Origin of the sequence: Candidatus Ichthyocystis hellenicum, from assembly GCF_001460935.1 — a bacterium.
Classification (GTDB): Bacteria; Pseudomonadota; Gammaproteobacteria; order Burkholderiales; family 2013Ark19i; genus Ichthyocystis; species Ichthyocystis hellenicum.
On record NZ_LN906597.1, the window covers coordinates 1,645,444 to 1,703,114 of the forward strand.

Annotated in this window: 41 protein-coding genes (1 of these 41 running past the window's edge); 28 read left to right on the top strand and 13 right to left on the bottom strand. The window is 30.7% G+C overall.

What is annotated here, in order from left to right; translation table 11 throughout:
• The 18 genes from Arg41_RS06340 to Arg41_RS06420 all read left to right on the top strand — a co-directional run.
• Positions 1-41 carry the 3' portion of a hypothetical protein gene (locus Arg41_RS06340; protein ID WP_092490603.1) on the top strand. The gene continues 1,888 nt to the left of window position 1, outside the view, so the window shows 41 of its 1,929 coding nt (coding positions 1,889-1,929); the start codon falls outside the window, past its left edge; its stop codon occupies positions 39-41.
• 234 nt (positions 42-275) lie between these two features.
• On the top strand, positions 276-1,421 hold the full coding sequence (locus tag Arg41_RS06345; RefSeq protein ID WP_092343281.1) for a hypothetical protein: 1,146 nt from the start codon (positions 276-278) through the stop codon (positions 1,419-1,421).
• A gap of 814 nt (positions 1,422-2,235) precedes the next feature.
• Entirely contained in the window at positions 2,236-3,393 is a 1,158-nt protein-coding gene (locus Arg41_RS06350) for a hypothetical protein (protein ID WP_092490604.1), read from the top strand.
• Positions 3,394-3,932: 539 nt separating this feature from the next.
• The gene (locus Arg41_RS06355) at positions 3,933-5,087 is read left to right on the top strand and encodes a hypothetical protein (RefSeq protein ID WP_092490605.1); all 1,155 of its coding nucleotides are present in this window, start codon (positions 3,933-3,935) and stop codon (positions 5,085-5,087) included.
• A 611-nt stretch (positions 5,088-5,698) separates the two neighbouring features.
• Positions 5,699-5,848: a hypothetical protein gene (locus tag Arg41_RS07970; protein WP_157722307.1), complete on the top strand. Its 150-nt coding sequence runs from the start codon at positions 5,699-5,701 to the stop codon at positions 5,846-5,848.
• Positions 5,849-7,025: 1,177 nt separating this feature from the next.
• Positions 7,026-8,204 carry a hypothetical protein gene (locus Arg41_RS06360; protein ID WP_092490606.1) on the top strand — a complete coding sequence of 393 codons (1,179 nt, stop codon included), beginning with the start codon at positions 7,026-7,028 and terminating at the stop codon, positions 8,202-8,204.
• A gap of 1,453 nt (positions 8,205-9,657) precedes the next feature.
• Positions 9,658-10,779 carry a hypothetical protein gene (locus Arg41_RS06365; RefSeq protein WP_092343835.1) on the top strand — a complete coding sequence of 374 codons (1,122 nt, stop codon included), beginning with the start codon at positions 9,658-9,660 and terminating at the stop codon, positions 10,777-10,779.
• Between the two features lie 443 nt (positions 10,780-11,222).
• On the top strand, positions 11,223-12,401 hold the full coding sequence (locus Arg41_RS06370) for a hypothetical protein (protein WP_092343822.1): 1,179 nt from the start codon (positions 11,223-11,225) through the stop codon (positions 12,399-12,401).
• A gap of 620 nt (positions 12,402-13,021) precedes the next feature.
• Positions 13,022-14,209 carry a hypothetical protein gene (locus Arg41_RS06375; protein ID WP_092490607.1) on the top strand — a complete coding sequence of 396 codons (1,188 nt, stop codon included), beginning with the start codon at positions 13,022-13,024 and terminating at the stop codon, positions 14,207-14,209.
• A 768-nt stretch (positions 14,210-14,977) separates the two neighbouring features.
• Positions 14,978-16,156 carry a hypothetical protein gene (locus Arg41_RS06380; RefSeq protein WP_092343535.1) on the top strand — a complete coding sequence of 393 codons (1,179 nt, stop codon included), beginning with the start codon at positions 14,978-14,980 and terminating at the stop codon, positions 16,154-16,156.
• An 839-nt stretch (positions 16,157-16,995) separates the two neighbouring features.
• Positions 16,996-18,264, top strand: a complete 1,269-nt coding sequence (locus tag Arg41_RS06385) for a hypothetical protein (RefSeq protein ID WP_092343536.1) — start codon at positions 16,996-16,998, stop codon at positions 18,262-18,264.
• Between the two features lie 494 nt (positions 18,265-18,758).
• Positions 18,759-19,976, top strand: a complete 1,218-nt coding sequence (locus tag Arg41_RS06390; RefSeq protein ID WP_092490608.1) for a hypothetical protein — start codon at positions 18,759-18,761, stop codon at positions 19,974-19,976.
• A 385-nt stretch (positions 19,977-20,361) separates the two neighbouring features.
• Positions 20,362-21,540, top strand: coding sequence for a hypothetical protein (locus tag Arg41_RS06395; protein WP_092490609.1), 1,179 nt, complete (start codon positions 20,362-20,364; stop codon positions 21,538-21,540).
• A gap of 158 nt (positions 21,541-21,698) precedes the next feature.
• Positions 21,699-22,079 (top strand): hypothetical protein, encoded by a 381-nt coding sequence (locus Arg41_RS06400; RefSeq protein WP_092490610.1) that lies wholly within the window; start codon positions 21,699-21,701, stop codon positions 22,077-22,079.
• Positions 22,034-22,882 (top strand): hypothetical protein, encoded by an 849-nt coding sequence (locus tag Arg41_RS06405; RefSeq protein WP_172792677.1) that lies wholly within the window; start codon positions 22,034-22,036, stop codon positions 22,880-22,882. Before Arg41_RS06400 ends, Arg41_RS06405 begins: the two co-directional genes overlap by 46 nt.
• A 235-nt stretch (positions 22,883-23,117) precedes the next feature.
• Positions 23,118-24,320: a hypothetical protein gene (locus tag Arg41_RS06410; protein WP_092343541.1), complete on the top strand. Its 1,203-nt coding sequence runs from the start codon at positions 23,118-23,120 to the stop codon at positions 24,318-24,320.
• A gap of 564 nt (positions 24,321-24,884) precedes the next feature.
• Positions 24,885-25,364 (top strand): hypothetical protein, encoded by a 480-nt coding sequence (locus Arg41_RS06415; protein WP_092343542.1) that lies wholly within the window; start codon positions 24,885-24,887, stop codon positions 25,362-25,364.
• 39 nt (positions 25,365-25,403) lie between these two features.
• Entirely contained in the window at positions 25,404-25,847 is a 444-nt protein-coding gene (locus Arg41_RS06420) for a hypothetical protein (RefSeq protein ID WP_092343543.1), read from the top strand.
• 140 nt (positions 25,848-25,987) lie between these two features.
• Here Arg41_RS06420 and Arg41_RS06425 read toward each other — a convergent pair whose 3' ends face one another.
• A complete protein-coding gene (locus Arg41_RS06425) occupies positions 25,988-26,710 on the bottom strand; it encodes a hypothetical protein (RefSeq protein ID WP_092343544.1) in 723 nt (240 codons plus the stop codon).
• A gap of 167 nt (positions 26,711-26,877) precedes the next feature.
• Here Arg41_RS06425 and tgt point away from each other — a divergent pair, with 167 nt between their 5' ends.
• Positions 26,878-28,041 carry a tRNA guanosine(34) transglycosylase Tgt gene (gene tgt / locus Arg41_RS06430; protein WP_092490613.1) on the top strand — a complete coding sequence of 388 codons (1,164 nt, stop codon included), beginning with the start codon at positions 26,878-26,880 and terminating at the stop codon, positions 28,039-28,041.
• Here the strand turns inward: tgt and Arg41_RS06435 are convergent.
• From Arg41_RS06435 to Arg41_RS08195, 3 genes are all read right to left on the bottom strand, one after another.
• Positions 28,038-29,012 (bottom strand): acetyl-CoA carboxylase carboxyltransferase subunit alpha, encoded by a 975-nt coding sequence (locus tag Arg41_RS06435; protein WP_092343546.1) that lies wholly within the window; start codon positions 29,010-29,012, stop codon positions 28,038-28,040. The genes tgt and Arg41_RS06435 overlap by 4 nt on opposite strands.
• An 8-nt stretch (positions 29,013-29,020) precedes the next feature.
• Positions 29,021-29,587, bottom strand: coding sequence for an elongation factor P (efp, locus tag Arg41_RS06440; protein ID WP_092343547.1), 567 nt, complete (start codon positions 29,585-29,587; stop codon positions 29,021-29,023).
• A gap of 238 nt (positions 29,588-29,825) precedes the next feature.
• Positions 29,826-30,014 (bottom strand): hypothetical protein, encoded by a 189-nt coding sequence (locus Arg41_RS08195; RefSeq protein ID WP_172792678.1) that lies wholly within the window; start codon positions 30,012-30,014, stop codon positions 29,826-29,828.
• Between the two features lie 1,010 nt (positions 30,015-31,024).
• Here Arg41_RS08195 and pyk point away from each other — a divergent pair.
• The 8 genes from pyk to Arg41_RS06485 all read left to right on the top strand — a co-directional run bounded on the left by pyk (position 31,025) and on the right by Arg41_RS06485 (position 43,764).
• A complete protein-coding gene (gene pyk, locus Arg41_RS06450) occupies positions 31,025-32,452 on the top strand; it encodes a pyruvate kinase (protein WP_092343549.1) in 1,428 nt (475 codons plus the stop codon).
• Between the two features lie 539 nt (positions 32,453-32,991).
• The gene (locus Arg41_RS06455; RefSeq protein ID WP_172792679.1) at positions 32,992-34,065 is read left to right on the top strand and encodes a hypothetical protein; all 1,074 of its coding nucleotides are present in this window, start codon (positions 32,992-32,994) and stop codon (positions 34,063-34,065) included.
• A gap of 322 nt (positions 34,066-34,387) precedes the next feature.
• Entirely contained in the window at positions 34,388-35,827 is a 1,440-nt protein-coding gene (locus tag Arg41_RS06460; protein ID WP_092343551.1) for a hypothetical protein, read from the top strand.
• 63 nt (positions 35,828-35,890) lie between these two features.
• Positions 35,891-37,219 carry a hypothetical protein gene (locus Arg41_RS06465; RefSeq protein ID WP_092343552.1) on the top strand — a complete coding sequence of 443 codons (1,329 nt, stop codon included), beginning with the start codon at positions 35,891-35,893 and terminating at the stop codon, positions 37,217-37,219.
• Positions 37,220-37,796: 577 nt separating this feature from the next.
• Positions 37,797-39,269 carry a hypothetical protein gene (locus Arg41_RS06470; RefSeq protein ID WP_092490615.1) on the top strand — a complete coding sequence of 491 codons (1,473 nt, stop codon included), beginning with the start codon at positions 37,797-37,799 and terminating at the stop codon, positions 39,267-39,269.
• 437 nt (positions 39,270-39,706) lie between these two features.
• A complete protein-coding gene (locus Arg41_RS06475; RefSeq protein WP_092343554.1) occupies positions 39,707-41,176 on the top strand; it encodes a hypothetical protein in 1,470 nt (489 codons plus the stop codon).
• Between the two features lie 399 nt (positions 41,177-41,575).
• On the top strand, positions 41,576-41,857 hold the full coding sequence (locus tag Arg41_RS06480) for a hypothetical protein (protein ID WP_092343555.1): 282 nt from the start codon (positions 41,576-41,578) through the stop codon (positions 41,855-41,857).
• A gap of 473 nt (positions 41,858-42,330) precedes the next feature.
• Positions 42,331-43,764, top strand: a complete 1,434-nt coding sequence (locus Arg41_RS06485; RefSeq protein WP_092343556.1) for a hypothetical protein — start codon at positions 42,331-42,333, stop codon at positions 43,762-43,764.
• 14 nt (positions 43,765-43,778) lie between these two features.
• Here the strand turns inward: Arg41_RS06485 and Arg41_RS06490 are convergent, their stop codons facing one another.
• The 5 genes from Arg41_RS06490 to Arg41_RS06510 form a co-directional block, all read right to left on the bottom strand.
• Positions 43,779-44,999 carry a hypothetical protein gene (locus Arg41_RS06490; protein ID WP_092343557.1) on the bottom strand — a complete coding sequence of 407 codons (1,221 nt, stop codon included), beginning with the start codon at positions 44,997-44,999 and terminating at the stop codon, positions 43,779-43,781.
• Between the two features lie 220 nt (positions 45,000-45,219).
• Positions 45,220-46,203: a hypothetical protein gene (locus tag Arg41_RS06495; RefSeq protein ID WP_092343558.1), complete on the bottom strand. Its 984-nt coding sequence runs from the start codon at positions 46,201-46,203 to the stop codon at positions 45,220-45,222.
• Positions 46,204-46,805: 602 nt separating this feature from the next.
• Positions 46,806-47,975 (bottom strand): hypothetical protein, encoded by a 1,170-nt coding sequence (locus tag Arg41_RS06500; RefSeq protein WP_141663209.1) that lies wholly within the window; start codon positions 47,973-47,975, stop codon positions 46,806-46,808.
• A 401-nt stretch (positions 47,976-48,376) separates the two neighbouring features.
• Complete coding sequence (locus tag Arg41_RS06505; RefSeq protein ID WP_092343560.1) at positions 48,377-49,588, bottom strand: hypothetical protein; 1,212 nt, start codon at positions 49,586-49,588, stop codon at positions 48,377-48,379.
• Positions 49,589-50,708: 1,120 nt separating this feature from the next.
• Positions 50,709-51,698, bottom strand: a complete 990-nt coding sequence (locus Arg41_RS06510) for a hypothetical protein (protein WP_092343561.1) — start codon at positions 51,696-51,698, stop codon at positions 50,709-50,711.
• 847 nt (positions 51,699-52,545) lie between these two features.
• Here Arg41_RS06510 and Arg41_RS07975 point away from each other — a divergent pair.
• On the top strand, positions 52,546-52,719 hold the full coding sequence (locus tag Arg41_RS07975) for a hypothetical protein (protein ID WP_157722308.1): 174 nt from the start codon (positions 52,546-52,548) through the stop codon (positions 52,717-52,719).
• Between the two features lie 41 nt (positions 52,720-52,760).
• Here the strand turns inward: Arg41_RS07975 and Arg41_RS07980 are convergent, their stop codons facing one another.
• From Arg41_RS07980 to Arg41_RS06525, 4 genes are all read right to left on the bottom strand, one after another.
• Positions 52,761-52,907, bottom strand: coding sequence for a hypothetical protein (locus Arg41_RS07980; protein ID WP_157722309.1), 147 nt, complete (start codon positions 52,905-52,907; stop codon positions 52,761-52,763).
• A 49-nt stretch (positions 52,908-52,956) separates the two neighbouring features.
• A complete protein-coding gene (locus Arg41_RS06515) occupies positions 52,957-53,967 on the bottom strand; it encodes a hypothetical protein (protein ID WP_141663210.1) in 1,011 nt (336 codons plus the stop codon).
• Between the two features lie 98 nt (positions 53,968-54,065).
• Positions 54,066-55,109: a hypothetical protein gene (locus tag Arg41_RS06520; protein ID WP_092343563.1), complete on the bottom strand. Its 1,044-nt coding sequence runs from the start codon at positions 55,107-55,109 to the stop codon at positions 54,066-54,068.
• 790 nt (positions 55,110-55,899) lie between these two features.
• The gene (locus tag Arg41_RS06525; protein ID WP_092343564.1) at positions 55,900-57,579 is read right to left on the bottom strand and encodes a hypothetical protein; all 1,680 of its coding nucleotides are present in this window, start codon (positions 57,577-57,579) and stop codon (positions 55,900-55,902) included.
• Positions 57,580-57,671: the final 92 nt, after the last annotated feature.

The following is a 57,671-nucleotide window of genomic DNA, read 5'->3' on the forward strand; positions in this document are numbered from 1 at the left end:
TTCCACCTCCTGTACCACCGAAACCAAAACCAGTAATGTAATTTTCACACATAGGTGTAAATTTTACTCAAGTTAACGCCTAGCAGACGGAAGACGCATCATCAATAGGTTCTGCTAGTATTAACCAGATATAACGGTGTGTATCCATCAGAGTTGTTTTACTATTTTAATTATTGGCACCCAATAAATTTAACTGAACATGTAATAAATCATGGCACAAAGTTGTATGATAAATACATACTACTAATTTGTAATAGATTACTAGTGTATAACAGATGATTTTACGCTGTCGCCTTGCACGTAAAGAATATGAATTTATATTAAAAGGATCTCAAAAAATAATGGATGGTATAACAGAAAATTGTTTGTATTATCAGGATGAAGGTATATGCTGCTATACTGTTGACAATGAATTACCAGGAGAAGAAAAAAATGAATCCGCAATGAAATACATTGTACAATCTTACGAAAGATATGACAAAAAAAAAATTAAACCCTCTGCTTCCTTAGGACATGAGAAGCATTTATTTTCATTAGGATCTAAACTGGAATCCAGAAAATCACCACGGAGTATAAGATGCGCGAATAAAAACTACCATGTAGTTTCTTATACTTTTTCTAGCAGTAACTACTGCATACACAAAGATTATATGGAGCACCGCCAATTCACTTCGGAAAAAATTAACAATAGTAATTCCGTGGAACAATCAAACCTTAAGAACAAAATAAACATCACCACCAAAAACAAATTTGCACTTAATATAGAAAAAGAAAAAAGCACCTCAATAGAATCAGAAATCAGTACCCATAAATGTGAATCGCAAATGCAGATTAAAAGAAATAGATTCATTTTAAATAAAACAGAATCTGTAATAACCAGATTAGAACACTATATTTACTGTGCCAGCTATTTTAACTCATATTATCATTACTGCAACAAAGATATTATCCAAAAAATATGCACTTTTTTTATGTGTAAATCTATTGTGTACGACAGCATTATATTCGAAAAATTGGCTGAACTACTACCAATATCCAATAATCAAGTCACTGCTAGAATAGAAATCGCAAGTAGGAAAATCAAAGAAACAAGGATAATAATTAGCAATATTATTAATTCAGAAAACAAAACACCACCCAACACAAACTATATAAATGAAAAACTGGACACTGTACTTCAGATAGATATAATTTCATCACTAGCTCGTCATTTTTCTCACCTATATTCCTCAGGCAAATCTAAGGACTCATTGTTATTACTTCTTTCGATGCTAACAGAAATTGGGAAAAGAAATTTTATTTGCTATATAAAAGAATTAGAAAATTTAAATCGCAAAAATAATGTTTCGCAAATAAATTACATTGATGCAAAAATATCAGAAACGGTACTTAAAATATCAAGAGCATTAGCTAAGCTATAATAATAAATATGGCAGAAAATAGTATGTATAGCACGTAACTAGAAGTAAAAACATGCATCATGCGATAAAAAAACAGAGATTAACATACACAGCAACTTAATTAGAAAATACACATATCTCTTATAAGCCCTACACCATTGTCCTTTCTTGGTAAACATGAGAATCTAGAAATATGGTGCTATAAACCCCATCACATCCAGATCAAAAACGAAAATTAATACAAAAACCCCACTAATAAATCCATTAATATATTAGGAAGATAAAGTTAAGAAATTAAGATCTATGGTAATGGCATAATCAGATAAAGCAGACAATAATCATAATTACGTTTACGTAAAAAACAAAACTAAAAAATTGTTATTGTAATAGAGGTAAAAAAATCAAAACAAAAAGACATTACGCACCAAAAACAGTATCATCTGATTTTACAGAGTAAATTTAGCAATTACTTACAATAATTTTACGTAAAAACAGTAAAATCTGACTAATATTAGTACATACGGCAAATGACATACACCACAGACAAAATATATGCATCAAAAATACTAACACTATTACATATGGATATGGAGAATCAATTACGTCAATACCCACTACCTATATCATCAAGCTGTAAAAAATTTTGTTTTGTAACTGCCGAGCTAATTACAATAAGTTAAATACATTTTATAAACAACACCGTAATTATACACATCCATAATACAACACAATTACTACATCAACTCTAGTTGCAATGATATCATCATTTACGCCGTGTTTTTGTTTTATTTATATGATTTTTGTATAGATATTTTACATAAGGTGTAATTAATAAGTGATTACCCAATACCCATCGTGCTCCTATGTATACCAAGAACCTCAAATTGAGGAATGGAACCAGATTTTAGAAGTACCTTCATCTGCAGGTATGGATGTTTTCTTGAGCATCATTGAAGAAAAAATTAGTGAAAGATATAGATATTATGGAAATGAGTGTGACATGTTAAAACAGTCATCATCTCTTAGTGATATCGTATGCGTTGATAACTATATGAAATGGAAATCACAAATTAATGTTGAGTTTAAATCCCTTATTGAAGTTTCACTTGCGTCTTTTGCTAATAAATTAAATGAAACAAATTGCGGATCCTTTGTGGAAAAAAAAGTATTTTTATCTGCGATTTCAGGAAGAATATCATCTTATTATCCATTTAAAATGATTGGTGATTCCATGATATCTTTTATAGATTCAAGAATTGCAAAAGTAGTACTCCAGTGCGCAGAAAAAGAGATAAAAAAAAGAATAAGAAATTATCACAGTATAAATTATGATGTGATCGCAGAAACTATACTTAAAAAATCAGAAAAAAATGTACTTAAAAAATTTAACAAATTAGAGTTAGCTGGCTTTATATCTAGAGAACTTTCTGCGTCTTGTGGAGAAAAATACATTGAAGAAGAACTTCGCGGGTATTTTGATACAGAAGCAATGCCTTTTGCTGTTTTTGTTGATATCTATCGCGATCATCTAGAAGAGAATTGTGAAATTATAATGTCGAAATCCATTGAAATATTGGACAATATACTAAAAAGCAGAGAATGTTGCATGTCATTTGCATTTAGTTTGTTTTTTGGAAACATGATGCTAAGTAGCGATATTAAAAAACTATGTTCGATTATAAATTTTGCCAAATATGATCTGAGATCGGCACTAATGAACTCAATACCTACAAGAGCCAATTTTGGCAATGGCAATAACGAAGCAGAAACTGATCCTTACCACGATAAACTTAGAAGACCTGCTACAATTAGAAGGACTTTTTCAAGATCACGAAAACGAATAAAGAAAGAAGTTGAAAGATATTTAATAGAAAATTGTGTTGTTGTAATTAAGGAAGGTATAATTTCTATTTGTTGTGAAAAAGAATTTGTAAAGAGAATAGTAGAAGCGTCTATAAATAGCCTTGATAGAGAAATTAAATCATACATATAGTAAAATACTTCAATTAATATTGTTTGATTTGCAAACAAAACAATTCACCTAGATTTCGTATACGCAAATTAGAGGGTTACATCAGGAAAATAATCGACAACATGAAACACTACAAATGATGGTATATAATCTATTTTTACTAAAATTTACATTGACATGTTATTTTTCAATGTAGCCTAAAAACACTTTACATTCCGGATAATACTGTAAAATAGTTGTTAAAAAATTAGTTAATCTTCGTAGAAAATAAAATGCAGCCAATGCTTTCAATGATTAATTACAATCTTTTTTTACGTGGAAATTGATATTTCCACCTTAACTCACATGCCGAATAAAGAATTTTATTTATATACATTTGTAATTGCTTAAGATATTTAATTAAAGTTCTTATAATATAATATGTTTATAATGTTAAATTATGCACACATATAATACTGCGCAATTACTACATTAGTCCTTAGTTGCGGTGATAGCATCCATCTCATATGACCTATGTTTATGTTTTATATGGATATCATTACATAAGGCACAATAACTACATGATTAACTCGCCACCGTCGTGTTCTTCTCTATATTCAGAAGCACAAATGGAACCGGCTTGCGAAACATCTAGTCTCGATAGCAACGCAGAAAGGATATTATTAAATATCATCGAAAGTAGAATCAGTGATAGGTATGAGGATTATGGATATGACTGTGATAAACCAAACCATGAATCATTACCAAAGGTTGCAGTTGCAAATATCATCAGTTATAAAAAGTGGAAATCAACAGTTAACAATGGGTTTAAATCACTTATTGAGATGTCAATTGCTTCGTTCTCAAAAAAATTAATTGATATAAATTGCGGGTCTTTTGATGAAAAAAAATTATTTTTGAACGCAGTCTCCGGAGGAATATCATCTTGTTATCCATTTAGAGTTATTAAGAATTCAATTATATCTTTTGTAGAAGAGAGAATTTCTCTACCATTGGTTTGTGATGCAGAAATAATGATAGAAGCCATGAGGGAAGAAGGAAATAATGATTATAGTCTACTTTCAGAAACTATACTTAAAAAAGCAAAAGAAACTTTACTTGATAAAGATATTGGATTGAGTTTAACAAGGCTTATCTCTAATGTAATTTCTAATTCTTGTATGGCACACCTAACTGAAAACGAAAAATCATGCGCAGAAAAAATAATCAAAACAAAGCTTAAATTATATTTAAATATAGAAACAATGCCATTTGCTATGTTTACTGACCTATATTTAGATCATCTGGCAGAAAACTATGACGAAGTTATGTCAAAATCTATTGAAGTATTGGATAAAGTGGCAGAAGATGCGGAGTCATGTATGTCACTTGTATTTGATTCTTTTTTGGGACACGGAATGTTCAATATTAACGCGAGGAAACTGAGAAGTATTCTGTGTAGCTCTGCTAGTTACTTAAAAAGATCAATAATGATTTTATCTTCTCCAAGTAACATCCATTTAGGTAACCTTACTAGGGTAACAGTTACAACTACTTCTGGCAGACTTAGGCTAATTATTTCACGCTCACAAAGAATACTTACAGAAAAAATGAAGAGCTATTTTTCAGTAAATTGTGTTGTCGTAATTAATGAAGGCCTCATTTGCGCTTGTAACGAAGAATTTATAAAAAAAGTAATAACATCTGCCTCATCTCACTTAGAGACAATGGTTTGATCATGCATCTAATCTAATTTGTTATTAATCAAGCGTCACTATCTGTAAATAAATCATTAGATAAATTTTCAAACAACAACGAATACTTTTAAATAAATTTATAATTTAGCAATTTAAATAAAAACACCATAAGTGGAATGCTTTTATACGTATCAAAGGACAGCGATGACAACAACTATGAGTAGAAATATACAATTATTATAAATCTCGAAAATCAATCCCCAAGGAACCATTTTGAAAATTACCTCAAAATTTATGTAATTCTTGACAGATAATAAAGCACAATAAGAAAATACTATCAATGTATAACCTCTACTACTATAAACAAAACAATAGTTATATGCTACAGCTGCTGCTGCCGCAGTTATTAAATTTAATACCACGACATAACCAAAGAACCGTAAATATGGACTAAGCACCAAAAATACAACTATTACAGTACGTTAGTAAAAAATATTATCAAAATAATGCACATATTAAATATAATACAATTCATACATAAGATTTGAATTGCAATGATATAGTGATACCAAAATAACTCCGCTTTATTATTTTATTCATTATATAAACATTACGGATCAGTTTTTGTATAAGGCATAAGGTATAAATATATGATTAATAGTCCTGCATCATCGTCTCCTGGAAATGAATCAGAAACTAGTATGGAAGAAGGAGAAGTCTCAAGTTTACAAGGCATGGAATTGGCAGGGGGGGCAAGTTTCGAAATACCCACTACTTCTAATCCAAGCACTTCTAAATGATGAAAAAATTATATAGGCTAAAAAATAACTACTACCTCTGAGTAATACCTTATAAGAAAAATACATGACAAAGCCTAAAATTGCCAATCCCTATAAAAGATTTATATTAATAAATCTCTATATCCCAATTAGCTATCATGATACCTTGCGCTAAACTACATGTTTATTTATATGTTGCTTATATTGTTCGAGTAAGGCGTTTATGACTAGCTAGTCCATTGCACCTTTTCCTCATGAATATTATACGATTTATAAAACAAAGAATAATAGAAAAAATAAGATGTAAAATCAAATAATTAAGTAGTGTTACTAACAAACGATTATTCACATTTGATAAAACGGAGCTTTTGTAGTCATTGCTAATTAAGGTCAGTTGATTTTTTTTACAAAAAGTAATTTATTAAAAACATTAATGATATAAATGCATCCTTATAATTTTTATTTATTATTTAATTACAGCTTGCCATGCATCTTTTACTAAAAAAACTAATAAAATAATGCAATCATCTATTAATTTGATAAATTTCACCAAAAATTATTAACTTATACTTAAGAGGAGACCTTAGTATTCCTAAATAAAAAAAGCAATTTCTCATACTATATAATTGTTAAATTACTATTTTTTTCATGTAAAGTATATGATAAAATTCAGAATTAATATCGTAAATTATACCATTTTTTATGTTAAATTATTAGCATAGGTATCAAGATGAAGTTACTAAATTAAATTTATTCAAAATATTGCTATTAAAATCAATAGGTTGATCAGAGAACAATATTACGGATATACCATGTGATATTGATCTAGTACCGATTAGGAGTATCAAACTGACCTACTACTATAAAAAGTGGAAATCAAAAATTAATGGCGAATTTAAACTACTCGTGGATAATTTTCTTTTACAAGCAAACTAAATAAAAAAATTATGGATCATTTTCCCGCGAATGCTTTATAAAACAATTAAGATAACAACTGAAAGCAAAAATCATGGAACATATAACAAAAAATATTGTGCTATTCTAGTAAATTTTTAGAGAAAAAACTTAAACTACATAGTAATTACAAGTATATGATTCATTTATAACCATCATAATACAGTAACAATACCGCAAAATAAATCACATTTGTAATTATATTTTTAACGTAAGGTGTATTTATGCAAGGAATAATCAAGTTATGATTAACCAACCCACTACATCATATTTTTATGAATATAACGACTTAGAAAATAAAGAAGATGAAAAACAAGGTTGCGAATCAAAACCTACCTTTGATATAAATATCAATATTTTACTAGAGATAATCAAAACAAAAGAATCTATTAGGGAAGAAAGTTATGGTTATAGCTGCGATAGATTAAATCGACCACCATCTCCGACTGAACTCAGAAGGTTCCTTATCTATAAAAAGTGGAGATCAGAAATTAATAATGGATCAAAATTTATTATTAACACTTTACTCAATTCATTTGCAAAAAAATTAAATGAAATAAATTGTGGATCCCTGGAAGAAAAAAAAGAATTTTTATCTATAGTTTCTGGCAAAGCATCAATTTATTATCCATTTGAAGTGCTTAATGATTTAATGATAAGATTTGTAAATGAAAAAATTTCAAAAAAAGTATTACGTTGTGTAGAACAAAAATTAGAGTCTCTACCTCTAATTAATATCAGTGAATATAGTACTAATATTAAGGAAATGATAACAATAAAAGTAAAGGAAGCATTACTTAAATATGATAATAAAATAGAATTGATAAATAATATCTCAAACAAAATTAATAAACTACATAAAGATCAATGTATTAAAAAAAATCTTGTGCCATATTTTGATACGGAAAAAATTTCTTTTGCTACATTTATTGATCTCTATGTTGATCATATATCAGAAAATTATGAATGCATATTATCAAAATTTATTAATATTTTTGATAATTTAGGACAAGATGAAGAATGTTGCATGTCATTTGTATTTGATAGATTTTTTGGAGAAATAATACTATGCATAAAAGCTGAACAACTACATAACATTATTTTTACAGTAGAGAGTAATTCAATGATGGCAATACGAGAATTAAACTTTGCTGCAGCTGATATGTTGGTAATCATGGAAAAACATAGTGATTATTCTAGAAATTTTGTTGATAAATACAAAAAAGAGCTGAATGTTTATAAATACAAAAAAGATCTGGAAGAAAAAATTGCAGAATGTTTGAGAGAAAAAAATTATGCCATAATAATTGAAGATAATACAATTACCAATTGCAAAGAAACTAGTATAAATAAAATATTGTACTATTCTAAAAAATACCTAGAGGAAAAATTAGAGGAAGGAATAATTAATATGGTAACTTAAATCATACTCATATATGTGGCTAAGATAATTTAATTTATGACTAATCTCTATACTGCAGTCGTTACTTCAATATTAATTACTTAAAATAGTAAAGTTTAAAGCATATGGTTAAACACAGCTAGTATTACAAACGCACTGGAAAGTTATGAAAACATAGCACCCCTAAATATTAATTATTGAATCAAGCAAATGATGAAAAAATCATATAGGCTAAAAATAACTACTACCTCTGAACAATACCTTATAAGAAAAATACATGACAAATCCTAAAATTTCCAATCCCTATAAAAGCTTTATGTTAATTATATTAATATAAAAGCTTTATATTAATAAATCCCTATAATATAATCAGTGTTACACACTTTAGCTATTATGATGCCATTCTCAAAACTACATGTGTATTTATATGTTGCTTATATTGTTTGAGTAAGGCTTATTTATACAAAATTAGCTCGTCCATTGCACCTTTTCCTCATGGATGTTACGATATTATAAAGTAAAGAAGGAAAAATAATCTTACTAAGTATCACCTTAATATTAAATTGATTGCAATCACTACGTAAGTCAGGCAAAAAAGTTTTAATTATAAATAAGAGCTAATTGCCATTAATTAAAATCAATGATTGCGATTCTAGTTAGTTCATTCACCAATTTTATTATTATGAATAAAAAGTAATTTTTTATATGTAACTTATGGAATAACAGCAACCATTTGTCTATTTAAAGTAATGAAGCACAATTAATGATATATATCAACTAATTATTTAGTATTTCATGAATTTTTAAAAATAAAATAAGCTGTAAAATTAAACAATTGAGTAATGTTACTGACACATGATAATTCATATTTGATAAAATGGGGATTTTGTAGTCATTTCTAGTTAAGGTCAGTTAATTTTTTTCACAAAAAGTAATTTATTAAAATCATTAATGATATAAATGCCTCCTTATAATTTTTATTTATTATTTAATTATAGCTTGCCATGCATCTTTTACTCAAAGAACTAAGAAAATAATCCAATCATCTATTAATTTGATAAATTTCATCAAAAATTATAAACTTCTCCTTAAACGTTAACATTAATATTCCTAAATAAAAAAGCAATTGTTTATACTAATTGTTAAATTACTAATTTCTCAGGAAAGGTTTATGACAAAATTCAAAATTACTAGCGCAAATAATACTATTTTTTATGTTAAATAATTAACATTGACGGCAAGATTAAATTAACTAATTAAACTTATTCGCAGTGATACCATACACTTGGTTTTAAGCCAGAACAAAGTAGGAATACCAAACTGACCTGCGACTATAAAAAGTGAAAATCAAAAATTAATGGTTAATTTAAATTAATAGTTGATAATTTATACCGCGAATGTTTTATAAAACAATCGAAAGAACAACTGAAATCAAAAATCATGAAACATATTACAAAAAATAAAGAATCAAATTATGGTTAACCAACCCACTACATCATATTCTCACGAATATGATGACTTAGAAAATAAAGAAGAGGAAAAAAAAGTTTGCGAATCATCCCTTGCCTTTGATGTAAGTATCAATACTTTATTAGAAATAATAAAAACAAAAGAATCTGATAGATATCGACCACCATCTTCGACTGAACTCAGAAGGGTCCTTATCTATAAAAAGTGGGAGTCAAAAATTAATAATGGATCAAAATTGATTATTAACACTTTACTCAATTCATTTGCAAAAAAATTAAATGAAATAAATTGTGGATCTCTGGAAGAAAAAAAAGAATTTTTATCTATAGTTTCTGGAGGAGAATCAATTTATTATCCATTTAGATTACTTAATGATTTAATGATAGAATTTGTAAATGAAAAAATTTCAAAAGAATTATTCCGTTGTGTAGAACTCAAATTAGAGTCTCCATCTCTAATTAATATCAGTGAATATAGTACTAATATTAAGGAAATGATAACAACAAAAGCAAAGGAAGCATTACTTAAATATGATAATCAAACAGAATTGATAAATAATATCTCAAACAAAATTAATAAACTACATAAAGATCAATGTATTAAAAAAGATCTTGTACCATATTTTGATACGGAAAAAAATTCTTTTGCTACATTTATTGATCTCTATATTGATCATACATCAGAAAATTATGAGTACATGTTATCAAAATTTATTAATATTTTTGATAGTCTAGGACAAGACGAAGAATGTTGCATGTCATTTGTATTTGATAGATTTCTTGGAGAAACAATAATACTATCCAGAAAAGCTGAACAACTACGGAACATTATTTTTACCGTAGGGGCTAATTCAAGGAGGGAAATACGAGAATTATTTTCTGCTGGAGCTGATATGTTGGTGAGCATGGAAAAAAATAGTGATTGTTTTAGAGCTTTTGTTGATAAATACAAAAAAGAGCTGGAAGAAAAAATTACAGAATGTTTAAGAGAAAAAAAATATTCCATTATAATTGAAGATAATGAAATTACTAATTGTAAAGAAACTAATATGGAAAAAATATTGTACTGTTCTAAGAAATGCCTAGAGGAAAATTTAGTGGAAGGAATACTTAGGAGGGGAAATTGAGGCTAAGATAATTTAATTTATGACTAATCTCTATACTACAGTCGTTACTTCAATATTAATTCCTTAAAATAGTAAAGTTTAAAGCATATGGTTAAACACAGCTAGTATTACAAACGCACTGGAAAGTTATGAAAACATAGCACCCCTAAATATTAATTATTGAACCAAGCAAATGATGAAAAAATCATATAGGCTAAAAATAACTACTACCTCTGAACAATACCTTATAAGAAAAATACATGACAAATCCTAAAATTTCTAATCCCTATAAAAGCTTTATGTTAATTATATTAATATAAAAGCTTTATATTAATAAATCCCTATAATATAATCAGTGTCCCAACTTTAGCTGCTATGATACCATGCGCTAAACTACATGTGTATTTATATATTTCTTATATTGTTTGAGTAAGGCGTATTTATATAAAAAGAGTGGTTAATTTATGATTAGCTCGTCCATTGCACCTTTTCCTCATGAATGTTACGATTTAGAAAATAAAGAAGAAGAGGAAAAACAAGTTTATGAACCAGTCAATCACGCCAGTATTAATGCTGATGGTAATGATTTGTTAGAAATAATTAGAGCAAAAGAATCTACTAGGAACAATAGCTACGGATATAGCTGTGACAGACTAAACAGACCACCATCTTTGAATGAAATTAGAAAAGTTATTAATTATAAAAAATGGGAATCGGAAGTAAATAATAAATCCAAATTTATTATTGGCACTTTACTTTCCTCCTTTACAAAAAAACTAAATGAAATAAACTGTGGATCCTTGGAAGAAAAAAAAGAATTTCTGGCTATAATTTCTGGAAGAATAGCAGCTTATTATCCATTTAAAATTATTAACGACTCAATGATAAATTTTATAGATGAAAAAATTTCAAAAAAAGTACTTTGTTTTGCAGAAAACAAAATATACTCACTGATTAACAATAAAGATGAGTGTCAGTATGACATCCAGAAAATCATAATTAGAAAAGCAAGAGAAACTTTACTTAAAGACGACAATAAACTTGAGTTGATAAATAATATCTCCAGTAAGATACGTGAATTCCATAAAAATGAATACATTAAAGAAAATCTTAGATTACAGCATTTTGATACAAAAAAAATTCCATTTGCTATATTTATAGACCTCTATAATAACCATTTAACAGAAAATTACGAGTATATACTATCTAAATTCATTGATATCTTTGATGGTCTGGGAGATGATAAAGAATGCTGTATGTCATTTGTATTTGATACTTTTCTTGGAGAAAAGGTATTACATAGTTGTGCCGATAGATTACGTCGTGTAATTTTTTCATCAGAACGCAAATCACAATTATTACTAGAAGACTTATTATCTCTGAGATCAACTGAATTATCAGGATCATATATGAATAGCAGAGAAAATTACCATGCTTATTTTAAAGATTTTCTTGATAGATCAAAAGAAAAACTTGCAGAAAAAATCAATGAGCATTTGACAGAAAAAAGTTTCGCTATCATCATAGAAGATAATATAATCACCGTTTGCAAAGGAAGTTCTAAGAAAAAAGTGTTGTATTACTCTAAGAAGTACCTAGAGGAAAAACTCAAGTCATATGCTAATTGTTATAATAGTAGATAATCCTAAAATAAAAATAATATCAAAAATAAATGATACTAAGTATAACCTTAATATTAAGTTGATTGCGATCACTACGTAAGTCAGGTAAAAAATTTTAATTATAAATAATCGCAATTCTATTTAATAGATTCACAAATTTTATTCCTATGAATAAAAAGTATTTTTATATGTAATTTATGGAATAACAGCAAGCATTTGTCCATTTAAAATTATGAAGCACAATTAATGATATATATCAACTAACCATTTGTGTTTCATAAATTCTTAAAAATACGCTGTAAAATTAAAAAATTTAGTAGTGTTACTAACACATGATAATTCATATTTGATAAAACGGAGCTTCTGTAGTCATTACTAATTAAGGGCAGTTAATTTTTTTCACAAAAGTAATTTATTAAAATCATTAAATAAATTCATCCTTATAATTTTTATTTATTATTTAATTACAGCTTGCCATGCATTGTTTACGATAAAACTCAAAATTACTAGCGTCAATCATACTATTTTTATGTTAGATTATTAGCATTAGTGGAAAATGAAGTTACTAAATTAAATTTAGCCTAAATGATACCATATACTTGGTTTTAAGTACATTTGTCACATGAAGCACGGGCCAATACATGATTAATCCGTATGTTGCAACGCCTTCTTACGAATCATATTACCTACAAAAAGAGGCAAAAGAAGATGAAAATGATACTCCTTCAGGTGCCAACATGGACAAGCTATTGAGTACCATTAAATGCAATCGGTTGATCAGAGAGCAATATTACGGATGCGGATATACATGTGATATTGAGCCAGTACCGATTAGGGATATCAGACTAACCTACGACTATAAAAAGTGGAAATCAAAAATTAATGGAGAATTTAAATTAGTAGTTGATAGTTTTCTTTTTTCTTTTGCAAGAAAACTAAATAAAAAAAATTATGGATCATTTGCTGAAAAAAAGTTTTTTTTATCTGTAATTTCTAGGGAAATATCAATTGCTTACCCATTTAAAATGATTAGCGACTTGATGACAAATTTTATAGAAAATAAGGTCGTAAAAACAGTTACTAGGTATTCACAAAAAAAAATAAAATATATATCAAATAGCAAATCCAAAAATTATGACTGTCTTACGGAAATCATACAACAAAAAGCAATAAAAACCATACTTAAAGAAAACAATAAATTAGAATTGATAAATAACATATCCACTGCAATTACTGATTTCCATAAAAAACAATTCATTGAGGAAAAATTAATACACTACCTTAATGTTCATGATATAGAAGTCAAACCATTTATTATGGCATTTCTTGACCTATATCGTAGTCATCTAGCAGAAAACTATGACCACATGATATCTAAATTCGTTGAGATATTTGAAGACCTGGAGTATGATAAAGAATGCTGTATGTCACTAGCATTTGATGGATTTTTTGGAGAAATGATAATACATAACAGGGCTTGCATCCTAAATAGCATTGTGAGAGATAGCATAAATTGCTCAAAAGAATTAATAAGAAAATCAATTTCATCAAAAAGAGATGAAATTTCAAAAGGCAATAAACAAAAGGAAGGATGGTATAAAATATTATATGATGACTTTAAAACCATTGTTTCAAAATCAAAGAAAAAACTAGGGGAAAACATTGTTGATTGTTTAAAACAAAATGATACTGTCATATTCGAAGATAATAAAGTTTGTATTTGTAACGAAAAGTCAATAGAAAGAATATCACATTATGCCGCTAAATATTCAATGAAAAATCTTACATTATTTATCAAACAGATAACTCATCTGGATATATCAAAATGAGTTAAATTTGTATGTCAACATGAGTTATTTAACTCAAGTTTTACAATCGCAATTAGATACAATTTGGAATCACTCTCAAGCAATGTTATAAAAAACAGTTTTGCGAGTAAAAATGCATCCTGTTTATAAAATTACTGCTTTAAATAACATTAAATTTTAGATCGGGGTAAAATTATCATCAGTGAAAATAAACAATAAAATCACCTATTTTATAATTATAAATAGTAAAACTCAAAGAGCATCTTGCTATTGTGATAAAATCAGAAAGTGCAATTCATTAAATCAACCCTAGAGCAATAGTCAATTTAAAGAAATTTAATATTTTCCAAAAGTAACAATACAAATAATGTTTTTGAAACAAGCTTATCCTATATCTTTATAGAAGAACATTAATCACGATTCTACTAATCATAGTAGGTGATAACAATGATAATGTCAGTATTAGATTGAAATTAAGCAATATAACTTTTACAATCAAATAATTTCCTTCACATGTGAAGGAAGTTATTAAATAAAAATATCGTCTGTAAATATTACAAAAATATACACCCATAATGTTACTTAATAATAAAAATAACATGACTTAATTCCTGGAAATCAATATAAAATATTAACTATAATCATATGGCTAAATATAAACTAGGGCCGTACTAACTCTATCAATAATTATCACATCAATTTCGATTACTATGATCACGTTACCGTTGGAATTGCATTCGTATTTTACACACATTTAGATGTATTTACATAAGGTGCAACTAAATCCATATGATTAACCGATCACTTCCTTCAACTTCTTATGAATGTTATGACTTAGAAACTAAAAAAACAGATGCCCCAATCTGCGACCCCCTACCTGACAATATCAGTGGAAATCCGCTCCTAGAAGTAATTGAAGCAACAGCATATTATAGATATGAAGCTTACAAAAATAACTCTCATTTCTTTACAAAAAAATCGTTACGAGATATGTCTCCTAGTAACCATAGAAAGTGGAAATTACAAATTAATGATTACTTTAAATCAATTACTGAATCTTCAATAATCTCCTTCGCAAAGAAACTAGATGAAATAAATTGCGGATCCTTGGAAGAAAAAAAAGATTTTTTATATGCCGTTTCTAAAGAAATAGCCGCTTACTATCCATTTAAAATGATTAATGATTTAATGATAGAGTTCACAGATAGAGAAATTTCAAAAGTAGTACTTAGTTACGCAGAAAAAGAAATAGAAGACATATCTAACAATGATACTAGGAATTATAACGAGCTTGATGAAATTATCCCCAAAAAAGTAAAAGAAAATCTACTTAAAGAAGATAATAAATTAGAATTGATAAGTTGTATCTCTAGTGAAATCACTGAATCTCATGAAAAATTATGTACTGAGGAAAAAATTAAATTGCCTTTCAATGCAAAAAAAATGCCATTTGTTGCATTCTTCGATCTATATCTAAAACATTTAACAGAAAGTTATGACTTCATAATATCAAAATCTACTAGTGTATTTGATAATCTAGGCCATGACAAAGAATGTTGCATATCATTTGTATTCGATACCATTTTTGAAAAAAGGATAATACGTAATGAATCTAAACAAATACTTAGTATTGTAATAAAAAATACTGCACATGGAATTGCATATGATTTAAAAAAATTACTAGAAAACTCACTCATTTCAGGAAAAATTGAATTTTTTAGTGAATACGAAGGAAAAGGCTACCATATATATGGAAGCACAAGAGAATACTATACAGATTTTACAAAAGTTATTGTGGAATTACAAAAAAAATTAGAATGTGAAATTGTATCATACTTGACAAAAAATAATATTATACTTATTGAAGATGTAGTTACTGTATGTAATAAAAAAATCATGAAAGAAATAGTAAGTTCTTCTACCAAACACTTAGAAAAAGAACTTAGAGCATCTATTATAGATTTTTAGAAAAAATTTATAATAATTTCTCCATCATATATAAAAAAGTTATGACCGTTATGAAAATAATTACAAATGCAGTAACATTTTCATGCTATATACATATAAATGTCTATCAATGGCAGTTATTGTCATAAAAATAGGAAATTAAGATAAACAAAAAACTATTGCTAAAATTCAAAACTTAGGTCTTAGGTTATCTTAAAATGAACTTCATAAAGCAACTTATGAATTATTGTATAAAAATTATTTAATCTATAATTAATAAAATTTAATAGCCTTAAACAAATTAGTGTTAAAAAATAATTTAAAATGACATATCACTATCAAAATTCAATTATACATTACAATACAAATGACACAACAAGAATACCCAAAAAATTACTACCACTAAGAAAAATTAAAAAATTTACCGGCACAATGACAAAATATATCTTCGTCCTCACTGTATTTAGTAAGCATAAAATAAAATGCAGAAATCATTATTTAATTAAAGATTATGAATTTTTCCTAAATTACTAACAATTAATACCGGCGAAAACACAGGAAAAATTGAATAAAAAATAAAAACATATAGCTATTTATACGACTATTTATAGAGGAATAATAACTTATTCTAATAATTTAATAAAAAATAATTTCTTCTTATTAAGACGTACGATAAAAAATAAACGATATACGAATTAATCATAAAATAATCGCCCAAAGAAAAATTCATATCCTGTTAAAAAATAACTTTTATAACACACTACAGTTCCTACATCTACTTTTATTACTGTGATAGCATTGGTCGCTTCGAGTAGATTTTATGTTTTATATATATTTTTCATATATGGTGTAATTAATACATGATTAACCACTCCCTGCCTTCGTGTTCTTTTCCACACTACGATCTACAGACAAAAGAAGAAGCTAAAATAGCTTTCGTAACTCCTACACCTACTTCTACCAATATAAATGTAGATACTTTATTTAATATAATCAAAACGAATACGAGGGCCCTACAAGAAACATACGGACAAAGACAAGATATATTAGGGCAAATACCATCCAATCTGAAGGATATCAGACGTCATCCTAATTATAAAAAGTGGAAATCAAAAATTAGTGAAGATTTTAAATTGATTATTGATAATTTTCTTACTTCATTTGCAATTAAACTAAATGAAACAAATTGTGGATCTTGGGAAGAAAAGAAATATTTTTTATCTTTTATCTCTGAAAAAATAGGAATCGATTACCCATTTAAAATGATCAATGATTCAATAACCAATTTTGTAGAAAAAAAAATTGCGCTAACAGTTGCTAAGCAGGCAGTAAGTAAAATAAAAGACTTATCAAATAGCGACAATGAAAATTATAATGAGATAACAAAATTTATCCATAAAAAGGCAGAAGAAAATTTGTTCGATGAAAACAATAAATTGGAATTTGTAAACGCAATTTCCGAAAAAATTTATGAACTCCACAAAGGGCAATACGAATATCTTAAGTATAAAATTAAATTTAATTACTCCTGTGTAAAAATAGATTCTTTTACCATATTTTATGATCTATATCACAGTCATCTGGTAGGAAGTTATGATTTCATAATGTCAAAATCTATTGAAATCTTTGAAAATCTGGGACACTATAAAAAATGCTTCATCTCATTTGCATTTGATACATTTTTTGGAGAAATGATAATTAGCAATGAAGCGGAAAAATTACGTAATATTTTGTACAAACATGAATATAGTTTAGCAATTAATTCAAAATACTTGATTAAGAATTTAGTATTCTCAGGAAAAATTAATTTTTTTAATGAATATGAAAAAAAAGATACAGGGATAAATAAATGTGATTATAATAATATGATAGAACGATCTGATGAGCTTACATCATTTATTGTACAATCCCAGAAAGAACTAAAGAAAGAAATCAAAAGGTACTTTCTAGAAACAAATACTATAGTTATTGAAGAAAACATAGTTACTACTTGCAGCAGAGAAATTGAGGAAAATATATTACGTCACTCTGCCAAATACCTAAAGAAAAAACTTATCTCATACATAATAAGAAATTACGAAATATTTTCTGGGCGCAGTAGTATTATTTCATCATTAGTGAGTACATAGTTACTTATTTTAACAAAATATTTATGTCAAAATTACCATCATATTACACTTAACAAGTGTAATTAAAATTTAAATCAAGATATATAACTTATTATTATAATTGGAATATTTAAGTCTTTTGCTGAATATAAAACATGAAGCAGAAATCATAAATCTAATACAAAAGAGGAAGAAAAACATCAAACTCCAGTAAAGAAAATAAAAAACACTTAATTCAGATTTGGTGCTGATTTTATTAATAGATATCATCTATTTAACAGGTTAATCAATTAATATGTGGTCATTATAATTGTTAAAAAATAATATCAGTAATCGTACTTTATTAGGTATTCCTTATGATAAAAATCAAAAGTTACTCATATTAAAATCAAGATTCTATTTTATGATCATCTATAATATAAAACAGTTACTACATAAAATTTAATTGTCGTGATACAATCCTTATGCTTGGCTATTTTTTTAGTTATGTTTTCCACATAAGGTGTAATTAATACATGGTTAATCAATACAATCATTCATGTTACTGTGCATATTGTGAATTACAAATTCAAGAAAACCCTACTTGTAGAGAATCTACTTCTACCGATATCAATATGGAATCTTTACTAAAAATAATTAAAATGAATGAAGGTACTAGGTACAAATATTACTGCAAAGATGATGTCTTAAAAAGACCATCATCAATGCCAGATGTTGGACATATACCTAATCACAAAAATTGGAAATCAAAAATTAATGATAGTTTTAAATCACTTATTGATGATTCACTTTCTTCGTTTGCAATTAAAATAAATGAAATAAACTGTGGCTCTTGGGAGCAAAAAATAGAATTTTTATCTGCTATTTCTCAAGAAATAGAAGCTAATTATCCATTTAAAATGATTAATAATTTAATGATAAGTTTTGTAGATGAAAAAGTTGCAAAAGTAGTGCTTTGTTGTGTAGAAGAAGAAATAAAAGAGATAGATAAAAATAAGCAAAGGAATTATGATGAACTAAAGAAAATCATAGCCAAAAAATTGGAAGAAAACATGCTTAAAGAAGATAATAAGTTGGAGTTGATAAACGCCATCCAAAGCAAGATTTTAAAATCTCATGAAGAAAGAAATATTGAAGAAATACTTACATTCCATTTCGATTTAAAAAAAATTCCCTTTGCTACATTTATGGGCCTTTATCGCAATCATATCTCAGAAAACTATGACCTCATTGTCTCAAAATCTATTGATATTCTTGAAGATTTAGTATTAGATGAAAAATATTGTATGTCATTTGCATTTGATTCGATTTTTGGTGAAATGATAATAGGTAACGAATCCAAAAAACTAAGGAATACTATATATATATCAGAGCATTATTTTAAAATATTATTAAACGATTTGGACACTGAAGGAAGAATTAATTTTTCTAGTACTGAGGATGAAACAAGATATACCCATGGATATAGTAATGTCCTAGAATATAAAGATTGCTTTGCGAAATTCATTACAAAATCTCAAATAGAACTAGAAGATAGGATAAATAATCATCTTAAGAAAAATAATATCATCGTGATCGAAAACAATGTAATTACCACCTGTAATGAAAGTTTTATAAAAAGAATATCGTATTGCGCTACGAAGCACTTAGAAAAAGAACTTAGATTATATTTAAGACAAATAAGAAATAGATGTCGTTACATTAGCGGCAATACTTTAAATCATGACATTTAAACTGTAAGCATTGTAGTTCGTATCATTAGCAAATACAAAAACAAGGAATTAATGGCTAACTTAATTTATTTTGCAAATAATTAATCTGTATTTATTAATAGTAATACATTTAATAGAAAACATAATATAAAATCATACCGTCAATAAATTATCTTATCAAACTTTTAGGAAAACACTATTATTAATGGGAAAAATTAAAATTCTTAATAGAGGCAAAACAAAAAAACAGAGAATATTTATATAGCTTTTTAACAAATTATAACATTATACACTGCGATAAAATTGCTATAGCAACTTCAATGGCCGTGATAGCCTCAGACCGCGGTCAATTATTATATATATAATATTTACTTATGGCTTTCAAAGAAAGGGTATGATTTAATACATGATTAATCAAGGCTGTTCTTCATATTATCCTGCTCATTATGAATCGCAAATAGAAGAGGAGGATAATCCTATTTACGAAAAATCTACCAATATTGATATTTTACTAGGAATAATTAAAAAAAATGAAAATATAAGACACGGATGTAACCAACGTGACGTCCTCTTAAAAAGAACATCGTCACTGAGCAATATTAACCGTATTTATCATAAAAATTGGAAATCAAAAATTAATTTTGATTTCAGATCAATGATTGATGATTCACTTTTATCATTTGCAAATAAACTAAATGATATAAATACTGGGTCTTGGGAACAAAAAATGGAGTTTTTATCTGCAATTTCTGGAGTAAAGGCCAATTATCCATTTATGATAATCAATGAGTTAGTAATAAATTTCATAGATATAAAAGTATCAAAAATAGTATTTATCTATATAGAAAAAGAAAAAAAGAAAATAGCTAATAATACAAATAAAAATTATGGTGAACTTAAGGAAATTATCACTAGAAAAGTAAAAGAAAATATACTTAAAGAAGGTAATAAATTAGAATTGGTAAATGATATCTCCAGTAAAATTTCTGAACTCCATAAAAAACAACATCAGCACACCGAAGAAAGAATCCCTTTAAATGTAAAAACAGCTCCGTTTATTGCATTTATGAATCTCTATCGCAATCACCTAACAGAAAGTTATGGATCTATACTCTCAAAATCTATTGAAATGTTCGAGGACCTGGGATACGACGAGGAATGTTGCATGTCATTTGTATTTGATACATTATTTGACAGAAAGGTAATAAAAACTAATGCTAGAGACATAAAGTATATTATACATAAAAACGTGCACTCTTCAATACTCTCATTAGAAAATTTGTCATATAAAATTGATTTTTTTAATAAAAATCACGAAACAGGGTTCAACCTTGACTGTAGTGGACTGGTAGAATGCTCTGATGATTTTAAAAAATTCATTATGCAATCTAAAAAAAAATTAGAAATCAGTATGAAGGAGTTTTTTGCGGAAAACGATATATTAGTAATAGAAAATAACATAGTTGATGTATGTAATAAAAGTTTAATGAGTGAAATGTTGTACTACGCCAAGAAATATTTAGAGGAAAAACTCGTATTATATGGCCAAAATGAAGAAAGATTGCGCAGTGATAATGTGCAATAAAAAACAAAAAGTTACACATTAAAATTTGTGAATAAATATTGGGCTAATATACAACACAACAACACAACAAAACTTACTACGAAAACTTTAATTGACCTGATACCATCTTAGTTACTTCATTTATGTTTACGAATATTTTTGCTTTATTTAAGTACATCATGATTAACCAATTTTCTCCTCCATGCTCCTATGATTACGACGCAAAAATAAAAAATGAAAATCAGATTTGCAAAGATCCTGTTCCTGCCAATATCAATACTGATATCTTGTTAGAAATAATTAAAATGAATGAAATTTTCAGGAGCATCAACAACCCGCTCACACCTCCACTGATTGAAGCCGTACCTATCCCCAATTGTAAACGTTGGGAGTCAAAAATTGAAATAGGATTTAATCAGATGATTAATACCTTTCTTGCTTCATTTGCAGATAAACTGGTTGAAATTAATAGTGGATCCTGGGAGAAAAAAAAGAATTTTTATCTGCTATTTCTATGGAAACAGGATGGATTTATCCGTTTACAGGACTTAATGACTTAACAATAAAATTTGTAAATGAAAAAGTTATGAAAGTAGTATCTGAATATGTTAAAGAAGAAATAATAGACCTAGTTAAAAATGATTCTAGAAATTATGATGAGATTAAGAAACTAATAGCCAAAAAAGTGGAAGAAAGCATATTTGAAAAAGACAATTCATTAGAGTTGGTAAGTATTATATCTAGCAGACTTAGTGAATTCGATGAAATGCGGCAACTTAAAAAACACATGGAAATGAATCACCTCCCTATATTTGTCGATCTCTATCGCAGTCATATAAAAGAAAATTACTCATTCATAATATCAAGGTTTGTTGAAATATTTGATGATTTAGCACTAGACGAAGAATGTTGGATGTCATTTGCATTTGATGAATTTTTTGGTGAAATGATAATGAGAAATAAATCTGGACCATTAAGGGATATTGTTATTCTAACAACACACTACTCAAAAAGACTACTACATGAATTATCATCAAAAACTGAATTATTCATCACAAATGACTCAGAAGATGAAAATGAAGATAATATCGGACCAAAATTATCTGATGAGTTTAAAAAATTTATCATGCAATCACAAAAAGAATTAGAAGATAAGATTAAGAAATTTTTGACAGAGAGTGACACCATAGTAGTAGAAAATAATATGGTTACTCTATGTAAAGAAAGTTTTATGAAAAAAATATTATGTTGCTCCGCAGAATATTTGAAGAAAAAACTTATACTTATATTAGGTTCTAGGAAAAAACTCCCCTGTTCAAACTTAACTAGGAATACAATCCATGCCTACACGAATTTATCATGAATGTGAGTCACAATTTTTTCATTACGTAAGTAGTACGCGGTGATTAAATTATAAGTAAATCACAACATACCTTTTTATGCATAAATAATAAATATGAAAGACTTCCTTTTCAAAAGTAGATACTATGGTAACGTCTTGGAATATTTTTTCATTTGGACGGATAACTTAACTCTGCAGTTAGAGTTATATCATTATTTGAAAATGTTTCACGTGGGTTTCTTATGTGTGTATGTATATGATTATTCAACCTACCTCATCGTGCGATTGTGCGTATTCTTGTTCCACGACTCAGAATGAAGAGGCGGAACCTTGCGACGCACTTTCTGCTGGCAATCTAACTCTAAATGAGTCACTATTATCCATAGTCAAAGAAAAACAATATTACAGGTACGGAAGTACCGATCTCGTAATGCGTGAACTATCACCATTACTTCATAATCCAGATTTTATTCCCTACTATAAAAAGTGGAAATTCATGATTGATCATGAATTTGGATCAATCATTAATGTCTCTCTCAGTTTGTTTGCAAATAAATTAGCTGAGCTGTCTTGCGGATCTATATCCGAGAAAAAATTATTCTTGTCAGTAATTTCTAGAATCAAACTAAATGTTCCGTTTGTGAAGACTAGAAGCATAACTACGTCCTTTATAAGTAGTAAAATTGAAAAAGCAGTACGTTTCTATGCGGGAAAAGAAGTAGGAAACGTAATTAATACAGGTAGTAACAATTATGGAAATCTTAGAACAATCATACTTAGAAAAGCTAGAAGTGCTTTGCTTGAAGAAAATAACATTTCAAAATTAATCAAATACATCTCAAATATGATTTGTGAATTCCATGAAAAAAAACAATATAAAGAATATTTTGAGAACAAATTTTCATCACATTTTGATGCAAAAAAAACACCCTTTGCCGAATTTACGGATCTGTACTGTAGCCATATGGAAGAAGATACTGATATTCTTTCAAAATCCATCGATATACTTCACAATATAGGCCAGAATGAGGAATGCTGCATGTCGTTTGCGTTCAGTACCTTTCTAGGAAATACCATGTTTTATCATGAGGCTAAAGTCCTAAATTCAATTCTTATTCATGCCACAGATGACTTAATAATATCACTGAAAGAGCTATTATACTCAGGAAAAGTTGAAATTTTTGGTGAAAATGACAAAACAACCCCCTACCCTTGCTCCACTATTTTTGGTGAACGTGAGACAGGAAACAAAAATCCTTACTCCAACGAGTTGAAAAAATTTTTCTTCGATGCACAGGAATACCTAAAAGGAATAATAGAGAAATTTTTGTTAAGTAATGACGTCGTAATAATAGATAGAGACAAAATTGCTACCTGTGATAAATATTTTAGGGATGAAATAGTAAGATCTTCTCTAAGATACTTGAGGTTGGAACTTCACTCATGTATCAAAATATGATGCAGAACAAATAAACAATTATTCCCTTGAAATAAAACTAAATCTTAAAATCAATAAACGGGAATAACAGTTTCTTATGTCTGTTTGTATAGCAAATAATGATTTATAATTGACATCTACTATTGACAAATTACACTAAATCTCCACATAAGTTAACTATCTGTTGTTAAATAAAAATTGGTGAAATGTACACTTTATAAATGTACATTCATACTTACTACAGCAGGGTGTAGAATACATGAAATTCATCCATTAAATATATGAGGTTAAAACTTAATAACTATTATTGATACAAAATGACAAGTAGTTTTTTATATCTACAAAGGATAAAGTTTATTTGCTAATCTGAGGTGGTAATAAATAATACGATCTTGGATAAAAACTTACATAAATATAAATACCAATGTTTGTATTGACTATTTCCAATGCGTTGCCTTAGAATCCCAGTTGCTGTAGACAGTAATCGTACCCTGATCCTTACAAACATAAGTTGTGGCAATAAGAACAGTTATGTAGCATAGTAAATTAAGAGATCAAGAGGTGGGTGTATCTCACGAGGAAATTATGATAAATAGAGCAAGCTATGGTAGAGCGTCTTTGCATAATAGGGGTAATAAGAAAGGTAAGAATGCAATAAGAAAAGCAGTAAAAGTTGAAAGCAGTAAATTAATTAAGGTGGAATTGTCTCAGCTCCTGGATGCAGATGCCAACCCCGTGGCAGACATACGGCATCCAGAAACAAATGTGTCACCACGTGTTAATCATACTCAAGAAAATCACACACAATCACCTAAATGGAGAAAAATAATTACCGGTCATCCCTGCGGATTGATAGGATTTGGGTTGTCATCAATTGGGGTTGGAATATATGCAAGCTCTATTTATCAGCAGGTATATCACTACTCTGAGGAAAATAAATTTAGGATCATTGTTCAAACATTCATAGCAATTTTTATAATGTCTATATCGGCATTAATGATAGGACTCTCTGATTTGTCTCAAAAACATAACGATACGACAAGTGCTAATACAAAAGATTTATAAGCATTGTATTTGATAAACTAATAAATAGGGGGGTATTATATGGTAAGAGCTGGAACAGCCAGTGGGGCTAGTGATTTGCATCCTAGTCAATCTATCAGTTCAGAACAAATTAGAAAAGCTATCATTAGATTGAGAAAAAATAGAAATGCCAATTCTCAAAAAAACAGCATATTGGGAAAGTTATCACAACTAAAATCAGGCCTATGTATGTTTACAAAAATGGCGTTCGCTATTTCTTGTATGGGAATAGGATCCGCACTTTCTTCGTATTCACAGGTATCCATTATTAGCAAGCTAATTGAGTATTCTTCATTAGAGGATGAAGAATTGGGGGATAACGACCTCCCTCTGGATCAGTTATTGGTAACCTCTGCAATAGCCATGATAGGATCTCAAATAACATTATTCGGACAAGAATTGATACTAAGAACTTATTTCCCTAATGAGTATGAACGTATCGAAGAGAGCACCCATTCTTCATAGGAAAAAGAAAAATTAACTAAAAAATAATATCGGCTAGTTAAATGCCATTGTGATAATCCATTATTTAGTCCTCCATCTCAAGCAGATGGTAAGAGTAAATGAATACCGTTAGTATAATGGAGGTGATCATCTCATCTCCATTACATATTGCGGCTAATCATGTTATTTATGTAATGATGATGTGTCACCTTCATTGGGAGCTCTTGCAATGATTTTCCTAGTTTACGACAAACTAAAACCCATACAACTATAGGAGTGACGTGCCTTTTAACACTACGTCCGCGGTGGCAAAACAAATCACCTAACACCGAATTAATAGAATTCATTACTTCCTCTTCAGAAACGAAACACCTATAACTCTCACCACGGTTGCTACTGTTACGTCCCAAAATAATATAGGAACGGTCACGAAAAATTCTCAACCTATCAGTAATTTCATCTAAAGTCTTCTTTTTTTGCAGAGCCATTCTAGGCTTTTGACTTATATGCACGCCCTTTAAAAAATCAATCTTACGGAATCTATTCAACGCTTCTATCAACTGGCACTCAATATCATGTATTGCCAAAACAAGACTCCCAGCAAAATACGCACTTTTTTCCTTGATACGACCAATCTGCATCAAAATATCATTTATGGAATTAATATGAGTAATAATGTCACGAGACTTCTTTGATATAGAAAATCTGCAGTCATCAACTGTACTGTCTACAAGATTTCCTAAAATAGCGACTGAATTCAAACACTCCTCCAACGAGCTAACCTTAATATCATCAGACATATTGAGACGGAAGGTGCTGCTACTGACTTCATCTGGGAACTCTCCTAAAGAGAAAGATTCTTTCGGCTGGGAATTACATGACATCTCATTCTCCATCTTCAAGGAACCAACATAGGCGTAAAGTTAGTCATATTTTTTAGTAGTTAATTCCAGTAATTTTTTAAAATCTATTATTTACTATCTACACCTATTATGTGATAGTTAAACTTGGTATATATTTTTACAATTTTTTAATTTTAGTATCGAGTTCTATGGCTACAATATTTAGATCTACTGTGCTTTACCAACACAAACGCCTTCCAGCTAGGATAATGGAAGTAGTTACCCCCCATGGTAAATTTGAAACACCTACTTTCATGCCAGTAGGAACTCGAGCAGCTATAAATGGAATTCAGCAAAAAGACTTACAAAATACTGACACGACTATAATACTTGGCGGCAACACATACCACATGCTAAACTCCCCCGGCATGGATGCAATACGCATCTGCGGAGGGATGCACGAATTCATGAACTGGAATGGCCCTATGTTAACCGATAGCGGTGGATTCCAGGTTTTTAGTATATCGAAAAAATCACCTAAAAAATGCCGTATAGACGATACAGGGGCACGATTTCAACAGAACGACGGAAAAATAATTAATCTCTCTCCCAAAACCTCCATATTGACCCAAAAAATCATAGGAGCAGACATAATAATGGCTTTTGATGAGTGCACAACTCACTCTGATAATCGTGAGGAATCATTAAGAGCACTAAACAGAACTCATCGCTGGCTTTCTGAATCCCGGGAAACGCATGAGTACCAGCCATTTTCCGAATATGGAAACCATCAGGCGTTCTTCGGCATCATTCAAGGGGGGTATTTTCGCGATTTACGAGAACAATCAACACAATTCATCCTAGATATGGAAACAGATGGTATTGCAATCGGTGGAGAAGTAATTGGATCTGACATGAATGCCACCGAGGAAATAATAAGCTGGATAATGCCACAACTACCAACAAACAAAGTCCGGTACACGATGGGAGTAGGACTGAACCCTTGTGATTTAATCGCAGTGGTAAAAAGAGGAATAGACATGTTTGATTGCGTAGCTCCAACAAGAAATGCAAGACACGGGGCACTTTACCACGGACACCCAAAAATCAAGGATGATTGGGTAACATTCGACACAAAAAACATAGCAGAAGGAAGATTACTAATAAAAAAGGGGGAATACGCAAGAGACGAGCGACCAATACTGGAAGATTGCTCATGCACAACATGTAGAAACTATAGTAGATCTTACCTTCACTACCTTTTCAAAAGCAAACAAACGATGTACAACACCTTATCAGGAATACACAACATACATGTCATGCAGAATGTGTGCAGGAAAATGAGAGAAATTATAAAACAAAACTCATACTAAGATTTGGTCTTGAATCGCCCATAGTTAACCAATCGCTGCATGCGCCGCTCTTTCAAGGCATCTATGCTGTACTTGCCGCAGTCCTTAAGGGAATCAATCAAAGATTTCTTAAGAATCGTAGCCATCTTAGTTGGATCTCTATGAGCCCCGGCCAGTGGCTCCGGTATAACCTTGTCAATAAGCTTCATAGATTTCAAACAATCAGCAGTTATGCCTAAATTTTCAGCTGCTATATCAGCTCGATTCTGATCCTTCCACAGGATGGCAGCACAACCCTCAGGAGAAATAACGGAGTATACAGAATACTGTAACATCATAACAACATCAGCCACTGATATGGCTAAAGCACCACCTGATCCACCCTCACCAATAACAGTAGTCAGTATGGGAACACTCAAATTACACATCTCATATATATTCCTGCCAATAGCCTCTGACTGTCCACGCTCCTCTGCATCAATACCGGGATATGCCCCAGGAGTATCTACAAAGGTAATAACCGGCAAACTAAAGCGCTCAGCTAACTTCATCAACCTCAAAGCCTTACGATATCCTTCCGGACGAGTCATCCCAAAATTTCTTAACACCTTCTCCTTGGTATCTCTACCTTTCTGATGACCTACCACCATTACAGACCTACCTGAAATCCTGGCCAAACCACCAACAATGGATAAATCATCAGAAAAATGACGATCACCATGCAATTCTTCAAACTCATCGAAAATGGCAGAAATGTAGTACATAGTGTACGGACGACTAGGATGACGAGCCACTTGAGTAGTCTGCCAGGGAGTAAGCTGGTTATAAATTTGCTTAGCCAAAACATCAGCCTTCTTCTGCAATCGATCTATTTCCTCAGAAATATCAACAGCAGAACCACCCTGCATGTAGCGAAGCTCATCAATTTTGCCCTCCAACTCAAGCAGCGGACGCTCAAAATCCAGCGCCACCCATTTTGATGCAGAAGACATAATGCTCCTTAAATGCTATTGTTAACACGTCGACGGAATTCGCCGGTCCTGGTGTCGATTTCTATTCTGTCACCAATTTCACAAAAAGAGGCAACCTGAAGCTCATGACCGGTTGAAATTGTAGCCATTTTCATCAGCTTACCTGTGGTATCCCCACGAATTACTTGCTCAGTATAAGTGATTTCTAACACAATGGTCTGAGGTAATTCAACAGAAATAGCCAAATCATTAAAAAAAGTCAACGAACAATCCATCCCCTCCACGAGAAAATGAACAACATTAGATAGATCAGAAACAGAAATCTCATATTGATTATATTTTTCATCTATAAAAACGTACATGTCATCCTGTCGGTATGAGAAAATGCACTGTCTTTTCTCCAGTATAACCACTTGAAGACGATCGTCAGCCTTATATACGGTCTCAGAGATAGCACCAGTCAACAAATTCTTGAGCTTCATCTTCACAACAGAGGCCAAACATCCAGGGCTGTAGTACTCAGCTCGTTGAATAACCAAAGGACTATCCTTAACAAGAATCACATTACCAACGCGTAACTCCTGAGCCATCTTCATTACACACCTCTCAGAAAGTATAAAAAATAAAGTAAACAATAATCCACAGCATTAAGCAAAATCACATCAACCGTAAATCGTAGACAAGTAAGCATATCTGCGAATAAATAAAATTATAACCAACTGCACAGATAAATGATGCATATAATTAATAAACAATAACAAATTGACCATTAAACAGTACAGATAAGTATTATTACCACTTTGAAGTTAAAAAAATGAACATTATCTCAAAAAATTACCCCTCCTCAATTACAACATCTAAAATATAATTTTCCATAAAACAAGAAAAAATGTATTCTGATAAGACAATCTTACAATCAGCTGATACTACCATCAAAGATAATATAGGAAATATTGACGACAATAAAATATGATGTAAAACCTTTCCAGGCGTTCTTTTGAAAAAATATGGGCAAACCATCATTACATAGCTGTGAAATAATATTCAACAGCAAAACAATCAACCAAATCAATGCCAATTAGGAAATTAATAAAAAAATTACATGCATTAACCGTGGAAACAATTTACACCACCAGTAACCCATGCTAACACCAGTGTTAAATCCAATTAAAATCCAAAACTATGAGATATAATGCATTGTCAAAAACTCACTTACAAGTCAAAAACCTGAGATCACCACCGTCTCTAATATACTGCAAGCAAATATGACTATCATCACACCATTTGCTGAAAAATAAATACTACAACTATTTAATAAATAATATAAAACATATTATTATCACATCATCTAGCACAGATCTTACTTGCATTAGAAACATTACTAGGCACAATAAATTTTATCCTAGTATGGATGAAATTTATTGTAATCATCAACATAAAATTCACATATTAAAATCTATAAAATACTAACTGGAAAAATTAAATTCATAAGAAAAGATAGTAAAAAGTAAATATTATTGTTTAGAAAAATAATAATCACATACCTGCAGTTTTATGTCTCCCTGGTGGTAATAATTTGATGTTACAACTATCTGGTGCATAACATCCAAAAAAATAGTAATTAATAAAAAAATTAAACCACAAAACATGATAAAAAATTAGCGTTACTGCAATGTGCTCAATAAGTAAATATTTATGATATCCAGATATATACTATCTGAAAACAAATATAATTTAGAACTTAATATACATACATAGATAGTAGATAATTATCCTACGTACTCTACAAGTACCATGTGAGAGAGAAAATACACTTACCTTAATGGATCAACAACTCACCATAAAAATTCAGCAATTATCAAGACATATTCATCAACAATCGCATATATAAATTGCATCACAGAGATTAATCATAAATCATTTAAAATATATGCCCTGATTTCAAATAACCATAATTGAAGAAGGTATAGTTTATTTGCATCATATTCCCTATTAAGCTACCATGAGATGCAATGATAACTGGTGGGGAGTGTATGTTGCGCAGAACTAAGATTATTGCAACCGTTGGCCCGTCTTCTAACACAGAAGAAACTATAACGGCACTTGTTGATGCTGGTGTCGATGTGTTTCGTCTTAATTTTTCTCATGGAAGTACTGAGGAACATAAAAATACAGCTCAAATTATCAGATCGGTAGAAGAAAAACTTGGAAGAGAAGTAGCACTTCTAGGTGATCTTCAGGGACCTAAAATAAGGATAGGTGAATTCGAAAATGGCCTGATTGTACTAAAAGAACAGCAATCATTCACACTTGATGCCGGACATGATTATCACCTTGGCAACGAATCTCAGGTTCATATAGGATATCCTCAACTGCCGCAGGAAGTATCCGTAGGTGACATGCTTGTTCTAGACGACGGCAGGATAACCATGGTAGTAGAAAACATAGATGGTAGTCTAGTTAAGTGCCGTGTGCAAAATGCAGGAATTTTATCAAATCATAAAGGAGTAAACCGACATGGAGGTGGTTTATCTGCTGCTGCACTAACATCAAAGGATATTGAGGATATTAAGGTTGCTGCAAACATAGGGGTGGACTACCTAGCAGTATCTTTTCCCAAAAGTGCTGCTGATATGTACATGGCACAGCAATTAATGAGAACGTCTGGCGGAGATGCTCTTTTAATTGCTAAGATTGAACGAGCAGAAGCTATAGAATTATTGGAAGAAATATTATCAGCCTCAGATGGAATAATGGTAGCTCGTGGTGATTTGGCCGTAGAAGTAGGTGACGCTGCAGTACCGGCGTTGCAAAAAACCATGGTTAGAATGGCAAGATTGAACCACAAGATCAGTATTGTTGCTACGCAGATGATGGACTCTATGGTTGAGTCTCCTATTCCAACTCGTGCTGAGGTATCTGATGTAGCTAACGCGGTCCTGGATGGTACAGATGCGGTGATGCTATCTGCTGAAACAGCCTCAGGAAAACACCCTATTGCTACAGTAATTAGCATGGCAAAGGTGTGCGTAGAGGCCGAACATTTTAGCTCTCCATCGTTTGAGAAACAGGTAACCGACTGCAAGTTTACACGTCTTGATCAGTCTATAGCTATGGCAGCACTTTTTGCAGCCAATCACCTTAATGTAAAAGCCATCGCAACTCTAACTCAGTCTGGTTTTACCGCTATGTGGATTTCTCGCATAAATAGTGGTATACCGATTTTTGCATTGTCACCTGAAAAGTCCGCACGCAGAAAAATGAAATTGTTCCGCCACGTGCACCCTCTTCCTATACCTAACATAACCAACGATACCAACCGGTGCATTAGAGAGGTGGAAAACACCCTACTAGGTGAAGGAGTAGTATCTTACGGTGATACCATTATAATGACTTTCGGAGAACCACTCGGAATTACAGGTGGAACCAACACTATGAAACTGCTGCACATAACCAAGTGATGAAGTATATAGATTTAGCAATACATAATTGTTAGCATAAGCACAAAATATTTGTCTTTACAGTCTTAGACCCAATAGGTAGTGTACAGCGGCAGGGTGCTGTTATTATTTGCATGGTAACTGATATATTTACCCATTCAATTGATTTTTTTGTATGTATATTTAAACAAAACTGAAAATATTGACAAAAATGAAAAATGCTTTAGGTCTCTTCTCCTTTTATAAGTATTTATACCTATGACAAGTACCATCGTTTATTAATGTATTCGTATTAGAGATACAATGTTATTGTCATTTTCAAATAATTAGTATTAATTCATTAATATAGTATGTTAACCATAAGGTACGTGTATCAACCATATCAATTTTGATATGACAAAAACAAAAATTATTGATTACATCAACCTTTCTGTTATGGTAAAGTCACAGCAAGTTTTGGGAAAATGATAAGTGCGAGCCTGCGCTGACGCTGAGTTTATGAAGATTGATTTAGATTAATAGGAATGCCTACATTGAGTGCCACTGTATCTAAAAGCCCTATGAGCTTGCTTGAATTGAGTCTTAACAAATGCTCAGAAAAATTTTCCGGCAAGTACTGCGGCGATTCTGACCTAAAATCTATAAAGTATTTAGATATGCTTGATATAATGGGGGCTGTTCCTGTACTAGAAAAAAGCGGGATATCACTGTTGTCCAAATATGAAGACCCCAAAAAATATCAGTCAGAAAAATCTTTACCCAAATGTGTATCTAGCATTATGGAGAGAGAAGTACCTATATTTCCTTGGAAAAAAGAAATATTAAAATTGAAACTCAGTATTAATGATTACCGAGCAGAACTGTTACTAAAAAGAGAGTCTTATTTAAATTCAGAACATTCAAGACAATCTTTTATGAAGTTAGTTAAGTTTAATGCTGACCAAATGGAATGTTTTTTAAATTTCATTGAAAAGGCAGAGAATTCATTGTCATCAATATTATATTATCCTCCAGAATATAAAAAACTACATAATATAGTTACTGTAGCGAGTGGAGTAACATTAAAACTAAAGGATGAAATTACATATTTGATAGACTTATTGTCGGATAAACTGAAGATATTCACAATAAGAGGGGCAATAATGAATTCAGAATTATCGTCACTCGTATCTGAACTTATAGAAGCAATAGATATATCTATATCAACTATATCTACTATAGAGGGAACAATATTTAATTTTATAGGACGTAATAATTTTCTGTGCCTCGAGGATATCTTGGGTAAGGAAGAAGTCTATGTAAGCAATTGCTACAATAATCTAAGGTGTATGAAAAAATTTATGAAAGATATCTTCAGTAACTCCCCTATAAGAAAAATTTTCCCAAGTAAAGAAAGAAATCATCTAAAGAGAGAAATACGAGAATTAGAAACAAAAATAAGGGAATCGGAAATGAATTTAGAAGAAATGTACCGTTTTTTACATGTAAGATACAGCGTACTGGTAAATAGTAAATCCTTAGAAATAGAAAAAATGGAATCATCACCACAAAAATCGTCACGAGAAAGATGTATAAACCAGAAGAAAGTATCTTTCTTAAAAAAAGAGATAATGGAAATGAAATCGTTTATATGAGCTCTAATTATTTAATGTAGTACCTATTCCTATCCAACAAAGGATGGCATTTAATTAGTGTAGCTAGTCGCTTACCTTTACTTATTAAATATTTTATGTGTACGTGCGCATAATTTTTACAAAACCATGCACTGACATAAATAGGATGGCGTCCTTACAGAATAGGGGTTACCGCTACGGTCATTATATCGTCAACTAATTGTATTTTTAATAAAACCAGTATTACCTAATTTAATACTCATATAAAAACATAGTTTGCCTAACTTAAGTTGCATATATATAATGAAAATTAATTCCTTTAAGTAAGTTATTAGGAGCTGAAGTGGCACACCAGGTGACTGTAATTTATGGATACAGCCCCCCCACCTTACAAAAATTATCTGTGGGATGTTTGTTCGATTTGTATCTGGAAGAATCAATTAGCACTATGTCCCAGCTTACCATTAATGATGCTGTTGAAGCAGCATTGCTTATGAAACGAAATAGAGTAAACATTACTAAATATGAGTCTATAAAAGATAGCTATAGGAATGATAGCATTCAATTCTCTGGTAGTTATGAATTTTATCTTTACCATGATTGCTCTATCTATCGCAATTCATCTCTATCGGGTAATTTTGAAGAACTTAAAGCATTAACCCAATGTAAAATGTATATGGATAGAATTATTAAGAAATATGATGAGTTTTCTAATGATTTTACAAATCCATGTAAGAATGGCAGTAAGTGGGAAAACCATCCCATATGTCAAACAATTTACAACGAAGACGGAAGAAATATAATTGAAAACTACAATCACAGAAAAGACATAATTTTCTCACTTCCGCAAACTCCTGATTCAGGAATAGAGCTGGAAGGGGTTTTTTATTATCATGATCCTCTAGTTCTTTTCCCAATATCTAGGGACCTGTTACAGTCACCTTATATTGTGCTGTCTGAATTAAAAAATATTGCTTCGTCAGTAATTAAATACTTAAGAGAATCCCTGTCTGTTCTAGAAAAGTCGTCTTCTCAAATAAGAGGAAATTTGCATTGTTTGCTAATTTCATCATGCCTACAAATAAAGTACTCAGCTTCTTCTTTACTTAAATACGCAGCAGATAGAGAAAGTTATGAATCACATCCAAGTAATCAATATCACTATGCTACCTGTGGAAAAGAAGAATTATTTATTAAATCGTTAGATGTAATAATATGTACTAAAAATCTAATGCAGGATATAGAATCTCTAAAGGAAAATATTTTTAAAATAATTGATTTATGTAATTTTATTCCACTGGAAGACGCCATTGAAATATTTAATAATAGGATTTCAACTGCCAAAAATATTATTAGTAGAATTAACATATCAAAGTCCAACAAAAAATCTGATACAGGATGCTGTGGTAGTAGTGAAGAATTTTTTGATAATCAACGGTTTGAGATAGAACAGTATGAAGAAAGAAGCACTAAAACGGAAACGTTAATATCTTCAATTGATCTAAGTAACCTTAGCATGACTCCTTACTTACTAGGACTTAAATCACCAGACACGATTATAGAAAGAAAGCTAGTGCCATTCATATTGGAGTCTAAAATGGAAATTTGCAAAATATCTTCTTTCTTGAAAATAAAATACCCCTCTCTCATAGTTAAAAAAATGATTGAGATAGAAGAGCTTAGAAATAAAACTATAACCTCTTCTTCCATCCATATTAAAGAATCAATAAAAAATCTAGAAAAAGATATAGAAGAAATGAAAGTTTTCTTAAAAAATAATTAATAAAATTGTCAAGTATGCAATTGTATTTATGGAAGACAGATTATAGAATTAGTATCGAAAAGTATGATACCGTTGCACCACGATTCTTGCTATGTTGACTGTGGCTCTACTGTGAATAATATTGTTTATTTTAACCCTTGCTCTTTGGCAGAGTTATCCGTTGGGTCTATCCTTGGAATTGATTGCAAGGAATCTATGGCGCATTTATCACAACTATCTACAAGAGAGGTTATTGAATGTACGTTGCTTATAAAACGCAGTAAAGTAAATGACACCAAGTACGAGAATATTTGGGAGAGTAATAGTAAAAATAAATTCAGCAGTAACTACCAATTCTCCCCTAGTGATTACGAAATATTAAGCAATAGTGCCGAGCTCAAGTCAATTATAAAGTGTAAAAATAACATCATTAGTATTACTAGTATGTATGAAAATTATTTTTCAAAGAATTCACCCTCAGAAATAAATGATGGTTACTGGAACATGCACCCTATGTTTAGGGTAATTTACAACAAGGAAAGTAAAGATATAATCGACGGCTATCATGAGAAAAGGGATCAAATCTTATCCCTCCCGGAACAATCTAACGCTATTGTTAAAAATTTAACCTTTCCAAAAACAAGGACTCATGAAAATGACTTCTATCACCGCGATCCTCTGTTTTTTCTAACCACTGATTCTATTTACTCATCTATGTATAGCAAACCTTATATCTCAATTAATTTAATCATTTTCTATTCCTCACATACAATGAATTTATTAGTTGAATCAATGGGTATTTTGGAAGATTATCGTTGCTGTATACGTAAGCAACTATACCACTTGTTTATGGCAGCTTTCCTACAGCTTAATAACCTCAATTTATTGTTAAAAGAGTCAATATCAAGAATAAAAAATAAGTCGTTTATTGAAAAAGAAGAATCCATTGTGGAATCTCTAAGAATAATATCTTGTTTGAAAAAATCTGGTAAGTACTTACTTGTACTGAGAGATAAAATTGTCCCTGTAATGGAGTGTTGCAATTTTGTGTCTTTAGAAGATGCAGTAAAGATACTGCAAAACAAAATTTCATATTCAAGTGCCATGCTTTGTAAAGAAAAAAATCTAGGCTCAATAGAAAAAGATGTGCTGAGGTGTTGCATAATAGAGTCCAATAATGAAATTAGGAAGATATTATCTTTCTTAAAAAGGAAATACCGACATCTTGTAATCAAAAAAGAATTAAGAATTAGGTACTTACAAAGAAAAATTTCTATGGATACCAAGAAAAATACAGATGAAATACAACTTTCCCCCTTCTTTGTGAGTAGTGTTAAGGAGTTGGTTAAAAAATTAGAAAATGAAATAAAAGAGATGCGATCGCATAAAAAAGGGCTAACTAATAAAAGATGACTATGGTAATTTAAGCATAAAATTTACATAGTAATAGCGATAGTATTGTATGAATTGGAAGGTGATCGACCCAAACTAAATTTTGACCTATCCTACATTAATAATGAAAAATAAGGGACATGATATTTATTACTACACAGAAAAATCATTTTGTTGTAACAGCATGAGACTCTGAAATAATAACTACGACAAACGTATTATCAAAATAAAATCTACTATTGGCTAAATTTCAACTATAATATATTTCTCCACATTATCATCAATTACTGTTAAACAAAAATTGTGCATTCTCCCCTAATGGACAAATATTGAGTCAACTGTAATTATTGACCATGTTTACTGTTTGGCATAAAAAATTATTTCACCAGATAAAACATAAAGCTATTGGTTAGAAAATAAATACCAATATCTTTGCATATTCAAATATACCTATATATATTTTATGCATATTTATTGACGTTTCCTGTGCGTAATAATACCATCGCCGAGGAATGATGTACCCATGAACGCTTGTGAGATTAGCGTCGGCATCTGATTTGTATTCAAGCTGTAGCAATAAAATAGGACCTTTTAGACCATGAATAATATTGGTTCTTCTTCTACTGAGAGTAGCTCAAAAGAGCGATCGAGTATGAATCGGTGGGGTATGGATGAATCAAGTGTATCAAAAATTAGATTACTTGATTCCATGTTCAATATTAGTGAAAAAGAGTCAATTTTTAACTTAGGCAAATTCCGCCGTAGTGATGGCAATGGTGCCGCGTGGAGTGTTGCTTTGCATAAACATGGAATAAGTAGAACACATCCTGATTACTGGAAATTTCGCTGTGGAACACATCCTGATTGCAGGAAATTGCGCATCGGACCGATGAAAAAGCAATTCTGCTACAGTAGAGTAAATTTAGCTTGGCATTTGACTGAAATTCCAGAGGAAGATATTGTAGAATTAGATCGTCTTATAAATAATGCAGGAAATCGTAGGATTACATACTCTGACGATACCATGTATGAGAATAATGTTGACGTTTCTCGAGATCAAGCTCTCAGAGAATTTTGTGCAATCAACTACAATAAATTTGATAATTATAAAGAGCTTGGAGCTTTAGTACAGCTGAAAGTATGTATAGATAAAGTAATTGAAGAGAGAGACGCCTACCTTTCTAAAACATTTTTTTGTCATATTGATCATAGTATTCCAGATGATGGTAGTCTGGACGGATCTGCCTCGGAACATGAATGGTCGTCCCACCCAATGTATATGGTTGTTCATTCCAGTAATAGCAGTGATATTTTGAAAAATTATGACAGCAAAAAACATATTCTCTTTTCTCTTCCTGAGCCTCATTACTTACAGTATGGGGATGCGGGAAATCCAATAAAACGACCTTCACCTTCAGATGCCGTGTTTTATAATCTTGATCCTCTCTGCTTTTTAGGAAATGCTTATAATAAAGTGGATGCTTGTTGCCCACATTCTTATGTTCACGGAGGAATGTGTGGATGTTTGTTTTCCAGCATGATGGATAAGACGATTCATTCTTCCAGAGAAGTATTGTTGCCATTGATTAAGTTATCAGCTTCCTTAGTAAGATCTCGCAAGAACATAAGTAAAAAAATATATCACTTGATATCGGCTCATATCTCATACATAAGGTACTTATTTATTTTTTTACGTGAAAATGTAAGAGAATTCTTGAGAAGTAGAAATTTATTGTCTTCACTAACTACTACTAGGAATTTCATATATGAATCAGGATATGACGGAAAGATGGATCGCATCGGTATAAAGGACGGAAATAATATAGAATCGTTGAAGATTATAAGTTGTGTAAGGAGATTCATTAATGCTGTTTCTTTATTAGAAAAAAACATCATTCCCGTTATAGACTTACTAAACTTTGTAAACTTAAAAGATGAAGCGGTAGTGCCTGGAATAACACTTGCAAAATATGTAAATACTGACAGTGCCATGATGGAAACAACACAATTTGATGATGTGGTAGAAGAAATAGGAACGTTGTTCACCGAACCAACTCCGGAACAAACTTGATAGTGTGCAAATTACTATACTGTCGGTTTATTCAATAACGCTTCCATTGCTCCTATTTCGTCATCAAACATTTTAACCTATTATCAACGCATTCTACTAGGACTGGTATAAACTGATTCTCGGCATAAGAGTTGTAATTATTTCCCCCAATTTTCTTAGATGAGATATTATTATTCTTCTGCGAGCAATTATATTAGCATAAAAAATTATTTCACCAGATAAAAAGTAAAGCTATCAGTTAAAAAAATAAATACCAATCTCTTTGCATGTTAATAATTGTCAAATATACCTATATATATTTTATGCATATTTGTTGACGTTCCCTGTGCGTAATAATATCATCACCAAGGGATGGTGTCCCCATGAGCACTTATGGGGTTGTCGTCGGCATCTGATTTGTATTCAATCTGTGGCAATAAAATAGGACTTTTTAGATTATGAACAATATTGGTTCTCCTACTACAAGTGAATCGACAGAACAGTTAGGTATAAATCAAGGGGGTATGACTAAAGCGGGTGTGTCAAAAACTAGATTACTTGATTCTATGTTCAATATTAGTGAAAAAGAGTCAATTTTTAACTTAGGCAAATTCCGCCGTAGTAGTGGCAATGGTGCAGCATGGAGTGTTGCTTTGCATAAACATGGAATAAGTGAGGCACACCCTGATTACTGGAAATTTCGCTGTGGAACGCATCCTGATTGCAGGAAATTGAGCGTTGAACCGATGAAAAAGCAATTCTGCTACAGTAGAGTGGATTTAGCTTGGCATTTGACTGAAATTTCAGAGGAAGATATTGTAAAATTCGATCGTCTTATAAATAATGCAGGAAATAATAGGATTACACACTCGGACGATAACATGTATGAGGGCAGTGTTGACGTCTCTCGCGATCAAGCTCTTAGGGAGTTTTGTACAATCAACTACAACAAATTTGATAATTATAAAGAGCTTGGAGCTTTAGTGCAGCTGAAGATATGTATAGACAAAGTAATTGAAGAGAGAGACACCTACCTTTCTAAAACATTTTTTTGTCATATTGGTCATAGTCTTCCAGATGATGGTAATCTGGATGAATGTGCCTCGGAACATGAATGGTCGTCCCACCCGATGTATACGGTTGTTCATTCTAGTAGTAGCGATGATATTTTGAAAAATTATGACAGAAAAAAACATATTATCTTTTCTCTTCCTGAGCCTCCTTACTTACAGTATGGGGATGAGGGAGACCCAATAAAACGGCATTCACCTTCAGATGCTGTGTTTTATAATCTTGATCCTCTCTGCTTTTTAGGAAATGCTTATAATGAAGTGGCTGCTTGTTGCCCACATTCTTATATTCACGGAGGAATGTGTGAATATTTGTTTTCCAGCATGCTGGGTAAGACGATTGATTCTTCCATAGAGGTATTGTTGCCATTGATTAAGTTATCAGATTATTTAGTAGGATCTCGTAAGAACATAAGTGCAAAAATATATCACTTGATATCGGCTCATATTTCATACATAAGGTATTTGTTTATTTTTTTACATGAAAATGTAAAAGAATTCGTGGAAAGTAGAAATTCATTGTCTTCACTAGTTGTTACTAGGAATTACATATATGAATCAGGATATGGCGGAAAGATGCATCGCATCGATAGAAAGGACAGAAAAAATATAGAATCCTTGGAGATTATCAGTTGCGTAAGAAGGTTCATCAATGCTGTTTCTTTATTAGAAAAAAACATTATTCCCGTTATAGACTTACTGAACTTTGTAAACTTAAAAGAAGAATCGATAGTGTCTGGAGTAACACTTGCAAAATCTGTAAATACTGATAGTAACATGATGGAAGCAACACAATTTCATGATGTGGTAGAGGAAATAGGAACATTGTTCACCGAACCAACCCCGGAACAAACTTAATAGTGTACAAATTTTCCTAGAGAAGCGATTTATTCTACTAATTTCAGCCTGGTATGGCAATTTAATCTCTTTATCAAATAGCAAATTTTTTCTGGATATCTTGTCTATGCTGCCTCTGAAACATAAAATTTTTCTTTCGAATACCTCAAGCAAGTCTTCCAAAAACGTAAAGTTACAAGCTTGAATAATAGGAAAAATAGTTATCTTAAGTAAACTTATGTTGTCAGCATAATTTCTTAGGCAAATCACAACATTTAGTGATTTCATGATTAATTTTTCTTTTATCGTAATTTTATTTTTTTACGTGGAAATGTAGGAGAATTCTTGAGAAGTAGAAACTTATTGTCTTCACTAGTTACTACTAGGGATTTCATATATTGATCAGGATATGCCGGAAAGATGGATCGCATCGGTATAAAGGACGGAAATAATATAGAATCGTTGAAGATTATAAGTTGTGTAAGGAGATTCATTAATGCCGTTTCTTTATTAGAAAAAAACATCATTCCTGTTATAGACTTACTAAACTTTGTAAACTTAAAAGATGAAGCGGTAGTTCCTGGAATAACACTTGCAAAATATGTAAATACTGACAGTGCCATGGGGAAAATAACACAATTTGATGATGTGGCAGAAGAAATAGGAACGTTGTTCACCGAACCAAATCCGGAACAAACTTAATAACGCTTCCATTTCTCCTATTTCGTCCTCCAACATTTTGACCGATCTATTAACTTGTTTTACTAGATCAAGGTTTTGTTTAGGTAATAATTGTGCGGCCCGGCACGTGCAGTTGGTACCATAACCCACGCGTAGCTAGATTTTAACTACTATATATTTCTCAACATTATCATCAATTACTGTCAAACAAAAATTGTGCATCACCTAAGGAACAAGTAATTGTAGCTCATATTAAATAAAGATATTTGGCATTAAAACGTGAAATTATTTGTTAAGAAATAAATATCAATCTCTATCTTTACCTATTAATAATTATCAAATATATCAACATATGTTCTATGAATATTTATTGACGTTTCCTGTACGTAATAATACCCTTATCAAGGGATGGTGTCCACATGAGAACTTGTGGGATTAGCGCCGGTAGTTGATTTGTATTCAAACTGTGGCAATAAAATAGGGCTTTTTATACCATGAATAATATTGGTTCCTCTACTATAAGTAGGTCAACAGAACAATTGGATATACCTAAAGCAAGTGTATCAAAAACTAGATTACTTGATTCTATGTTCAATATTAGTGAAAAAGAGTCAATTTTTAGCTTAAGCAAATTCAGCCGGAGTGATGAAAATGATGCAGCATGTGGTATTGCTTTGTATAAATATGATGTAAGAAAAAATCCTGATCACAGGAAATTGCGCATTGGATTAATGAAAAAACAATTACGCTACAGCAGAGTGAATTTGGCTTGGCATTTGAATGAAATTCCAGAGGAAGATATTGTAGAATTCGATCGTCTTATAAATAATGCAGGAAATCGTAAGATTACATACTCGGACGATACCATGTATGAGAATAATGTTGACGTTTCTCGCGATCAAGCTCTCAGAGAATTTTGTGTGATCAACTACAATAAATTTGGTAATTATAAAGAGCTTGGGGCTTTAGTGCAACTGAAGATATGTATAGACAAAGTAATTAAAGAGATAGACACAGACACCTACCTTTCTAAAACATTTTTTTGTCATATTGGTCATAGTATTCCAGATGATGATAGTATGGATGAACGTGCCTCAGAACATAAATGGTCTTCCCACCCAATGTATATGGTTGTTAATTCTAGTAACAGCAGTGATATTTTGAAAAATTATAACAGCAAAAAACATATTCTCTTTTCTCTTCCTGAGCCTCCTTACTTACAGTATGGGGATGAAGGAGATCCAATAAAACGACCTTCAGCTTCAGATGCTGTGTTTTATAATCTTGATCCTCTCTGCTTTTTAGGAAATACTTATAATAAAGTTGATGCTTGTTGCCCACATTACCCACATCCGTACGTTCATGGAGGAATGTGTGAATATTTGTTTTCCAGAATAATGTTTAATACGGTTGATTCTTCTATAGACGTATTTATGCTATTAATTAAGTTATCAGCTTCTTTAGTTAGATCTCGCAAGAACATAAGTAAAAAAATATACCACTTGATATCGGCTCATATTTCATACATAAGGTACTTGTTTACTTTTTTATATAAAAGTATAAAAGAATTCTCGAGAAATAGAAGTCTTGCGGCTTCAATAGTTGTTAATAGGAATTACAGATATGAATCAGGATATGGCGGAAAAATGTATCGCATCAATGTAAAGAACAGAAGTAATATAGAATCGTTGAAAATTATCAGTTGCGTAAGGAAGTTCATCAATGCAGTTTCTTTATTAGAAAAAAACATCATTCCTGTTATAGACTTACTAAACTTTGTAAACTTAAAAGATGAATCGATAGTTCCTGGAATAACGCTTGCAAAATCTGTAAATACTGATAGTACCATGGGGAAAATAACACAATTTGATGATGTGGCAGAAGAAATAGGAACGTTGTTCAGCGAATCAACTCCGGAACAAACTTAATAGTGTACAAATTATTATACTGGCGGTTTATTTAATAACGCTTCCATTGCTTCTATTTCGTCCTCCAACATTTTAACCGATCTATTAACGTGTTCTACTAGAACTGGTATAGACTGATTCTCGGCAGAAGAATTGTCATTGTTTCTCACAATTTTTTTTAGACGAGATATTCTTATCCTTTTGCGAGCAATTATAGCTTGGTACCGCATCTTTAAGAAGCAATTTATTCTGCTAATTTCAGCCTGGTATGGCAATTTAATTTCTTTAGCAAATTTTTTCCCGGGTATTTTGTCTTTGCTACCACTGAAACATGAAATTTTTCTTTCGAATACCTCAAGCAAGTCTTCCAAACACGTAAAGTTACAAGCTTGAATAATAGGGAAAATAGTTCCCTTAAGTAAACTTATATTGTCAGCATAATTTCTTAGACAAATCACAACATTTAGTGATTTCATGATTAATTCTTCTTTTATCGTAATTACACTTTCTTCTCTATCTAACACCGAGGCCATTAACAAAGAAACTGAATTTTTTATCTGCAACAATAGAGCCATAGATAAGTGATATAACTGATCTCGTATTTGTCCATGTGATCTTTTTAAAGTGGATATTGAAAAATCTACTTCAAAATTAACATACTTCATTGAGGTATATATGGAATTAATATTGTAATTATAATTGCATTTAATTGCAGGGAAAAAACATAGTGGATCGTGATAATATGAATTAATTTCTTTATTTGATGTCCATGAAGAAAATCTAGTAAATTCTGGAAGCGATAGTATTTCATTTCTTTTATCGTAGTAAGACTTAATAATATCTTTGGTATTTTTAGCATTAATAACCTGATACATAGGATTTTCACCCACATAACAATAGTCGACATTTTTTTGCAAATCACTAGATAAGAGACTATTTGTTTCACTAATAATTTTTTCTATACCTATCCTTAACAATCCCAAAACACGAAGTTCTTCAGAATTTTTAAATAAAGTATAGTTCTCATAACAAAATTTATTATAACTACCACAAAATAAATCACCACGGTCTTCCAAAATATCATCATACCTTGTGTAATGACCTTTATTACTACTTACAAGTACCGTTAATAAAATGGCTTCCTTAGGCAAAATCTGCATCAAATGTCCGATAGATTCTTTGCAATTAACACCGAATATAGAACCAACAGACAGCTCTGCCAACCTACTAGGGTTATAACAGCTAACTTTTTCCATAAACTACATACTACCAATTATCGTAATTATACAAATTGTAATCATAGCAACTTTCATTTTAAATAAATAATACATTCCAACAAATATAAGTTCATGAGTTGCTACGTAACATCATTACCAACGTAGCACAAAAACATATAATATCAACGAATTAGCACTACCATCAAACAATATCAGTCTATATAAAATAAATACTCTGGACACAATAAATTCAATCTTCTTAAGTAAATTTTGCTTTTTTTGTAACTGAACATTCTTCTGGTAATTTTTTCATGAATTCCTCCATTTCTTTTATCTCCCTCTCTAATTTTTTCACTAAATTACTAATCCTATCTAAATGTGATTTTGTAACTAGTTGTTTATTTGAGCTATCTTCGCAACTAATATTTGTTCCTTTAAGTATCAAATCCAATCTCAATTTTCTGGTTGCTATAAGAGGAGGATATTTTATCCTCAAAAATGATGAAGCCATACTAATGTTATCATTAGATAAAACAGAACCACTCCTATGAAACATTTCCATCATGTCCTCCAAAGATACAAAACTACAAATATGCATAATAGGAAAAATGGTTGATTTAAGCATTTTTAAATCATTAATTAAATTGTTCAAATGATCAGATGCACCAAATAATATTCTTCGTAACGGGCTTAAGTACAGAATCTTTTCCAATGGTAAAAATGAATACTTTAATTGCAAAAATAATATCTCGACTAAGTAATGAAATGGTTTTCTCATTTTGAATTGTGATTTTTCCAAGTCATAAATTAATGTATCAATTCGATATAACATAGGAGTCAATAACTTAGGAATATCTCCACAACTAACAACAGTCAAAAATTTTGACTTATCTCTAATAAGTCGGTCAACATCACAAGAAATTTTATTAATTTTATTAAGCAAATCTAATAAGGATGTAAATTCCTTGGGATTACTAGACAAATTGTTGCTCTGCTGACAAAACTCAGTCCAAGAATCAGGGAAAGGACAAACAGCACTAACATATTCAGAAATAGGCTGATAAACAGGCTCATACATAGAAAAACTTATTTTTCTACGGTTCAAAAGCAATGCAGCCTCGAAAACTTCATTGTGCGGAAGTTGAACTAAGAAATCAATAGCCTTGTCACAATTAATTCCGAATATGGATTTAACAGATAGTTTTAGTAAGGAATAAGGGTTAAAAAAATTAATCTTAGACATATAATAATGTCATAATATGATTGTTGAATGCAAATAGCATAAAAAAATAACAAGGCACACATAATATTACCTATTACTTGTATAGTATGTGATAAATTTGTCTAAATTATATTTAGTTCTTATTTAGAATATTTTTATGTATAAATTTGATTGAAATTTTATCTTCAGCTGATAAAAACCATCAATGATTCATATAATACTTACAAAAAATCTAATTTAATAAATTTAGCAAAGAAGATATTTTAATTTTTCAATGTAAAAATATAGGTTAAAAAAACTCATAAATAGACTATTACCTTAATAACATAAAAGAAAAAATGTGTAACATTTATCCTATGCATGAGATGACTACCAATAATCACATACAACCAGTAATACCATTTATAGAATGAAAAAAATTATCAACACCAGTTTGATATAAAATGTAGTTTATATTCCAGCAAGTAAGGTCAAAATAACAACGTAGTAGCATAGACAAGCAGCCAACAACGATTATGTCATAAATTACTAATTATAGTTAATAAGGTATGGCTTCGATATTAGAATTTATTAAATAAACAATAAATTTAATTATTGCTATTTTCTGTAGCTATTATTATTTTTTACTTTATTTCATAAAAATTACTTAATAACAACTCCATGCTCCTAACTTCATTCCTTAACCTTATTACTGATTTATTCATAACAGACAAAGAAACTGGAGAGAGATTATTTTCATCCATACTAACCTCTTTACTTTGTTTAATTTTTTCTATCAACACTCCTACTCTCAATTTTTTTCTTCTTATAATACCCAAGTATTTTCTTCGTAATAAGGAACAAACTGAATCAATTTGTTTTTTACATAAAAGTGAACCTTTCCTTTTAAACATTTCCATCATATCTTCTAATGGCAAAAAATTGCAAACATGAATAACAGGCAGTATAGTTCCTCCCAGAACTTCTACATCAGATATAAATTCATTTAAGCAAGAAGTTGCTCTTGATCTAAATGATCTTTCATCTTCAGTATCATTTACTATATCTTCAGGTATGGACAGATCTGCTACTATTCCATCCATACGATCCACTTCCCTTGCCCCCCCGCTCATAAAATATGCACACAAGAAATCACAGTCCACACTACTCCCCAAGAGCGAAAATGAGTGCTTTAATTGCAAAGAGGCAGCTGCAGTTAAGTACCACAATAACTTATCATATTTACCCAATATGTTACGACGCAATACCTTTATTAAAGATATAGGAGAAACTGAATTCCTAAGTTGTAAAGGTAACTCCCTAAACAATCCCATTCTTCTGAACCGCAACGTTTTCAAGTCATCAAGCAAGGAATTTATTATATAAAACATGAAAATCATTGAGGAAGGAACCTCAGTTACCTTATCTTCAGCAATAACAGATAAAACCTTAGACCTATCCTTACCTAAAATAGAATTGACACAAGAATCAATAAAATTTATTTTACTCATAAAACCTAATAAAGTACCAAGCTCTATGGGATTATTAGAAAGACTGCAGTTATCCTTACAGAAATCAACCCAATCGTCAGGAAAAGGATAAACCGCATCATAATCTTCAGGAACATCATCACAAATATTGTCATACATGGAAAAACTCATCTTTCCACGTTTTACCAGTATAGCCGCATCAATAATTTCATTGCGTGAAAGCTGCATTAAGATATCAATCGACTCCTTACATTTAATACCAAAAACAGATTTCATTGACAATTCAAGCAAAGTGCAAGGACTAAAACAACTAACTTCAAACATAGAACTCACCACATCATTATCACCAATAATAAAAACCAACAATCGCACTACTTAATCATTACCTATCAATCAAGTAAGAATAATTTATATAATAATAACTAACCCACGTTAACACACGAAAAATTTACAATAGAAACAAAAAATACCTTAGTCATACAATAATAACAAAATAATTGCTTAAATAATGATAAGACAAAAACAGCACCCAATACACTAATTAATTAATACCATAAACCATGAAAATATATTGGATTATTTTTTAAACAGAGGTAATCAAATTTTATACACGTATTATAAATGATTAATTTATATGCATTTATAAAATGCTCTCACAAATAATGATATTATCATAAAAAATTATACAGATATAAAAATATTCATAATTTAAATTTCTTCCTTGTTTAATCAGTAAAATTTAATAGAAACATCTCCATTTCTCTTATTTCATTATTCAATTTTCTTAATGATTTAGTAGCATTTTCTACAGAAACTGACAAAAATTTAGAATTATTACCTAATTTATTTTCAGAAATTTTTTTAACCAAATCATCTGCTCTTAATTTTTTTCTCGATATAAGGCTAAAGTACTTTTTTTTTAAAAATGAAGATACTTTTTTTATTTCGTTTCTACATAAATAAGGATCTCTTCTTTCAAACATCTCCTTCATATCTTCCAACGGAAAAAAATTACAAATTTTAATAGCAGAGAAAATAGTTTTTTCTAAACCACTAACGTAATTGATAAAATTTCTCAAACAAATTATAACGTTCAAGGATGACATAATTAACCTATCTCTTTCCTCAACCTTTTCCAGGTAGAGGGCATTCCTGTGTAAAAATGACTTCACCAATGATGAAATTGACCTATTTATCTGAAATAATGACGCCATAGATAAGCAATATAATATTTTACTTATTTTTCCACGAGATTCCTTTAAATTAGATATTGATACAAGCACTGCATAATCTATGAACCTTAATGATCTAGGAAGAATAACAGCGGCATTACACATACGCTTCTTTGCAGGACTACCACATTCAACAATACATATGGGAAAAAAACATAATGGGTCGTAATAATAAATTTCTTCCGACGATGGCAATAGCGGTAACATTAAATCTTTCTCAATACTAGGAGGATCAGGTAATGATAAAATATGGCTTTTCATATTTTGGTAATTTTTAATAATATCTGCACTGCTTTCAGTATAAATTACCTGATACATGGGATGAGAGCTCCAGTAAGCATCATATATATTAGATGGAAAAATTTCTGAGAAAATATCATTGGCATCTGCAACAATGCCATTTATTCTTTTACTCAAATCTGTCAACACTCTTATTTGTTGAGGATTATTAGAGAGAAAGTAATTATCGTCACAAAATTTAACCCAACTATCTGGAAACATCTCGCCACCACTAGCACTTTCAGAGATAGTTTCATACTTAGAAAAACTTACCATCTTACGCCTTACTAATATGGCAGCTTCAATAGTCTCAGCATATGAAAGTTGTCTTAAGTTGCTCATAGATTCTTTGCAATCAACACTGAATATAAATTTTATTGACAATTCAAACAAACTAGAAGGCATAAAGCAACCAGTTTCTAACATATGACCCACCACACTGATAATTAAAGATCGGAACAAACCGACATAAAAAATATGACGATATGAGTAGTCTATCAAAATATTAGACAATATCTCAATTAATTTCAGTCTCTATGATAATATATAAGTTAATCATCAATTAATTGATAATAGAATATAGTTTTTCTATAAAATATCTAAATAGGATATTATCAATTAAGAAATAATAAAGTAAAAAATAATTTTTGTTATATTAAAATAAATAATCAAGATAGATGTCATAACATAATCGTTGCGTAACATCAATGCTTATAATATACAAAAATAAGTACTACATTAATCCCCTTTCCCAATAAAAAATTAGTTTTTTAGGAAGTTATCAAACATCATTATATAAACTTTTATAAATAAATTACTAAGCATCACTTGAGAGTAAGTAGACATTTAAGAAAGAGGTAAATATGCACATCAATATTAATAAATTAAGAACAAGTTATTATGCAGTAAAATTTACATGGGCAAAAAAGAAAAAAATCAATGGCCAATGGCATTTAAATTGACTAAAAATATATATTATTTTCTGCAACAATAAAATTTTAGTACAAATTTATTTTATTTACAGCCATTATCCTCCGCTATAATTTACTGTTATTCATTTGTACTACTTAAGAGGTAAAATAATAGTTACTCTTAGAAAAAACATAGTGCATGTATACCGCAAGACCACAAAATGCAATAGAATTTTTTATTTATGCAATCACTTCTAATTTAATACTATTATATGCATGTTTTTGTAAACTATATTATATCACCCATCCTCGTAACCGTGTTAACACATAAAATTAATAAATACATATTCATTGCCATAAAATACCAAAGTGGCAAAGTGGTATATCAATTACTATCATTATTTTTTATATGTTGGATAAAGAATAAAGTATTCCATAATAAATATTAACAGTAAAAAATAAACTTCAATTAGTTAATAATAATTTCTTCTATGAGATTATATTAGTTGATGTGTTTTAATGCCAACTTCATAAACTGCATTGTATTATTGACGCATAACAGAGAAAATTTTGCCTTAGAGAGAAAACAAACATAAACACATTATTAACTTTATATAAGTCAATGATTAACATCATCATTTTTCATTAATTCTTTTTTTACGTAAGCCAACAACAAACTCTTCCATTTTTTCCAATTCAGAAGTCTCTTTTTTTAATAATTCTTCAAAATCATCACTTTCATTTTCATGATTAACAATATGTTCTATGTGAACTTTTTTAATTGATACAGCCTCAGCATATTTTAATTCCAGTAAGGATGATACCATGATAATATCGCCTTCATGCAAACTAGGATTATCCCTTTCGAACATTAACAATAACTCTTCCAGAGAAACAAAATTGCATATATTCATAACAGATAAAATAGCAGATCTTAGTTCACCGGTATCCCCTACCAATCCACCCGACTTGGTATTAAATCTAGGCAATCTCGGTAGAGGCATTCTAGACAGAGGACCTAATGCCATTGAACATCCTAATTTCAACGAGTGCTCCAATTGCAATAATAATGCCTCTACTAAATAAGATACAGATTTTCTAACATTAATACGTAACTCTTTAAAACTACAAATAAATGTAGTAATTCTAGATAGCAAAGAGGAAAATGATTGATAAACATCATCTCTATTAATATCATTATTTGACAATCTTAAATTATCCCTCAGAAACAAACAAACGCCAGAAGTAATATCTGAAATTTCACTAATTAAATCAAGTAATTTTTTATATTCAACCGAGTTATCACTCAGAACATAATTTTTCTCAAAAAAACAAACCCAACTTTCCGGAAAAGTACACATTGTATCAGCACTAGGATCATCTGCAGCTGGAACCAATTTACTATAGTATTCATCACTTCTACATGAAATGTTTCTAGAAACGTAAGTACGATCATGAACAGAAAAACCCTCACGTCCACGATCTAAAAAAGAATTAGCTTCATATAACTCATCTCTAGAAAGTCGAGCTAAGATGCTAACGGATTCCTTGCAACTAACGCCAAACGCGTACGAAACTGACTCTTCACGCAAATCATCAAACCAACAAACACTTGATGCAGCCATAAATTCCACCAATAGCAACAAAAATCATCCGCATATCAACTACAAAACCCGATGATACATAACCACCACAAACCATAAGTAAGTGATTAAAAAATAAACACACTAATTACAATTGTTTAACAATACCAAACGTCACAAATTAACATGGCACCACCAATATGAGCATCAACAAATATCTTTAATATTTTAATAATTAGTAGCTATTTTCATACAACATGACTTTATAACTTTACTAATCGATAATTTTTTAAATATAACCAAAAGAGAAAAGTAACTTAGATTACGTTAATCAATAAAATCGCACACACCATCTGTAAATACTCCAGTTACTGAAAGTGACATCATCCAAAACATATAACTAACGCTAAACCGACAACAAAGTTACCACAGCAATAATGGTAAATTAATGCCGAGATTAATAATTGTAAAGGAAAAACTTACTACAATCCTTCCAATAATTGAATAAGTTGCTTTTAGTCCAGCATATTTTATTCTGGATAATTTTCTTCAGAAAACTTACTCATAAAGACCTCCATTTCACTTATTCCATCTGTATCTCATATGATTTTCCTTAGTTACTTCGTTTAATTTTTTCAAGCACACATTCCAACATCAATCTCTTACCTGCAATAAGATATGTGCATTTCATTCTTAAGAATGAGGACAAGGTAGCAATTTCATTTCTACTATATAAATCCGCATTTACTAGCTAAAAATATGGTACCAGTTCTGATAATGTTTTTTTTATTTGTAGTAACGCCGCCATTAACAAATGGTATAAAGGCCTCTCAGTATCGCACTTTAACACTTTCAAACTAGGTATATATGGGCGATGGAGATACCATAAATGACATTAATTAAGTATACCCGTGGCTTGAAATGCACCTTAGCAGCTCATGTAACACCCAGCACCGCTCCCCGTATTATTAACAGGAAAAAAACAAAACGGACCGCAGCAAAAAAAACACCATCAAGTGATGTAGACGTTGGGAATCCTAAGTTTCCTGAAGATCTAAATTGATATTTAAGAAGTGAAACTTTATCTATTTTTTGTGATAAGGTTCAATAAGGACAATATCCATATTTCATTCGCCTAACAAGCACTACAAGCTCAAACGCTCCCCTTTGTGAATTTGAGTCAATTAAACCAATCGACTCCTTGCAATTAACACCAACACATCCTCGACAAACAGGTCCAGCAAAGTGCATGGAGGATTTACTCAATCAAATAACTCAAAGTAATAAGTAACCGCACATTTTATTTTTCGGGAAATTCTACTAAAAATTTCTCCATTTCAGCAATCTCACAATTCAACCTTTTCAATAAATTACTATAACTGCCCAAGGGAAGTAAGGTTCCCGAAGATTCACTTGATGTACCTTCTTTAATTAACTTAATTACTTCAATATAATGAGCCACCATCAATTTCTTTCTTTCTATGAGTACATGATATTTAGCCCTTAACAACGACGATACAACACTCACTTCACTTTTGCATGAATCATAACCTTTACTCTCAAAAATTTTCATCATATCTTCCAGAGAAACTAAATTGAAAACATCCATAATAGGCAAAATCCTTCTGACAATAATATCAATGTCCCTTCTCAAATCTTCCAAGTACTTTCTAGCAACGTAAAAGCCCGAACTCTCCACAAAAGGAACCAATCTACTATATAAATCTGATGCCCGTCCCCAATATGAAGGCAGCGACCCTACCATCGACAATGCTCCACTTACTAAATACTCAAATTGCATCAGCAACACCATTGACAAACAACGCAAAGCCCCACCCATATTTACTCTTGAATTAATTAAACTATCAATCAATGATCTGCATGCAATTAACATGAGGTTCAATGGTTCAGGTGAGGAACGATTACCAGAGACATTACCATAAATTCGAGGAATATCTTTTAAAAAATGAGAGGAATAACAAAATATTTCCTCCACCTTGCACAAAAAATCCAACTGTGCCCTAAGTTCGCCAGGATTCCTAGATAGACTAACGTTACGTTGAAGAAATGCAGGTAAACTATTACGTAAAGACGATGAGTCAACAACATCATCAACCAAAATAGGTTCATCAATAAGCTCATAAATAGAAAAACATGATCTCCTATGTTTAATAAGTAAAGCACCATAGATAATATCAGCTGGTCGAAGATGAGACAAAACACCTTCTGATACCCTGCGGGTAATACCAAAAATATGACCAAACGACAATGCCTGCAAACTACAAGGACCACTAGAATTAACACAAGCCATATAAACCCTCATCACACAAGGAGAAACTATCACATAAACAAAGACAGCACTCAAGCGTAAAATTTTCCGCACACATAAACCACTATAACCTCACAAATTTAAATTCCAATCCGTTTCTCTATAAAATCCTCCATTTCTTTTATTTCACGGTCCAATTTTTCTACATATTCATCAGCCTCATTACCAGAAAACTTACTAAGAATATGCGTAATTCTCAATTTTTTACTTTCTATAAGATTCTGATACTTTCTCCCTAAAAATGATGATGATATATTAATTTCACTTTGATAACGACCAGAACCTTCTTTCTCTAGCATTTCCATCATCTCTTCCAAAGGTATAAAATTTCCAACACTAAACACAGATGAAATAGCTTGACATAGCACACTAATCTCCTCAACTAAATAACTCAAGAAAACTGAAATTTTGTGCGATTTTACCGGAATTATCATCAGAGATAACCTAAGTATCATAGAGCAACCTAATGCTAAAGAGTGTTTAAATTGAAATAATAATGACTCTAGAAGACAGGATACGAATTTCCTTATCACTCCGCGCAATTTTTTCAAATCAGCAATAAAATCACTAATTCTAGACAGCACATACTGTGCCGATTCAGAAAAAGTACCATAATCAATACTGTCTGGAGATAACTTTGAATTATTCTCTAGTAACTTACGGGACTCATCGACAATATACCGAACATCGATCGTTAATTCTAGCAAGGATTTAAATCTTTCCGGGTTACTGGAGACATTATAGTTTCGCCCACGAAAATTGCTCTCACAAAAACAACTCCAGCTTTTTGGAAAAGGTAACACTGCACTAACATCAGGAGTAGCACTACCAGCGCCATTAGCATCACAAACATCTGAGCTAACAGCAGAATTGAACATATGATTTACTACAAAATAGTTCAACAAAACAGACTGGGAAGTATCATTTTCTGGATATACAGAATAACACTCATACATAGAAAAACAAAAACTCACACCATCACAATTTAAAATCAAAGAGGCATCACGAAGTTCATCCCGTGAAAGTTTACTTAAAACATTAAGGGAGTTTTCACAACCAATACCCAATATAGATACACATTCATCTGATCTTTCTGGCAACCTTAGTCCACACGATACACACATACAATTCACCATTAGATATTACCTGATCATAGGAAGAGCATATAAAAAAATACACGAAGATGGGATCAATGTAGCAATAAACTAACAAGTAATCAAACCATAATATCACTATATTGAAGTACGGAATAAAGTAGGAATCAAAGCAATAAATAAATTATTATAAAATTGTAAAGCAGAATAAAATACGATATGTGGCTTTCACTGTACATTAAGAGAAAAACCAAATTACACATCAGAAGTTTATTTTTATTTTACTAATTCACTACTGGTACACAGCAATAATAATACTTATAAATCATCAAAAATTCACACTATCACTATAATAGATAAATATATTTTAACTCATTTACTTATCAACCATGACTACAACCTCTAATTGCCAATCAGGTATAAATAATTGCATAAATTTATACTTCACCTTATAAAACATGCAATCAAAATCCATTACGCTTATGCTTTACGATATGAAAATTTAAAATCAAAAACATCTCTATCAAAAACTACCATGATACCTTCGCCACTACATCTTCAAAATGTACCAAATTGCACAACTCGATAACAGGAAAAAATTTTAGTAAGTATACGCTACTAATAAAACGACTCAATAAAATGAAACCAAACACTTTCACTGCGCAAAATGAAATTTAAAAACATAGTGAACATCGATTATAAAACCCCACAAGACAATCAACCACAAGCGCATAATACCAAATAAGTACGCGAACCAATCCCCCTTCCCTTGATTATTATTTTTTTACTACACGTGTACGGGAATCATTAAAAGTAAAACCTACTCCATCTGAGACATCTCTCCCGACTCCGATCTATCAATACTATCAGGAAAATCAACATCCATGTTGCCGTCCAATTTTATCAACAATTCGCTGGCACGCTGCACAAAAATCAGCTGCAACCCACTCACTCCATGTTCGCCACTTTCTTTAATATCTTTTATTAAATCAAACATTTTCAATCCTTTATCCGTTACAAGATCAAGTAATTTTTTACCCAAGATCAAAGAAATACTACTAATTTCTTTCTCGTATTCTGGTGATACACAATTTGCAATCATAGACATAGAATTAATAAATTTAGCTTCAAAAACTTTCATTACGTCTTCCAAAGATAAAAAATTACGCAATTCCATAACAGGTAAAAGATTACTTTCCAACAAACCAATGCTACTAATAAAACGCCTTATATACCCAATTGCCCTTAATGACACAATGTTATCCTTATCTCTACGGTCAATACGTTCCTCTTTATCATAATACTCCGATTTTCCAGTAGCCGAAGAAGCAGAAATGATAGACTCCACATTAGCTCTGTCGACAGACAATTCATTCATAGATTGCCATAAAAATGTATAAACATATCTTATGTACAATAAATAAACCTTAGCCAAGTGGTAAAAACTTTTTCTTAGGTATCCACCTTTACTAGATGCTTCCAAGAGAAACTCTGATTTGTTTAACAAAACTATTATTTTCGCTGCGGAACAAAGAGTTTCACCCACCATTTTAAGAAGTAAATTCTTACACATCCCTCCGTAATTATATGTATGTGGACAACAAACATCACCTCTATGCAAAATATAATCCTCGTTTAAAAAACACAGAGGATCACAGTTATAAAACTCTCTCGTTGAATTTAAAAAAGACAGTCTATAATCGGAATCAAAATTAAACTCTGGCATAACTGGTTGCCGTACTACAACATTCCCTTTTCCCAAATAACAAGGTTCCGGAAGAGAGAAAACAAAATGTTTTCCTCTGTTGTAACTTCCAATAAGATCATTACTACCATCACCATGAACCACCTGATACATAGGATGCGCATTCCACTTAGGAATCGGAAGCCATTTAGACTCAAAATAATCGCTCCAAACACGAGATTGAGTACACTCACTCCAATCTGTATCTCCAATACTAGAAGGGTCTATGCGTGAAGGAAAATTACTCGAAAAATAGCTATTCCTCTCAGAAATAACATCATCTAAAAAAACCTTCAACTGTATCAATGACTCAAGTTCTTTACAATTACCAAACTGCTTGTAGTTATCACAGCAAAAAATCTCATAACCAGAATTAAACATAGCATCTACACTATCATCTTTATTGATGCCTGATTTGTTATTACATCCCGATGTGTTAGTTATAAAATCATTAAAGGACACAAGATCATTAGCAGAAAGGTACCCAAGATGACGGTACAAATCCTCCTTACTTTTGCTATAAAATAAATTAACCGGCACTATATCACGAGATAACTCGTCACAATCAGCCGGTAGTTCACTGTAAACTTGATGATGACATAAGTTACTAACAAAATACGAGTCACTAAAGTTACCAATTGACTCCTTGTCCATAAAACAAAAAATAGAAGCCAACAAACTTTCTTTCTCAGGTGACGCTCCCGCACCTAACATCGATAAAGAATCTCCAGAACTAGAAGAACAGATATTATCCATAAATCACAATTACCGTTTCAAATTTACAAAAATCAACACGAAAACAAAACAGATAAGGCCCTATTAATTTAGCCATCAGCAGAGATAACTAC

Bases quoted from the DNA above. Each gene is read 5' to 3' on its own strand.
- Arg41_RS06400 (WP_092490610.1), top strand. From the start codon at position 21,699: ATGATTAACCAATTTTCTCCTCCATGCTCCTATGATTACGACGCAAAA.
- Arg41_RS06425 (WP_092343544.1), bottom strand. From the start codon at position 26,710: ATGTCATGTAATTCCCAGCCGAAAGAATCTTTCTCTTTAGGAGAGTTC.
- Arg41_RS06480 (WP_092343555.1), top strand. From the start codon at position 41,576: ATGGATCGCATCGGTATAAAGGACGGAAATAATATAGAATCGTTGAAG.
- Arg41_RS06345 (WP_092343281.1), top strand. From the start codon at position 276: ATGATTTTACGCTGTCGCCTTGCACGTAAAGAATATGAATTTATATTA.
- Arg41_RS06395 (WP_092490609.1), top strand. From the start codon at position 20,362: ATGATTAATCAAGGCTGTTCTTCATATTATCCTGCTCATTATGAATCG.
- Arg41_RS06455 (WP_172792679.1), top strand. From the start codon at position 32,992: ATGAGCTTGCTTGAATTGAGTCTTAACAAATGCTCAGAAAAATTTTCC.
- Arg41_RS06380 (WP_092343535.1), top strand. From the start codon at position 14,978: ATGATTAACCGATCACTTCCTTCAACTTCTTATGAATGTTATGACTTA.
- Arg41_RS06410 (WP_092343541.1), top strand. From the start codon at position 23,118: ATGATTATTCAACCTACCTCATCGTGCGATTGTGCGTATTCTTGTTCC.
- Arg41_RS06435 (WP_092343546.1), bottom strand. From the start codon at position 29,012: ATGTCTTCTGCATCAAAATGGGTGGCGCTGGATTTTGAGCGTCCGCTG.
- Arg41_RS06370 (WP_092343822.1), top strand. From the start codon at position 11,223: ATGATTAGCTCGTCCATTGCACCTTTTCCTCATGAATGTTACGATTTA.
- Arg41_RS06525 (WP_092343564.1), bottom strand. From the start codon at position 57,579: ATGGATAATATCTGTTCTTCTAGTTCTGGAGATTCTTTATCGATGTTA.
- pyk (WP_092343549.1), top strand. From the start codon at position 31,025: ATGTTGCGCAGAACTAAGATTATTGCAACCGTTGGCCCGTCTTCTAAC.
- Arg41_RS06495 (WP_092343558.1), bottom strand. From the start codon at position 46,203: ATGTCTAAGATTAATTTTTTTAACCCTTATTCCTTACTAAAACTATCT.
- Arg41_RS06365 (WP_092343835.1), top strand. From the start codon at position 9,658: ATGGTTAACCAACCCACTACATCATATTCTCACGAATATGATGACTTA.
- Arg41_RS06515 (WP_141663210.1), bottom strand. From the start codon at position 53,967: ATGGCTTGTGTTAATTCTAGTGGTCCTTGTAGTTTGCAGGCATTGTCG.
- Arg41_RS07970 (WP_157722307.1), top strand. From the start codon at position 5,699: ATGATTAATAGTCCTGCATCATCGTCTCCTGGAAATGAATCAGAAACT.
- Arg41_RS06500 (WP_141663209.1), bottom strand. From the start codon at position 47,975: ATGTTTGAAGTTAGTTGTTTTAGTCCTTGCACTTTGCTTGAATTGTCA.
- Arg41_RS06520 (WP_092343563.1), bottom strand. From the start codon at position 55,109: ATGTGTGTATCGTGTGGACTAAGGTTGCCAGAAAGATCAGATGAATGT.
- Arg41_RS06505 (WP_092343560.1), bottom strand. From the start codon at position 49,588: ATGTTAGAAACTGGTTGCTTTATGCCTTCTAGTTTGTTTGAATTGTCA.
- Arg41_RS08195 (WP_172792678.1), bottom strand. From the start codon at position 30,014: ATGATGGTTTGCCCATATTTTTTCAAAAGAACGCCTGGAAAGGTTTTA.
- tgt (WP_092490613.1), top strand. From the start codon at position 26,878: ATGGCTACAATATTTAGATCTACTGTGCTTTACCAACACAAACGCCTT.
- Arg41_RS06360 (WP_092490606.1), top strand. From the start codon at position 7,026: ATGATTAACCAACCCACTACATCATATTTTTATGAATATAACGACTTA.
- Arg41_RS06355 (WP_092490605.1), top strand. From the start codon at position 3,933: ATGATTAACTCGCCACCGTCGTGTTCTTCTCTATATTCAGAAGCACAA.
- efp (WP_092343547.1), bottom strand. From the start codon at position 29,587: ATGAAGATGGCTCAGGAGTTACGCGTTGGTAATGTGATTCTTGTTAAG.
- Arg41_RS06405 (WP_172792677.1), top strand. From the start codon at position 22,034: ATGGAAACAGGATGGATTTATCCGTTTACAGGACTTAATGACTTAACA.
- Arg41_RS06465 (WP_092343552.1), top strand. From the start codon at position 35,891: ATGATACCGTTGCACCACGATTCTTGCTATGTTGACTGTGGCTCTACT.
- Arg41_RS07980 (WP_157722309.1), bottom strand. From the start codon at position 52,907: ATGCACTTTGCTGGACCTGTTTGTCGAGGATGTGTTGGTGTTAATTGC.
- Arg41_RS06510 (WP_092343561.1), bottom strand. From the start codon at position 51,698: ATGGCTGCATCAAGTGTTTGTTGGTTTGATGATTTGCGTGAAGAGTCA.
- Arg41_RS06390 (WP_092490608.1), top strand. From the start codon at position 18,759: ATGGTTAATCAATACAATCATTCATGTTACTGTGCATATTGTGAATTA.
- Arg41_RS06470 (WP_092490615.1), top strand. From the start codon at position 37,797: ATGAATAATATTGGTTCTTCTTCTACTGAGAGTAGCTCAAAAGAGCGA.
- Arg41_RS06485 (WP_092343556.1), top strand. From the start codon at position 42,331: ATGAATAATATTGGTTCCTCTACTATAAGTAGGTCAACAGAACAATTG.
- Arg41_RS06475 (WP_092343554.1), top strand. From the start codon at position 39,707: ATGAACAATATTGGTTCTCCTACTACAAGTGAATCGACAGAACAGTTA.
- Arg41_RS06420 (WP_092343543.1), top strand. From the start codon at position 25,404: ATGGTAAGAGCTGGAACAGCCAGTGGGGCTAGTGATTTGCATCCTAGT.
- Arg41_RS07975 (WP_157722308.1), top strand. From the start codon at position 52,546: ATGACATTAATTAAGTATACCCGTGGCTTGAAATGCACCTTAGCAGCT.
- Arg41_RS06415 (WP_092343542.1), top strand. From the start codon at position 24,885: ATGATAAATAGAGCAAGCTATGGTAGAGCGTCTTTGCATAATAGGGGT.
- Arg41_RS06375 (WP_092490607.1), top strand. From the start codon at position 13,022: ATGATTAATCCGTATGTTGCAACGCCTTCTTACGAATCATATTACCTA.
- Arg41_RS06490 (WP_092343557.1), bottom strand. From the start codon at position 44,999: ATGGAAAAAGTTAGCTGTTATAACCCTAGTAGGTTGGCAGAGCTGTCT.
- Arg41_RS06385 (WP_092343536.1), top strand. From the start codon at position 16,996: ATGATTAACCACTCCCTGCCTTCGTGTTCTTTTCCACACTACGATCTA.